This window comes from Nonomuraea sp. NPDC048892, from assembly GCF_040649735.1.
GTDB lineage: Bacteria > Actinomycetota > Actinomycetes > Streptosporangiales > Streptosporangiaceae > Nonomuraea > Nonomuraea maheshkhaliensis.
The window spans coordinates 380,975-435,981 of the sequence record NZ_JBEZFZ010000001.1 but is presented as its reverse complement, the minus strand read 5'-3'; the positions used below and the strand labels follow the sequence as shown (position 1 = coordinate 435,981).

The following is a 55,007-nucleotide window of genomic DNA, read 5'->3' as shown; positions in this document are numbered from 1 at the left end:
GCTGGACGAGCGATTCGCCGGCATCGGCGGAGACGACAAGATCGAGATCCTCCACACCGGCACCCGCTGGGCGGAGGGCCCGGTCTACTTCCCGGCCGGCCGCTTCCTGGTCTGGAGCGACATCCCCAACGAGCGGATGCTGCGCTGGGACGAGATGACCGGCGCCGTGGGCCCGTTCCGGCAGCCGTCCGGCTACACCAACGGCAACACGCTCGACCGCGAAGGCCGGATGATCTCCTGCGAGCAGGGCAACCGGCGCGTCACCCGCACCGAGCACGACGGCTCCATCACGGTCATCGCCGACCGCTGGCAGGGCAGGCGGCTCAACAGCCCCAACGACGTGGTGGTCCGCTCCGACGGCTCCATCTGGTTCACCGACCCGCCGTACGGGATCATCAGCAACTACGAGGGCGTCGCCGCCGAGCAGGAGATCGACGGCTGCCACGTCTACCGGGTCGACCCGGCGACCGGCGAGGTGCGCATCGTGGCCGACGACTTCGTCCGGCCCAACGGCCTGGCCTTCTCGCTGGACGAGCGGCGGCTCTACGTCGCCGACACCAGAGCCAGGCACCTGCGGGTGTTCGAGGTGGGCGACGACGGCACGCTGGGCGGCGGCAAGGTGTTCGCCGAGGGCGTCGAGGGCGACAACTTCGACGGCCTGCGGCTCGACGACACCGGTCGGGTCTGGGCCGCGGCCGGCAAGGCGGTGCTCTGCTACGACCCCGACGGCACCCTGATCGGCCGGCTGCGGCTGCCCGAGTTCACCGCCAACCTGGTGTTCGGCGGGCTCAAGCGCAACCGCATGTTCATCACGGCCGCGTCCTCGCTGTACTCCCTCATGACCAACGTCACAGGGGCGCGCCCGGTGTGGGCCGGGCGCTGACACGTCGCTGCCCGCCGCGCCCCTGCGGCGGCGGGCAGACGATAGGCAGACCGTGACGAAAGCGTGGATCACTCCCACCGGAACAGCCGCACTGCCAGGCCGCCGAACACGGCCAGCCCTGCCGCGACCACGACCACGTGCATGAGCTGCGGCGGCTGCCCCGCCCACGTGTCCTTCAGCGCCTGGGCGAACGGCCCCGCCACCGAATAGTCGCTGATCACCCGCAGCGCGTCGGGCATGACGTCGCGCGGCACCCACATCCCGGCCAGGAACAGCAGCGGGAACAGCACCGCCGACCCGATCCCCGGCGCGACCTTGCCGTTCGGCGCCACGGCGGCGATCACCAGCCCCATGGCCATCAACGCCGCGGTGCCGAGCAGGAAGACCGGGACGAACCAGACCCACAGCCGCGGCGCGGACGAGCCGAAGATCAGCGAGCCGGCCACCATCAGCAGGACGACGCTCACGACAGCGACCGCCAGGTTGATGAGCAACTGCACCCCCAGCAGCCGCCCGGGATGCACGGGAGTGGTGGACATTCTCCTGAGCACGCCCTGGTCACGGTAGGTGGCCATCACCGCGGGCAGGACGTTGCAGGCCAGCGTCAGCAGCGAGAGCAGCGTCATCATGGTCGGCATCTGCGTGTCCACGAACCGTTCCCCGCCCTCCCCGACCTCGGTGAAGTGCGGGATGCTCGTCCCCAGCACGATCAGCAGCAGCAGCGGCAGCGCGACGGTGAACATCAGGAACGGCCACTCCCGCAGGTGCAGCTTGGTCTCGACGAGGAGCAGCTTCATGACAGCTTCCTTCCGGTGAGCGAGAGGAACGCGTCGTCCAGGTTGGCCTGCTCGATGCGCAGGTCACCGGGGACGACCTGGTGGTGGGCCAGGGCCAGGGTGACGGCGGGAGCGAGGTTGCCCGAGCCGCTGACCACGATCTGCTCGCCGCTCCTGGTGACCTCACGGACCTCGGGAAGGGCCAGCAGCACGGCGTCGTCCACGGGCGCCGACGGCCTGAACCGCACCCGCTGATCGCCGCCCACCTGCGCGATGAGCCCCGCGGGCGTGTCGGTGGCGACCACCTTGCCCGCGTCGATGAGCGCGACCCGGTCGCAGAGACGCTCGGCCTCCTCCATGAAGTGGGTGACGAGCACGATGGTGACGCCCGACTCGCGAATCTGCGCGATCAGCTCCCATGTGTCCCGGCGCGCCTGGGGGTCGAGCCCGGTCGTCAGCTCGTCGAGCACGGCCACGCGCGGCCGTCCCACCAGCGCGAGCGCGACAGACAGGCGTTGCCGCTGCCCGCCGGAAAGCTTTCTGAACGTGGTGTCGCGCTTGGCGTCCAGGCCGACCCTGGTCAGGAGGGCGCGCCAGTCCGCGGGATCGGGGTAGAAGGAGGCGTACAGGTCCAGGGCCTCCCACACCTTGATCTTCTCCGGCAGCGCCGCGCTCTGCAGCTGCATGCCCAGCACGTGACGCAGCTCGGCGCGTTGCGTACGCGGGTCCAGGCCGGCCACCCGTACGGTGCCGCCGTCATGGGGCCGCACGCCGGCCACGCACTCCACGGTGGTGGTCTTGCCGGCGCCGTTCGGGCCGAGAATGCCGAAGATCTCACCCTCGGCCACCTCGAACGACACGTCGTCGACCGCGAGGTGCTTCGGGTACTGCTTGCGCAGGTTCTCGACTTCGATGATTTTCATGCCACTGACGCTAGAAAAGCGGTGTTCACCGGGGAATCTGGGTGGATGCCGGGCAAGGGTGTACTTAGGTGCAGTGACGGCGAACTGCCGGTGGCGCAGACTGGTGCCATGCTTCGAAGGCTCGGTCGCACCGCGACGTTGCTCGCGTTCACGCTGGTGCAGGTGCCCGTGCTGCTCGCGGCCGTGGTCATGCTGCTGCTGTCCTTCGCCCTCGGCATGGTGTTCCTGTTCCCGCCGCAGGCGATCATGGTGCGGCGGCTGGCGGAGCTCAACCGGCGGCTCGTCCGGCAATGGACGGGAATCGACATCCCGTCGCCCTACCTGCCGGCGCCCGCCCCGCCGGTCCCGCAGCCGGACGGCATGTACCGCTCGGAGCGCATGCTCTACAAGACGCCCCGCGTGCCCGCGTGGAACAACCGGTGGAAGTGGCTGGTCAGCGATCCCGCGACCTGGCGCGACGAGCTCTGGCTGCTGCTCGACCCGCCGGTGAAGATCGCGCTCGTGCCGCTGTTCGTGCTGCTCACCGAACGCGGCCTGCGCGTGTACGGCCTGTGGAGCGAACTGCTGCTCGCCCCCACCGCCGCCAGCCGCCTGGCCGGGCAGGTGAGCCACCTGCAGCGCACCCGCAACCTGGCCGCCGACTCGCAGGCCGCCGAGATGCGCAGGATCGAGCGCGACCTGCACGACGGCACGCAGGCCAGGCTCGTCGCGATCGGCATGACGCTCGGCGCGGTCGAGCAGCTCGTCGACGACGACCCGAAGGCGGCCAAGGCGCTGCTGGCCAAGGCGCGGGACGCCTCCTCCGAGACGCTCGCGGAGCTGCGCCGGGTCATCCGCGGCATCCATCCTCCCGTGCTGGCCGAGCGCGGGCTGGCCGACGCCATCCGGGCCCTGGCCATGGACAGCGTCATGCAGGTCACCGTGGACGTGGAGCTGGAGCACCGGCCGGAGGCGCCGGTGGAGGCGGCCGTCTACTTCGCGGTCAGCGAGCTGCTGTCGAACGCCGCCCGGCACGGCGACGCGCGCACGGCGTCCGTGGACATCAGCGGCAACGGCCCCGACCTGCGCGTCACGGTCACCGACGACGGCCTCGGCGGCGCCGACCCGGCCAAGGGCAGCGGCCTGTCCGGCATCGAACGGCGGCTGGCCGCCTTCGACGGCGTCCTCGCCCTGAACAGCCCGCCCGGCGGGCCCACGACCGTGACCATGCAGCTGCCCAGCGTGCTGCCCGGCCACTGGGCGGGCAACCTGCTCGGGCTGCCGCGCTGGAAGACGATCACGCTCGTCGTCCTCTGGGCCACCGCCTGGTGCCCCACGTTCCCGCAGGGCATCGTGGCCGGCGTCTTCAAGGCGTTCGGGATCGACGAGAAGGCCTGGTTCCTGGCCCTGCACCTGCCCGAGCCGTGGCAGTGGCCGGTTATCATCGCCATGACCCTGATCGGCCTCCTCATGCACGTCATGGCCATCCGCATCCCCGCCACGCACGACCGGGAGCGGTTCATGGAAGAAGCATCCCCGTTGAAGCCCTGGTGCCGATGAATCGCGTACTGATCGCCGAAGACCTCTACCTGCTCAGAGACGGCCTGGTCCACCTGCTCCAGGCCCACGGCTTCACCGTCGTCGCCGCCGTGGAGAGCGGGCCCGAGCTGCTGAAGGGGCTGCTCGAGCTGCGTCCCGACGTCTCGATCGTGGACGTGCGGCTGCCGCCCACCTTCACCGACGAGGGGCTGCAGGCCGCGCTCGCGGCCAGGCAGCAGCTTCCGGGGCTGCCCGTCCTCGTGCTGTCCCAGCACGTCGAGCAGCTCTACGCCCGCGAGCTGCTGGCCGACGGCTCGGGCGCGATCGGCTACCTGCTCAAGGACCGCGTCTTCAACGCCGAGCAGTTCATCGACGCCGTACGCAGGGTCGCCGCGGGCGGCACGGCCATGGACCCCGAGGTGATCGCCAAGCTGCTGGCCAGGAACGCCAGGAACGAGCCGCTGGCCGCGCTCACGCCGCGCGAGCGCGAGGTGCTGGAGGCCATGGCAGAGGGCCGCTCCAACGCCGCCATCACCCAGCGCCTCTACCTGAGCGAGAGCGCCGTGGCCAAGCACACGGCCTCCATCTTCGCCAAGCTCGGCCTGGCCCCTTCCGACGACGACAACCGCCGTGTCCTCGCCGTGCTCGCCTACCTCAACAGCCGCTGAACACCCGGGCTCGACCTGGGGCGAACCGCACGGAGTTGTCGGTGGCACCGGCTATTTTCATAGAGGCACGGTGCGACGAAGAGGTGGTATCAGGTGAAAATCCGGGTTAACCGCGATGTTCTGGCAGATGCGGTGGCATGGGCTGCCCGAGTCCTGCCCAGCCGCCCCGTGGTGCCCGTCCTGTCCGGGCTGTTGCTTGAGGCGGGCGAGGACCTGACGCTGTCCGCGTTCGACTACGACGTCTCCGCGCGGGCCACGATCGAGGCCGACGTGGCCGAGGAGGGTCGCGTGCTGATCCCCGGCCGCCTGCTGGCCGAGATCAGCCGCAGCCTGCCCGCCGAAGACGTCGAGATCACCACAGACGGCCAGGAAGCGGTCCTGACCTGCGGCAGCGCCGAGTTCGGGCTGATCACGATGCCGGTTGAAGACTTCCCGACGCTGCCCGCCATGCCGCCGAGCATCGGCGCGATCGGCGGCGGTGTGTTCGCCTCCGCCGTCGGCCAGGTGGCGCCCGCGGCCAGCCGCGACGACACGCTGCCCATGCTCACCGGCATCAGGATCGACATCGAGGGCGAGGCGGTGGCGATGGCGGCCACCGACCGCTACCGCATCGCGGCCCGCGATTTCGCCTGGCGTCCGGCCGGGCCCGACGTCGCCGTCTCCGCCATGGTGCCCGCCCGCGTGCTCGTCGAGGTGGCCAAGTCGCTGCGGGGCGGCGAGGTCTCGGTCGCGATGGGCGACGGGGTGGCCGGGTTCGAGAGCGTGGGGCGCAGCACGACCGTGCGGCTGCTCGACGAGCAGTTCATCGACTACCGGGCCAGGCTGATCTCCGACTGGTCCATCAGGGCCGACGTGGCGGTGGCGCCGTTCGTGGGGGCGATCAAGCGGGTGGCGCTGGTGGCCGAGCGCAACACCGCGATCCGGCTGTCGTTCAGCCAGGGCCAGGTGCTGATCCAGGCCGGCGGCGGCGACATCGGGCGCGGCGCCGAGGTGGTGCCGTGCGAGCTGCGCGGCGACGACATCCAGATCGCCTTCCAGTCGCAGTTCCTGCTCGACGGGCTGACGGGGATCGAGAGCGAGCTGGCCAGGATCAACCTGGAGTCGCCCACCAGGCCGGCCCTCATCCAGGACGTGCCGGGCGACGCGGAGCCCGCCTTCCGCTACCTGGTCATGTCACTGCGCCAGTCCTGAGGACGCGCGACGGGGATTGTGGCGGGCGGTGTGCTTACCGTTCGGCGGGTTCGCCGTTCGGTGCGCGTTCGCCTGTCTGGAGTTCGGCGACCAGCCGGAACACCCGCTTGAACTCGGCGTACGCCTCCTCGCCCACGACCCGGGCATGCCCGGACTCCAGCTTGGCGAGGATGGCGTCCGACTTGGCGATGTGATCGCGCCCCTTGGCGGTGGGCACGATCAGCTTGGCCCGCCGATCGCCTGGGGCGGGCCGCCGTTCCACGTAGCCGAGCTCGACCAGCTCGTCCACCAGCGTGCCGATCACCTGTTTGTGCCGGCCCGACCAGGCGGCCAGGTCGGTGGCCCTGCTGCCCTCTTCGTCGAGGTAGGCCAGCACGGCGCCGTGACGCGGCCGGACGTCGGGATGCCCCTGCTCGGCGAGCTTGGCGAACAGCTCACGCTGCAGACTGAACAGGGTCCGGCCGGAGAGCACGCCGAGGTCGGGGTCCTCCTGCCTGCGCACCACGCACCCCCTCGCTGGATCTCGGTGTGGTGACGCCGCGGCCCCCGGTCCTTGAGGACAGGGGGCCGGGGGATCAGGCCTCGGTGAGGGCGATGAGGATGTGTTCCATGCAGGCGTGCCCGGCCCGCTCCGCCGCCGCCGCGTCGCCGGCCGCGATGGCCCTGGCGATGGCGTCGTGCGGGATGTAGCTGCTGTTGAGCGACGTACCTGCCGCCGTGATGCTGGCCCGCAGCGCGGCCGAGAAGTCCTCGAACAGGTCGATCAGCACGAGGTTGTGCGTGGCGTGCGTGACGGCCATGTGGAAGGCCAGGTCGGCCTCGACGAAGAAGTCGGGGTCGTCCAGCTCCCAGGCCCGATCGCGCTCGGCCAGCGCCGCCTCGATGCGCTTGATGTCGTCGTCCGTGCGCCTGGTGGCGGCCAGGCGCGCGGACTCGACTTCGAGCGCGCGACGCACTTCGAGGATCTCCAGCTGCTCCGCCTGGCGCAGCCGCCGCAGCATCGCGCCGGACAGCTCGCTGGTCGCCCGGACGTAGGTGCCGTCGCCTTGGCGACACTCGAGCAGCCCGGCGTGCGTGAGCGCGCGTACGGCCTCACGAACGGTGTTACGTCCCACTCCGAGTTGCTCAGCGAGCACCGTCTCGGTGGGAATCTTGCCGTTCATCGGCCACGACCCTGACGTGATCTGCTCTTTGAGCTGATCGATGACCTGGTCGACGAGCGAAGCCCGCTGCGCCGTACGCAGACTCACAGTCCGCCTCCTCCGGGGAAACCAATCATCCTATGAGTCAATGACTGGTCGACCCTAATTATTCCAGACTCAAAAGGCCAAATCTGGAGCTCCCGGAGGATCAACCGGAGACTGTCGCGTCAACCGTCACCCCCGCCATGGCGGAGCGAACTCCGGCAGCTTCGAGGGCCTTACGATATGCGGCGGTCTGCTGTGCTCGGTCACCGGCCCTGCCGTAGAGGTCGCCCAGCTCACGCCAGCAACGAGCGGCCTGACGGTCGGAGCCGAACACCGGACGGTCGAGCCCGCCGAGCAGCTCGTGCGCGTTGCGCAGATGGGTCGAGGCGTCGCCCTCCTGCTCCAGCACCACGGTCGCCAGCACGAGGTGGGCCTCGGCGGGCGTCGTGCCAGGGTGGTCCTGGGAGACGCCCAGAGCCACCACGGCCAGCTCGGCCGCGCTTGCGGAGTCACTGGCGCGCAGCTTGACCCGCGCGTGCACGATGAGGCTCTCGCCGTGCTCGCGTGCGGTCGAGGGGAACACGCCGAACGCCTTGACCGCGCCCGCGACGAGCCGCTCGGCCTCGTCGATCGGGGCCGAGGCCATCCGGGCCCAGTGCATGGCCGTACGGGCCAGCTGCAGCGCGAGCCGCGTCTGGCGGCCCGCCGTGATCGCGTCGTCGGCCAGGCGCACGGCCAGGGCGGAGTCCTCGCCCGCGGCCGCGGCGGCACTGGCGTGCCACAGCGCTTTGATCTCCCCGGAACGGTCCACAACTTCAGGAGAGCCGCCCATGTCCAGGACGTGCTTGACGTAGGTCAGCTCGGGGGAGTCGCTCTCACGCTCGCCGCGCGCCTCGACCAGCGCACCGGCCAGGTCGGTGGCGAGCTCGCCCTGTGTGATGGAAAGCCGTTCGGCGTGCGCCAATGCGGCGCTCGCCAGGTCGCGCGCCCGCAGCCGGTCGCCCGCCCGCTGGTAGCAGCGGCTCAGCGCGATCGTCAGCGGAAGGTCGGCCAGTCGCTCTGGATGAGCCGCGGCCTCCCTGCGCAGCCGCTCGAAGGCCTCCACGGCCTGGCCGAGCCGGCCCTGCGCCTCCAGTGCGCGCGCCCTGCCGAACCGCGCCTGCGCGGTCAGCATGGCGTTCTCCTCGTCGGCCGCTTTCACGATCTCCGTGAAGCGGTCGGCGGCCACGGACGGGTCGCCGTGCTGCAGCTCCAGCTCGGCGTGACGCAATCCGAGCTCCGTGTCGATGCGCTGGCGAGGTTCGATCCCGTGAAGGAGGAACTCCGTCGTGCATCCGAGCCGCTCGGCCAGGAGTCTGGCCACAACAGGAGTCGGCGTGCGCTTACCCGACTCAATGAGCGAGACATAACTGTCAGACAGGTCGGGTCCGGCCAGCTGGGCCTGGGACATCCGCCTGTTCAGCCGCAATCCGCGGACGCGGTCACCGATGGTTCCCTGACTCGGCATCTCATCTCTCAAGGCGGGGAAGGGTCAACAACACGCAATGATTGCATGAAGTAGCCGAATCTGGTATCCCCGCGTGAAGAATTTGCCACGCTGTGATTAATCGTCGCTGTCGTCCTTGCTGGGGAAAAGCATCTGACAGACCTCGAGGTACAGGGTTTCCGGATACGGAATGTACTCGACCGTTGACAGAGCCTGATCCTGGCCGGCCGACTCGAGGATGAACTCACCGTAGCCGAGCATGCGCCCGAGCAGAGATCTTTGGAAGCTCATGTCGGTGACCTTGCCCAAGGGCATCATCGCGACCTTGCGCGTGATGAGACCCGTGGTGAGCAACATCCGCTTCGACGTCACCACAAAGTAATCGACCGACCACTCCGCGACTTTCCAGACGAAACGGATGAGAAGCAGGAGCCACAGCCACCAGACGACCACGAGCGCCGTGCCGCCCGCCTCGCCGCCGCCGAAGAACCTGCTGAGCAGTCCGGCGATGATGAGACCGCCGAGCACTTCGGCGACGGGACGCAGCAGAATGGCAGGGTGCCGTCGCACCATGATGACCTGTTGTTCGTGGGGGAGGAGGTAGCGGTTGACCGACGATGGAGCTGAGTCCCCGTGGGTCACAAGTCTCATGAGAGGCTGTTCACAAATTGAGCCAGAGAGTCGGCTGCGTTGAACACCGTGTCGAACGCTCCTCTCACCGCGTCCGCGGCGTCAGCTGGTCGCGCGAACAGGTAGTACGCAACAAATGCGATACCACCGTATGTGAGGACCTTTTTGACCTGCACCGTCGCCTCCGTGCCACTTACCCACTCCACCCGCCGTATACATTACCCACCTGGATGCCGGGGTAAAGGTAAGTTGGCGGGTAAGTTCTGATCTTGCTTAGCCGCGTTCGCTGGCCACCAGAGCCAGGACGTGAAGATGCTTGCGCGCGATGCGCTCGACAAGGCTCGGATGGGCGTAACCGGTGACCTCCAGCGCGCCGTAGTGCGCTGCCTCCACGCAGCGCGTTACGGTGGTCGTGGAGTGGACGCCGGCGAACTCGTCGCACAGCGCCGCCTCCACGTCCGCGTACGGAGTCGGGTCCGCCTCGGTGTGATCGCTCATCGTGCTCCCCCACGCGCATGACGGAAGTTGCCTTCCTTCTCTCTCTTCGTACCCACTCAACCACAGTATGTAACGAAGAGGTGACTCGGCGTGACGAAAATGCGCCTTCAGGCGACGGTTCAGACGACGGTTCAGACGACGCCGTAGAGCCGGTCACCGGCGTCGCCGAGCCCCGGCACGATGTAGCCGTGCTCGTTGAGCCGCTCGTCGAGCGCCGCCGTGACCACCCGGATCGGCTTGCCCGAGTTGGCGAACACCTTGTCCATGTAGGCCAGGCCCTCGGGCGCGGCCAGCAGGCAGATGGCGGTGACGTCGACGGCGCCCCGGTCGAACAGGAACTGCACGGCCGCCGCCAGCGTGCCGCCCGTGGCCAGCATCGGGTCGACCACGTAGCACTGCCGCCCCGACAGGTCGTCGGGCAGGCGGGTGGCGTACGTCTCGGCCTTCAGCGTGGACTCGTTGCGGATCATCCCGAGGAAGCCGACCTCGGCCGTGGGCAGCAGCCTGGTCATGCCGTCGAGCATGCCGAGCCCGGCCCGCAGGATGGGCACGACCAGCGGGTACGGCTTCGCCAGCCGCACGCCCGCCGCCGGGGAGACGGGAGTCTCGACGGTGACCTCGGTGACGCGCACGTCGCGGGTGGCCTCGTACGCGAGCAGCGTGACCAGCTCGTCGGCGAGCCTGCGGAAGGTCGGCGAGTCGGTGCGGACGTCGCGCAGGGTGGTGAGCTTGTGGGCGACGAGCGGATGATCGACGACGAGGGTCTCCATGGGACCACACGCTATCTCCTGGTGAACGCTGCTGCCGACCCCTCTCACCTGGGGTGGGCTCTGGCAAGCCGCACGGGCGTCACGGAGCGGACTCCGGCAGGCCGCGCGCGCCTCACGGAGCGGATCCCGGCGGGCCGCGCGGGCCTCACGGAATCGGGCACACGGTCGCCCGGCACCTCAGATCTTTGGTTTTGATCACAATTTGGCCCGAGAGGCACACGCCCAGTGGCTGGGTCTGAAACGATTGGGTCCAGATGATATCTGTCGTGTCAGAGGTCGGGTGGGGATGGCGATGACAGACGAAGACGCTCTCGACTTCGCCATCGTGGTTTATCGCGAGGACGACCGCTGGGATGCCGAGCTGCTGCCGGCCACTCTCACGTCGGACCTGCACGGGCTGATCCATGCCATGAAGCAGCAGCCGAGCGAGAGCGGCACGATCGGGCTGGTCGCCGTGGGCGACGAGTTCTTCGTGGCGCTGCGCGTCCTGGGCGAGCGGGTGGAGGTGTTCCTCTCCGACATCGCCGCCTCGTGGGACTTCCCGCTGGCGCGCCAGGTGCTCGACTATCTCGACGTGCCCGTTCCCGACGAGGAGGAGCTCGACGAGATCCTCCAGGACGAGGAGACCGCGCTCCCGGCCGGAGACCTGTCGATCTTCAGCGATCTCGGGTTGGACGAGATGGAGCTGGGCATCCTCTCCGGCGACATCGATCTGCTGCCCGAAGACGTGCTGTCCAGCATCGCCGCACGACTCGGCTTCTCCGAGCCGTTCGAGCGTGCCATCGAATCGGTCTTCGGCTGACCCCCTGGAGCGAGGGACATGGCGTCCAACACCTTCTCTGCGGCTTTTGTCAGAACGTCCGACGGCTGGAGCGGGGCCGAGGTCGATCTCGGGGACGCCGAGATCGTCGATGACCTCGGCGACGCGGTCATGGAGTCGCTGGGGCTGACCGGCGACGAGCTGGCGTTGCTCTGTGTCGAGGTCGAGGACGAATGGTTCGCCATCGCCCGATACCGGGGCGAGGACGAGCCACGCGTGTTCCTGTCCGACGCGCACGCGATCGTCTCCAACGGCCTCGGCGAGCTGTTCGCCGAGTTCGCCGGGGTGGCTCCCGACAAGGAGAGCAACGGCCTCGGCGTCCGCCCGGCGGGCGACTTCGAGCTGCTCAGCGATCTGGGCCTGAGCAGCGAGGAGCTGATCGAGCTCAGCATGGAGGAGGGCAACCTGCCCGCCGACATCCTGTCGGTCATCGCCGAGCGGCTGTCGTTCGCCGACGAGCTCGACCGGTTGCGGTGACGTACGAGGACGCCATGCGCTCGGCCCTGGAGCAGGCCGTCATGGCCGGCGACAGGGGAGAGATCCCCGTTGGAGCGGTGGTGCTCGGCCCGGACGGCGAGGTGCTGGCCGCGGTGGGCAACGACCGCGAGTCCTCCGCCGACCCCACCGCCCACGCCGAGGTGCTCGCACTGCGCCGCGCCGCCCGGCTGCGCGGCGAGTGGCGGCTGACCGGCTGCACGCTCGTGGTCACGCTGGAGCCGTGCACGATGTGCGCGGGGGCCGCGGTCCTGGCCAGGGTCGACCGGATCGTGTACGGCGCCGTGGACGAGAAGGGCGGGGCCGTGGGCTCACTGTGGGACGTCGTCCGCGACCGCCGGCTCAACCATCGGCCCGAGGTCGTCATGGGCGTGCTCGCCGGGGAATGCGGCGAGGTGCTAAAGCGGTTCTTCGCCACTCGCAGGATCCGGTAAGCTCGTTCGCGGTGGTGTCGCCTAGTGGCCGAGGGCGCACGCCTCGAAAGCGTGTGATGGGGCAACTCATCCGTGGGTTCAAATCCCACCACCACCGCCACAGCGAAGGGCCTCCGACCTCCGGGTCGGGGGCCCTTTCGGCTGTCCGCCCCGGGTTCGGAGGCCGGACGGCGCGGCTTAATGATCTCGCCGAAAAGCGGCTGATAATCATAATCGTGCGGAAAATCCCCCCGGCGCCGCCCGGCACCCCGGAAAAGAAAGGGAGCCGCGGCGAATCGGCGGCTCCGTTTCTTTTCCTTTCTCAGTTGGGTAGCTCAAGGACCCTGGCGTGCAGGATCGAGCGTTGGTGCAGCGCCGCCCGCAACGCGCGGTGCAGGCCGTCCTCCAGATAGAGCTCGCCCTGCCACTGCACCACGTGGGGGAAGAGATCCCCGTAGAAGGTGGAGTCGGCGGCGAGCAGCGAGTGCAGGTCCAGCATGGCCTTCGTGGTGATCAACGAGTCGAGCCGGACCTGCCGTGGAGGAATCTGGGCCCACTCTCGGTGGCTCAGACCATGGTCGGGATAAGGGCGTCCGTCGCCGACTAGCTTGAAGATCACCCCCCTGATTTTAGGAGAGATTCCGATTCCTCGCGCTATCCGGCCGCGTCGGCACCGGCACAGTCGGTGGGCGCGCCCTTTTCGTATCCGCGCCGGAAGGCGTTGACGCGTTGCGCGGAGCTGCCGTGGGTGAACGATTCAGGATCGATTCTGCCGGTGCCGCGCCGCTGGATTCTGTCGTCGCCGACCGCGGCCGCGGCGTCCAATGCCTCGGAGATCTCCGTGGCGGTGAAGGGCTGGTCGTAGAAGCCGGTCTCGTACGCGTTGCGCGCCCACACGCCGGCGTAGCAGTCGGCCTGGAGCTCGACGGCGACCGAGCTGCCCCCGTCGAGGGCGCCGAGCAGCTTCTGGACGTGGTGGCCGTACTCGTGGGCGATCACGTACGCCTGCGCGAACGGCCCGCCCTCGGCCCCGAAGTCGCGCTGGAGCGTGTCGAAGAAGCTCAGGTCGAGGTAGACGCGCTGGTCGCCGGGGCAGTAGAAGGGACCGGCCGCCGAGCTCGCGGAGCCGCATCCGGTGCGCACCCGGCCCGAGTACAGCACGGTCTTGGCCGGGCGGTAGCCGGAGACCTCCGTCTTCCAGTAGTCCTGGATGCTGTTGACCACGCCGACCACGCGGCACCGTTCGGACTGGTCGGCGTCCTTGCCCGTCTGGCACTGCTCGGAGAGGTTCGACGGCGGCCGCCGCTGCGCGGGCTCCGCGCCGCTTCCGACGTTGTTCAGGACGACGACCAGCACCAGCACGATCAGGCTGACGATCCCGCCCCCGCCGACGATCATCCCGCCGGGAAAGCCGGACAGGCCGCCACCGCCGCCCCCGCCTGCACCGGCGTCCTCCACCTGCGAGGCGTCGAGGTCGGCCTGGTCTCTGAAGTCCATGCTGAGATCCTCTCTGGGCACTGCCAGAAGGACCACTTCCCCGTGGCGGGCGGGGATATCGGGCTAGATCGCGCCGGAGAAGGTGTCGCAGCGCTCGGGGTCGCCTGTGTCGTAGCCGGTGCTGAACCACTTCGCCCGCTGCGCCGAGGTGCCGTGGGTGAAGCCGTCGGGGGTGACGCGGCCCTGCGTGCGGCGCTGGATGCTGTCGTCGCCGACGGCCGCGGCGGCGCTGAGCGCCTGGTCGATGTCGTTCTTGCTGAACGGCTCCTCGTAGAAGCCGGTCTTGACCGCGTTCTGCGCCCACACGCCGGCGTAGCAGTCGGCCTGGAGTTCGAGGCGCACGGAGGGGCTGCCGGCGCCGGGGCGGTGGTCGCGGCCGACCCGGTTCATGGTGCCGAGCAGGTTCTGGACGTGGTGGCCGTACTCGTGGGCGATCACGTACGCCTGCGCGAACGGCCCGCCCTCGGCCCCGAAGTCGCGCTGGAGCGTGTCGAAGAAGGTCAGGTCGAGGTAGACCCGGCGGTCGGCGGGACAGTAGAACGGCCCCACGGCGGAGTCGGCCGCGCCGCAGGCGGTGTCGACCGCCTGGGTGAACAGCACGGTCTTGGCCGGCGTGTACGACCTGCGCCCCTCGTCCCCGAACGCCTGCCGCCAGTAGGACTGGATGCTGTTGACCGTGCCGACGACGCGGCAGTCCTCGGACTGGTCGGCGTCCGCGCCGGTCCGGCAGCGTTCGGCCAGGTTGCCGGTGGCCCGGGGCGGCGCGCTCGGCTGCTGACCGCCGCCCTGCGGCCCGCCCTCGTCGCCGGTGAAGGGCGTCGGGACCAGCCCGAACAGGAACAACGCCGCCACCGCCACGATCAGCAGCAGGCAGCCGCCGCCCCGGCCGCCGATGGGCAGCATGCAGCCGCCGGGCATCCGGCCGAACCCGCCCCCGCCTCCGCCCCCGCGCTGCGGGCCCGAAGCTCGTGCGTCCTCGACCTGCGACGGGTCGAGGGACTTGTCGTCGTCGAACTGCATGTCTCCCCCTGACGCAGTTCTCCCCTGTGACGCGACGAATACGCACCGCAGTCAATATTGTAAGATTTCTACCGAAATATCGGCTAATGTGCGGCTTATGACGGTTGGTTTGATCGGGATCGCCCTGGTGTCCCTCGGCATGGTGCTCACCCCCGGGCCGAACATGATCTATCTGGTGTCCCGCTCGATCACGCAGGGCCGCAGGTCGGGGCTGATCTCGCTCACGGGCGTCTTCCTCGGCTTCGCCACCTACCTCACCGCCACGTGCCTCGGGCTCACCGCTGTCTTCGTGTACGTGCCCGCCGCCTACACCGCACTCAAGGTGGCCGGCGCCGCGTACCTGCTCTGGATGGCCTGGAACACCATCCGGCCGGGTGGCCTGTCCGCCTTCGAGGCGCGCGAGCTGCCGGTGGAGCGCCCCGGCCGGCTGTTCTCCATGGGGCTGCTGACCTGCCTGCTCAATCCCAAGATCGCCATCCTGTACCTGTCGCTGCTGCCGCAGTTCATCGACCCGTCGATGGGGCACGTCCTGCTGCAGAGCCTCGCGCTCGGCTCGGTGCAGGTCGCCGTCGGCACGATCGTCAACGGCCTGATCGTGCTCTCTGCGGGCGCCCTGGCCGCGTTCCTGGCCAAGCGCCCCGTCTGGGTGCGGGTGCAGCGTTACGTCACCGGCACGATCCTCGGCGCCTTCGCCGTCAGCATGGCGACCGACCGCTCCAAGGCCCTGGTCAGCGCCTGATTCTGGGCCTGAGTCTGAACGTGCGGGCTCAGCGGTCGAACCACGACGCGGACGACGACCGGCACAGCTGCCCGAACGCGACCCCGGCCAGCAGCACGCCCAGCACGTTCCCGAGACTGACGCTGCCCAGGAGCTGCCACAGACCCAGCAACGTGACCAGGAGCTCGACGACCAGCCCGCACGCGCGCACCCACGAGCGGCGCGTCGGGATCCGCAGCGCCAGGAACCCGATCAGCAGGATCGTCAGCAGCGGCACGGCGAGCGCGACCAGCACGGCTCCGCCCGCCGCGCTCACCATCGTGCTCAGCGGCACGCTGCCCAGCAGGACGAACAGCAGGAACAGCCCCACCATCCCCATGACCGCCTGGACCCCCATGCAGATCCTGGCCACGGACACGGAGCGGGGCATCGCCTCGACGGCGTAAGGCTCGGACATCGGCGAGCCTCTCGACTCGGGGAAGAGTGATCGACGGGCCGAGCATAGGCCGCCCCACATGGCCGTGGCCGCGAACCAGGCCGAACCGGCATACGTGACGGGGATTGCCGACTCGGGAATCGCGGAGTGGACTGAAGTCCTACCCACGTCGAGAGGAGGAGCGGTGAGCAGGCTTCGTTTCGGTGTCTTCCTGGCCCCGTTCCACACCGCGGGACAGAACCCCACCCTGGCCATCGACCGCGATCTGGCCCTCATGGAGCATCTCGACCGGCTCGGGTACGACGAGGCGTGGATCGGGGAGCACCACTCCGCCGGCAGCGAGATCATCGCGTCACCGGAGATCTTCATCGCGGCCGCGGCGCAGCGTACCCGGCACATCAGGCTCGGGACCGGCGTGACCTCGCTGTCCTACCACAACCCGCTCTGGGTGGCCGACCGCATGGTGCTGCTCGACCACCTGACCAGGGGGCGCGTGATGCTGGGCGTGGGGCCCGGCTCGCTGCCCACCGACTCGGCCATGATCGGCCTCGACCCCACCGACACGCGGGAGCTGCTCGACGACAACCTCGACATCGTGCTGCGGCTGCTGCGCGGGGAGAGCGTCACGGCCCAGACGCGTACGCACACGCTGGTGGACGCGCGGTTGCAGCTGCGGCCGTACACCGAGCCCAGGTTCGAGGTGGCCGTCGCCGCGGTGGCCTCGCCGACGGGGCCGCGCCTGGCCGGACGGCACGGCCTGGGCCTGCTGTCGATCGGCGCGACGCTCACCGCCGACGGGTTCGACGCGCTGGCGCACCACTGGAACGTCATGGAGGAGCGCGCGGCCACGTACGGGACCGAGGTCGACCGCGCCGCCTGGCGGCTGGTCGGGATCATGCACGTGGCCGAGACCCGCGAGCAGGCCGCGCGGGACGTGGAGTACGGCATCGAGCCCTGGTTCCGCTACTTCCAGAAGGTGGCCGCGTTCCCGCAGATGGGCGTCCAGGGCGGGGACCTGAAGGAGATGATCGACTTCGTGCGTGGGTCGGGCATCGGCGTGGTCGGCACCGTCGAGGACGCCAAGGCCCAGGTGCAGCGGCTACTCGACCAGTCCGGCGGGTTCGGGGCGATGCTGCTGATGGCCCACGAGTGGGCCGATCCGGCGGCGACGAACCGTTCGTACGAGCTCATCGCCCAGCACGTGATGCCCGAGTTCCAGGGCCAGTCGCGGCCGACCCTGGAAGCCGCCGCCCGCGCGAGTGAGGTCCGCGAGGACTACGCGCAGGCGCAGCTGACCGCGGTCGCCCGCATGACGGACAAGTACCGGGCGGAGGCGAACATCAAGGACTGATCACCGCTGGGTCGAGTCGGAGATCTCTCCGGAAGGCGTGGGCCGGTCGAGCAAGGTGTCCGGGTCGACAGCCCATGCCGAGGAGGCGGCCGCGGCGCCGATGCCGAGCCCGATGAGCCCGGCGGCGGCCACCAGGGCGAGCTTCTTGAGCAGGCTGGCGTTTGTCACAAGACCTCCATCGCGTTACGAACGTGCGGGGGTGAAGGGTATTGGACGCAGAGATCACGACACAATAGGTTTCGTGCACGCCCCGGGGTCGAGCCTACGCATGGCGCGAAATGACGATGTCAGGTGAACACCCGACAAAACGCCCGTGACGTCAGGCGCGAGGCCGGTCGATCCCGGCCTCCGAGCTTGGGCGTCCCCCGGTGATCAGGCGCCTCGCGAGTCGTTTGTAAGGGAGCTGTAAGCCCGCACTTCTATACATGCACGTGTGCACTCAAGCGCCAGAAGTTTCCGCATTTATGGCGTTGAATCCGGTATTGCGGGACCGGTCCGCTCATTGTCGACTCCGTTGAAGGAGGGCAGCGCTCCTAGTGACGCTGGCGATCAGATTTCTCGGCCCGTGGCAGGTATTCGCCGGTGACGAACCGGTCCGGCTGGCCGGGCGCCGACGCATCGGCGTGCTGACCAGGCTCGCGCTGAACGCCGGGCAGGCCGTACACGCCGAGCGCATCCTCACCGACATCTGGGGAGAAAGCTCCACGGTGACCGCCGCCAAACAGCTCCACATCGTGATCTCCAAACTACGCCAGACCCTCGGCCCGCACACCACCGGAGAGATCCTCCAGACCGTGCCAGGGGGCTACCGGCTCGCGCTCGAACCGGACGACGTCGACGCCCACCTGTTCCTGCGCCTGGCCAGACGCGCCCGCACCGCCCAGGCACAGGGGGCCGGCGCGGACGCGCTGTTCCGCCAGGCTCTGGGGCTGTGGCGGGGCGATCCGCTGGCCGAACTGACCGACCCCTGGGCCAGGATCGAGGCCACCCGCCTGGAGGAAGAGCACCTCACCGTCCTGGAGGACCACGCCGATCTCCGCCTCGCGGCGGGCGATCACCACGCTGTGGCCGCCGAACTCGCGGTGCACGTACAGGTTCATCCCCTGCGCGAACGCCCGGTCGCGCAGCTCATGCTCGCCCTGCACCGCGCCGGCCGCCCCTCGGAGGCGCTCGCCGTCTACCAGGCAACCCGCCAGGTGATGATCTCCGAGCTCGGCCTCGAACCCGGCGCCGAACTACGCCGCATGCACCAGGCCGTGCTGGCCAAGGACCCGAGTCTCGACCTGACCACCCCGGCCCAGCAGGTCACGGTCGGGGAGTCGTACCCGCCGGCCGAACTGCCCGCCGACACCCACACCTTCACCGCCCGCGCCACTGAGGTCAGTCACCTGCGCACCGCACTGGGCCCCGACGGCGGGCCCGCCGTCACCGTGATCGACGGGCCCGGCGGTATCGGCAAGTCCGCCCTGGCCGTCCACGTCGCGCACGCCGTGGCACCCGGGTTCCCCGACGGCGTCATCTACGTCAACCTGCACGGGTCCACCCCCGGGCTCGACCCGGTGACGCCGGAGCAGGCCCTGCGCCATCTGCTGCGCTCCCTCGGCCTGGACGGCGCCGCCGCCCCCGCCACCGCCGGCGAGGCCGCCGCCCGCTACCGCTCACTGACCGCGCGCTCCAACCTGCTGGTCATCCTGGACAACGCGCGCGACGTACGCCAGGTCCGCCCGCTCATCCCCGGAGGGCCCGGCTGCCGCGTCCTGATCACCTCCCGCGAACCGCTGGCCGCCCTCGACAACGCCCGCCACCTGCATCTGGGCGCCCTGGACGCCGCCGACGCCGCCGCGCTGCTGTCCCGCCTGGCCGGGCCCGACCGGACCCGCGCGGAACCGCGGGCGGTCGAGCGGGTCGTCGGCCTGTGCGGCGGCTTCCCCCTCGCCCTGCGGATCATCGGCGCCCGCCTGGCCGCCCGCCCCGACCTGACCCTGTCCGGCCTGGAGGCACGGCTGGCCGACGCCACCCGCCGCCTGGACACGCTGGAGTACGCCGACCTGGCCATCCGCGCCAGCATCGCCGTCAGCCACCACCATCTGCGCGAAGAGCCCGCCGGCCGGGACGCCGCCCACCTGCTGCCCCGGCTCGGCCTGCTCGACCTGCCCACCCACACCCCAGCCGCCACCGCCGCCCTGACCGGCTGGCCGTACCACCGCGCGGAGGCCGCTCTCGAACGCCTCCATGACGCCCGCCTCCTCGAACCCGGCCCCGACCGCTACCGCTTCCACGACCTGGTCGGCCTCTACGCCCGTGAACGGGCCCACCAGGACCTGCCGGAGGAAGAACGCGCCGCCGCCGTACGGCGGGCGCTGCACCACTATGTCGCCACCCTCTGGACGGCGAGCACGATGCTCAACCCCGACGCCGTCCTGCGAGCCCCCGTCGAACTGCCCGACAGCCCCTTCGCGGACCTGGCGGAGGCGGGACGATGGGTCCAGGACGAACGTGACAATCTGCTCGCCGCCGCGCAGCAGGCGCTGGCCGGCCCCGACCCGGCGACCGCCGTCGGCCTCGTCATCGGACTCCACTGGCCCTTCTGCTTCCAGGGCTGGCACACGCAACTGGACGGCGTCTACGCGCAGGCCATCGAGGTGGCCCACCGCATCGGAGCCTGGGAGGACAAGGCCCAGCTCAGCAGCTTCCTCGGCTGGGTGTACCGGGACCAGGGTCGCTACGACGACGCGATAGCGCAGCTGAGGACGGCGCTCACCGACTGGGACCGGGCCGGCCTGCCACGCAGGAAGGTCGGCGTGCTCAACAACCTCGGCGTCATCAACGCCATCGTGGGCCGCCTCGACGAGGCGCTCGGCCACCTGGAGTCCGGGCTGGAGCTCAACGACGAGGCCGAACGCCCCGTGGCCACGGCCACCCTGCGCAACAACCGGGTGCACGTCTACTACCGCCAGGGCCGCTTCGACGAGGCCATCGCCGAAGCCCGCCTGCTCGTGGAGCAGGCGCCGCCGACGGGCCCGCTCGCCGACGCGGGCATCGCCCACGGCTCGCTGGGCGACGCCTACCGCCACGCCGGCCGGCTCACGGAGGCGGCGGAGAGCTACACGACGGCCGTACGACTGCTGCGCGAGGCGGGATACCACCTGAAGGAGGCCGTGTCGCGGTGGTGGTTCGGCACCACGCTGCACGGCCTCGGCCGCCACGCCGAAGCCCGGCGGCAGTGGGAGGACTCCGTCCGCCTCCTGCGCGACGCCCGCCTGCTGACGCCGGGGGAGGCCGGCGACATCCTCGCCCAGGCCGTGCCGGAAACCCCTCAGCCGATCAGAAACATGCTCTGACCCGCGCCGTTCCGGCCCGTGTGCTCTTCATATTCTCCGTACATACCGAAATTTCGTAGGGTTCGTTCGGCGCAGGACTCCTTGCGTAAAGGAGTTTGATCATCGCGCTCCTCGAAGTTTTCCGATCGGTCGGAAGATCGCTTTTTCGGAAATGCCGTGAACGGTGAAGGAGAATCAATGCGACCCCTCACGCGACTCCGGACTCCCACGATCGGGGTGGCGCTCACCGCCACCCTCGGAGCCGGGCTGTTCATGACGCCCCCCGCACACGCCGCGCCCGACGCGAAGATCAGCATCATCAAGCGGGTCGGCCCGATCCAGTCCGTGGTCACGAAGGTCAGGATCAAGGACCACCGCGGCCGGAAGTACCCGATCAAGGTGACCACCACCTGGGACTACCGGAATGCCAGGTCCGCGCAGTTAAGGACCATCGTGATCCGGGAGAACGGCTTCCCCAGGGGCGCGTGCATCTTCCCTGACCTCTACTTCGCGAACGCGAACAACTGGGAGGCACAGCGACGCAGATACGGCAAGATCTGCGACGGCCAGTCGAAGGCGTACCGGGTCAACAGAATTGTCAGAGGAAGAGGGAGAGACCTCGGGCAGCTCTGGATCACGACTCCCAACCCGAGTCACCCCGGCTGCTGCGGAGCGCGGCAATACACCATCGAATTCCACATCGCTAAGCGCTGAGCTCATTCGGAAAAGCGCTACGGGTTGAGCGCGGCACGCAGCCGCTCCGCGTAGGCCCGGCGACGACCGGCGGGCAGCCACTCGGGCTCCGGCGACGTGCGGTAGAGGTCGTCGCCGGGGTAGCGGGGGAAGAGGTGCTGGTGGAAGTGCCAGACGTCCTGGTTGCCCGCGGGCTCGTTGTGCTGCCGCGTGGAGACGCCCGCGCAATCGTACGCGGTGCGCATGGTCCTGGCCAGCAGCCGGGTGACGTCGAAGATCGCGTGCCCGTCGGCGGCGGGGAGGTCGTACAGGTTCTCGTGATGGGCGACGGGGATGATCAGCAGATGCCCCGCGTTCCGCGGCCACCAGCGGGGGCAGATCATCGCGAAGACGCGCTCGTCCCGGTAGACCACGTCGGGCTCCCGGTCCGGGGTGAGGTGACAGAACGGGCAGTGGTAGTCGGCGGGGGCGTGGTTGTGCACGCGACTTCTCCTGGCTGGACATGGTTTCTGGAGTTTGACGAAGCCGCCCGGAGGGGGCTCTCAGACCGGCCACTCGACGAGCTCGTCCAGAGCCGGTGGCCGGTACCCGGACCCCTTGAGCACCTTGCCGTCCGCCCGGCGGAGAACCCGTCCGTCGGCGTCGAGCTTGCTCATGTTGGACCGATGAACCTCGACGAACACGGCCGGCAGATCGATCCCCAGCGCGTCCGCCGCGCCGTAGGTGACATACAGGACATCCGCCAGCTCCTTCGCCACCGCCCGGTACGCGCTGAGCGGATCGCCGCCGGCCCGCAGCGCCTGCGCGAGCTCGGTCAGAGCCTCGGCCGCCTCCCGCGCCTCCTCGACCAGCAACGTCCGCCGCTGCTCCGCCACCTCGGGCCGCGCCGCATCGGCCACACCGTCGAACACCTCACGAAACTCGGCGACCCGCCGCATCGGCTCATGATCCATGCCCCGACCCTAAGCGCTCCGGACGATCCTCAACCGGTCTAACGGGCGTACGGCGGCTCACCGGACGCGCAGTCGTCGTTACAGCAGACCCTGCGCGCGTAGCACGTCGGCAAGACTCTGCGAAGAGCTCTTCTGCTTGGGGCTGGGGTCCCTGTGGGGTTCCGCGCCGAGGTAGCGCAGCTTTCGCAGGTCCGTGGCGAGCGGGAGCCCGGTGATGTCGCTCGCCAGGGCGAACGAACGCTCCATCGGATGCTCGATCCCCGGTCCGTCGATGTCGTGATCGGGATCCAGCCCGGCCTCGCGCATCTTCGTGACCAGGCGGTCCGGATCGCTGCCCGATCGCTCCTCCGGGTACATCGGGTCGAACCAGACGACCGGCGCGCCGTCGACGATGTAGGCGAAGGTGTCCTGGGCGTAGTCGTGGCGGCAGACCGCCACGACCTCGGTTCCCCGCGAGACCGGGTTGTAGATCTCGGTGGCGACGGCCATCATCCATCCCCCCGGTTCGATGACCACGGTCCAGTCGCCGACCCGGGCGGCGCCGATGTAACCGGCCGCGTCGTCCCTCATGCTCTCCGCCGAGAGATAGTCCAGTTCCTCGAACGTCACCTCTTCCATGGTCTCCTCCTCCACGCCGAACCGGCGGAGCGCCTCCTCCGGGGACAGGTCACGGACGAAGGACACGCAGTAGATCTCACCTAACGTCTCGTAACCGGGGAAGCAGGGAAGGTCATCGGGGGCCTCTGTCATGGTCGCTCCTTGATCGCCTGAGCGGCATGATCGCACCCGCCGCCGACAAACCGCGTCGGTCCTGGTCAGAGGGACGTACTCAGGTCCAGAGGTAGAGCCCCTGACCGGCCCGTACGACCGGGTCCAGCCAGTCGAAGAACTCCTCCACCCACGGATCCCGCACGGGATCGCCCGGTGACGCGGGCGGACGGCGTGTGAACGCGGGCGGACGGCGTTTGAACGCACCCGGCACCACGCGGCTGAACCCGCGAGTGGCCTGCTCCAGCAGCACGCCGTGCCGCATCACCGCCTCATGCTGCTCCCGCTGGCCGGGCACCGCGACGTCGTCCCGGACGGTCTGCGGCGGCGGGCCCGGGGTGGGCGCGATGGGCGGGTTGGGCAGGACGAACACATGGTGGCGGGCTTCGACGAAGGCGGGTTTACGGGTCCAGGCGTTCGTACGGTCCAGGGTGGCCCGCGCCGTGGCGAGCAGATCTTCCTGGGTCTCGGCGATCAGGCGGCTCGTGTCCCACGTACGCAGCCGCTCGCGGTAGTGGCGGAACCCGCCGGCGCTGGTCTCGTCGTACCAGCGCCGCCACCTGACCGCCCACTCCGCCAGCTCATCGGGAAGGAGCGTCGTCCAGGCCGCCTCCCGCCATTCGGGCGGAAAGACGGGATTGGCGCCGATGACGTTGACCCGATGCGAACGGCCCGAATCGAGCACCAGCATCGAGCACAACCGCTCGTCAAGATCCCGCCACCGCGCGAGGTCGTGGCCGGTCTCTTCAAGAGGGCCCGTACGCAGTGCGTGGGCCAGGCGAGCGTGGGCGCGGGTCAGCCGTACCAGCTCACCGGGATCCCTTCGGGTGACGTCGCGCACGGCCGCAGGCACCCAATCCGTCCCCACGGCCCGTCATCGTAGCTGGCGATCATCGATCTCAGGCAGGCGCCAGCCGACCTATCCGATCGAGAAACGCGACGTTCGCATCACTCATGAGCATCCCGTTGTCCACCGAAGGCCGGCAAGCAGGAAGGATCCGCACCCAAGCCGGCGGCCCCTCCGCGTAACCGAAGTGCAGATGGAGCACTTCGCGCCGTCGGCCGCCGACTTCCTCGCACACGCTCCGGCTCGGCTCGGCGTCCAGCGAGTTCAGCTCCGTCGCCAGCTCGCGCGCCTGCCGTTCCCCGTACTCCCGCCCGGGAGACGGGCTCGGCGTGGAGTTCCTCGGTACTTGCCGGCAAATCAGCACCTTGATCGCCCCATCGGGCACCATCTGCTCACCCTGCCCCCGCCGTCCGGTCGCCGGGTCGCACGGGCCCTTGGGCGGCAGGAGCCTCCAGGTCCCGGTGCGGTAGGCGGCGGTGATGCTGGGCCCGACGTAGGCGTTGCTGACGACTGTGCCGTTGGTGGTCATGACACAGGAGTTGACCTCCTCGGCACTGCCCACCCACAGCGCCTGGCCGTCGGGGTAGGCGAACCGGATGAGGTAGTTGGTCACCTGCCCGCCCACCAATGTGCACACCATTTCCGGGGGATCGGTGGTGACCGGAAGGTATCCCAGGTCGTGGGCCATCGACGCGGCCTGATCGGTCAAGGTCCGTGATCCGGCGAGCGGCCGGCCCGGTTTCGTGCTGTGCCCGGGGTAGGCGCAGATCAACGCGCCGACCGGCTCGCCGGGCACGAGCGAGTCGGCGACCCCGTCGAGGTCGGCGGCAGCCGGCACCCAGCGACCGATCCGGTCGCTGTCCCATCGCTGCGGACACGAAGCCGGCACGGGCGCGCCGGCCGTGCCAGGAACCAGGACGACCGCGACGAGAAGCAGAACCGCGGCCACGACGACGCCGATCCAGTGGATGGGTTTCACACGTTGCAGACGCTGCCCGTCCGCCACCGGTTCCCCTCAGCGCCCCGGCCCTGAGGCTTCCCCGACCTCGCCCGCGGCAGGAGCCGAGACGCGGAACGTGCGCCGGTACACCGATGGGGCCACCCCCGTCTCCGCCGCCAGGTGCCGCCGCAGCGAGGTGGCGGTGGCGAAGCCGACCTCGTGCGCGACCCGTTCCACCGGCAGGTCGCTGGACTCCAGCAGGTGCCGCGCCCGCCGCAGCCGCTGCTGGGTGAGCCAGCGGCCAGGGCTCAGACCGGTCTCCTGCCGGAAGCGCCGGGCGAAGGTGCGGGTGCTCATCGCCGCGTGCGCGGCCAGCTCCTCCAGCGACAGCGGCAGGTCCAGCCGCTCCAAAGCCCAGTCACGGGTCGGTCCTGTGCCGGTTTCGCTCGCCGGCGGCAGCGGTCGTTCGATGTACTGCGCCTGCCCGCCGTCCCGGTACGGCGGCACGACGCAGCGGCGGGCGACCTGGTTGGCCACCTCGCTGCCGTGGTCCTGGCGCACCAGGTGCAGGCAGATGTCGACACCGCTGGCCGCTCCCGCGGAGGTCAGTACGTCGCCGTGGTCGACGAAGAGCACGCCGGCGTCCAGCTCGACCCGGGGGAACAGCTCCTGGAAGATGCCGGTGAGCTCCCAGTGGGTGGTGGCTCGTCGTCCGTCCAGGAGACCGGCGGCGGCCAGCAGGAACGCGCCGGTGCAGATGGACACCAGGCGGGTGCCGGGGCAGACGAGGGACAGGGCGGCCAGGGCCAGCGGGTCCGGCTCGGCGGCCGTGGCCGGCGAGATCCCGTACGGAGGAATGATCACGGTGTCCGCCTCGGCCAGCACCTCGGGACCGTGCCCGGGGGTGACGGTCAGGTCCGCGTCGGTACGTACGGGCTGCCCGTCCACGCTCGCGGACAGCACCTCGTAGCGGCCGTCGGCGGATCCCAGGACCCGGTGCGGGATGCCGAGCTCGAAGGGGTAGACGCCGTCGAGGGCGAGGACGACGACCTTGTGCGCGCCGGGCCGCGGGGCCTGGTCCAGTGCGGCCGCACGTTCAGCGAGGTCGCGGGCCCGGGCCGACGCGCGGTGGGCGGCAGGGTCGATGGGCATGGCAAGAATGTATCGGAGGGTGACTTTCTTGCCATCGCCCTGGGCTGGACCGCGACGCCAGGATCAAGGCATGACCCCTGACGATCTCGGCTCCCCGAACCCCGCTGCCCCTGTGATGCTCGCCCTGCACCAGACGACCCTCGGCGGCCCTGAAGTGCTGCGATTGACCGAGCTTCCCCGGCCCACGCCCGGCCCGGGGGAGATCCTCGTCGCCGTACACGCGGCCGGGCTCAACCCCACGGACTACAAGCACCGCGCCCTGAGCATCTTCCTGCCACCCCCGCCGCTGACCCTCGGCTGGGACGTCTCCGGCACCGTGGCGGAGACCGGCCCTGGCGTCACCCTCTTCCAGCCCGGCGACGAGGTGTTCGGCATGCTGCCCTACCCCCATGGGGCCGGCTCCCACGCCGAGTACGTGACCGGCCCCACCCGTGCCTTCGTCCCCAAGCCCACCGGGATCGACCACATCCAGGCGGCCGCTCTGCCGCTGGCCGCGCTCACCGCCTGGCAGGCCCTCGTCGAGACCGCGGACCTGCGGTCCGGGCAGCGGGTGCTGATCCACGCCGCGGCCGGCGGTGTCGGTCACCTCGCCGTACAGATCGCCAAGGAACGCGGGGCCCACGTCACGGGGACGGCGAGCGCCCCCAAACACGCCTTCCTGCGCGAACTCGGCGCGGACGCCTGCATCGACCACCGCTCCGAGGACTTCACCGACACCGAGGAACGCTACGACGTCGTCCTCGACACCCTCGGCGGGGAGACCGCCACCCGTTCGGTGAGCGTGCTCCGCCCCGGCGGCGTCCTCGTCTCCCTGGTGCCGGGCGCCGAGGACACCCCGGCCGCAGCCGAGAAGGCACAGGTCCGCGCCGTCACCCTGATCGTCGAACACGACCAGGCGGGGATGCGCGCCATCGCCGCCCTCGCCGACCAGGGCAGCCTCCGCGCCCACGTCTCCGCCACCTTCCCCCTCGCCGAAGGCGCCCGCGCCCACGCTCTGGGGGAGACGGGCCGCACCACGGGCAAGCTGGTTCTCACCGTACGGTGAGGCGGGACGGTACCTGGGGCCGGGCTATCTCGAACTACAGGCGTGCTTGACGAATCCTTGGAGCCACGTATCCCGCGTTCCAGCGATGGAGCGATCCAGATGGACGGTCTCCTCGCCCTTCGGCCGGAGGACACGGAGGGGTACCGGCCATTTCCCACGCGTGGCGGTCGTGCAGTTGGTCACGCGATACTTCAGCTGGAGCGCGATGCTCTCGCCGGGGAGAAGCACATACGGCCCTCGCCGTTCGGCGTTGAGCAGCTTCAGTCCAGGCCCGCTGCGTCCGATTCCTACTATGGTCACGGATTCCTTACCCGCGTTGACGAAGTCCACTGAGAGTTCGAAGCCGTTTTGATCACTGACTCCGCCCATACCGCCCGTCGTTAAGAGTCGAGGCTTGCCGACTGCGATGGGGACACTCATGAGCGTTGTCTTCTGAGGAGGGGTCATCGTCTCGGCCGTGTCGGCGTGGACGGTCGATCCCTTGAGAAAAAGGGCCACGAATACGAGCGCGACGGCGCTGACAGAAGAGCGGGATGAAATGTTCACCTGGCACATCATTCACGACCGGAAGCGGTGTTAAACGGGCGATCCGTACGACCGGAGGGTTGGGCGGCATGCGTCCGGCGTAGACCTCGACCTCGGACGTCGAGCTTCGTGAGGTCTATCGCGAGCTGTACGGGGTCGCCGCCGGAACCGCGGCGTCTCCAGATCGACTCTTGAGGGGTCTGACTTGCCTGAGCATCCTTGTGCCCTGTTGGAAACAGGGCTTTCAGCGGTCGCAGTACACGTCTACTCGTTCACGCTGGATAGTGACACCAGGACGTAAGTTGCCCACTTCTTCGGATCAGCTTGCCGTGCTTTTTCTGCCGCCGGCTCCAGTTGTGCCCCGAACGATTCCAGATCCTCCACAGGGCCAAGCCTCGTGGTCGTCCCCTTCCAGCGACTCGATTCCATGTGGACCACCGTCTCAATAGAGCTGACCTCGTTCCACCCGAGCTGCTTCAGTCGATTGCGCACGAGGTCGAGTGCTTCGGGGAAGTCGGCGGCCCGCAAGTCGACCACCAGAATCTCATCGACTTGTACAGTCCGCTCGTACACCGGGTCCGTGAAGGTCTGCGTTACGACGCGGCCCACGCTTCGCACTTCCGTGAGCGCGCCAGGATCGACCTTGATCACTGTCTCGGGCCACCATGTCGCATCGCAACCGGAAACGGCGACTAACAGGCACAGTGCCGCCAGTAAGCGCTTGACCATGAGCGACCTTTCTCTGCTCGACGGCGAGCACGCCAGCGAGCCTGGACGCCTCAGGCCGTCGTCCCGGAGGAGGAGAGCCCTCCGCAGGGGCCGGAAAGCAAGAAGGGGTGCACCGTCATCACGGTGCACCCCTGCTCTGCTGGCGGAGGATAGGGGATTTGAACCCCTGATAGGTTGCCCTATACACGCTTTCCAAGCGTGCGCCCTCGGCCACTAGGCGAATCCTCCGCCGACGAGCTTACCGGACTTCCCGAGCGGTGCGGACCACGTTTTCGGCGGGTTGGCTCAGGGTGGAGCGAGCACTGCGGCATCCGGCTAGACTGTCCAGGGACCCCTCGCGCGGCGTCATCCTGTGAACCTCCCCAGGGCCGGAAGGCAGCAAGGATAAGCGGGCTCTGGCGGGTGTGCGGGGGGTCTCTTCGTTGGGAGCCCCCTCGCAGGCGGGATGGTCGTATGAGCCTTGCGCTTTACCGCAAGTACCGACCCGGGACCTTCGCCGAGGTCAAGGGTCAGGAACACGTCACTGACCCGCTGCGACAGGCGTTGCGTACCGGCCGCATCAACCACGCCTACCTGTTCAGCGGCCCCCGTGGGTGTGGCAAGACGTCCAGTGCCCGCATCCTGGCGCGTTCCCTCAACTGCGAGAAGGGCCCGACCCCCGATCCGTGCGGCGAGTGCGAGTCGTGTGTCGCGCTGGCTCCGACCGGGCCTGGTCACCTCGACGTCATCGAGATCGACGCCGCCTCCCACGGTGGTGTGGACGACGCGCGCGACCTGCGTGAGCGGGCCTTCTTCGCGCCCGTGTCCGCGCGCTACAAGATCTACATCATCGACGAGGCGCACATGGTGACCCGCGAGGGTTTCAACGCGCTGCTCAAGCTCGTCGAGGAGCCCCCGCCGCATCTGAAGTTCATCTTCGCGACGACGGAGCCGGAAAAGGTCATCGGCACCATCAAGTCGCGTACGCATCACTACCCGTTCCGGCTGATGCCGCCCGCGACGCTCCGGGCGCTGCTGGAGGAGATCCTCACCTCCGAGAGCGTGCCGTTCGAGCCCAACGCGCTGCCTCTGGTCGTGCGCGCGGGCGCCGGCTCGGCCCGTGACTCGCTGTCGATCCTCGACCAGCTCCTCGCCGGGGCGGAGGAGGACGGCATCACCTACACCAAGGCCGTCTCCCTGCTCGGCTACACCGACGGCGACCTGCTCGACGAGGTCGTCGGCGCGTTCGCGGCGCGCGACGGCGCCCAGGTCTTCCACACGGTCAACCGGGTGATCGAGGGCGGTCACGACCCGCGCCGCTTCGCCTCCGACCTGCTCGAACGCTTCCGCGACCTGGTGATCCTGGCCAACGTTCCCGAAGCGGCCTCCAGCGGGCTGCTCGACCGGCCCGCCGACGAGCTGGAGCGGTTGGTGCAGCAGGCGGCCTCGATGGGGCCGGCCGAGCTGACCCGCGCCGCCGAGATCTTCAACGCCGGCCTCACCGAGATGCGCGGCGCGACCTCGCCGCGCCTGCTGCTCGAACTCATGTGCGCGCGGGTCCTGCTTCCGGGGGCGGCGCAGGGTGAGGGTGCGTTGCTGGCGCGGCTGGAACGGCTCGAACGTGGTGGCGCGGTCGCTCAGATGGCCGCGAGGGCGGCTGTTCCCACTGCTCCCACTGCTGCTCCTACTCCACCGTCTGTTGTTGCTCCACCTGCTGTCGGCGGTACGGCTGCGGGAGTGCAGGGTTCCTCAAGTACGCCTGCTTCCGCCGTGCCCGCCGGTGGGTCCGCGGCTCCCGTGGGCGCGGCCGAGCCGTCCCCTGCGCCCGCTCATGGTGGTGACGGTTGGCCCGAGGCGGTGCGTCCCGGTGCGTCCGCTCCCACTGCGGGGCCGGCCTCCGCAGGTGGCGCGGCGTCGGCGGCGGGCAGCGGGGCTCAGCAGGCTGCCCCGGGCGGTCCCAGTGGGCCGACGCCGGGTGGGGCCGGTGCCATGCAGGCGCAGTGGGCCGCGGTGCTGGCCGCGCTCAAGCAGCGCAGCATCGTCGTCTGGGCGAACGTGAGCACCAACGCCCAGGTCGTGGGGGTTGAGGGCAACCTGGTCACGCTGGGGTTCGCCCAGGTCGGCGCGATGAAGAACTTCACCGGTGGCGGCAAGGACGCCGTGGTGGCGGCCGCGCTGGGCGATGTTCTGGGGGGTACGTGGCGCGTCGAGGCGGTCGTCGGCGGCTCGCCGGCTCCGCAGGCCGCGCGCGGGCCCGCCCGTTCCCCGTCGCACGGCCCGTCCCACGCCCCGTCGCACGGTCCGGCTCAGGGCGGTCACGGTTCCGCGCCGGGAGGGCCGAACGCGGCCGGGCCCGGCCAGTCTTCAGGGCCCAGCGGTCCGCAGGTGGTGGGGGGTCAGACGGCGCCCGGACCTCAGGGGGCTCAGGGCACGACGGGTCCCCAGGGGCGTACGGCGTCCCACGGAGACTCCGCCGAGGACAAGGGCGGGCAGGACCCCGGCCAGCCTCCTGCCGCCCCGGCAGGACCTCTGGCCACCGACGAGTCCTGGCCCGACGCCCCCGACGACTTCGGACCCGGCGCTCCGCCGAACCCCGACCCCACCCGCACCGTCGCCGCCGCTCAGTCCGCAGCAGCGGGTCCGAGCGTGGCCGCGGGATCCGGCCTGGCCGCCGCCCGATCGGCCGCCAAGGCCGCCGCGCAGGCGGGTCCGCGCGTCCCGATGGCCCGTGGCGGTGCCGCCGCCTGGCCCGACAAGGTCCCAGGGCGTGACAAGAGCCCCGATTCCGACGAGGTGGACCCGCTCAACGACGCGGACGCGGATGTGGACGCCGTCTCGGGCATGGCCCTGCTGGAGAGGGAGCTCGGCGCCCAGGTGATCGGCGAAATCGATCACAGCTGAGGGTGAGTTCGGGGTGCGCGGGTCCGCGTATCGGTGATGGGTGATGCGGGTATGCCGCCGCATCCGCATGGCACTGCCTTGTGGGTGATACGTGGTCGTGGGCGAGCGCCTCACCCCGGGTGACTCGTGCCGATGGTGGTGCGGCCTGGCCCTCGGTGACTCGTGTCAGGACAGGAGGCGGGAGCGGGCGGCGGCGGAGCGGGGGTCGGTGGAGGGGAGGGCGGCGAGGCGTTCCAGGACCTCGTAGTCGTCGCGCCCGTTGCACGTCTGCGCGTACGCCCACAGATCCTCGGGCGACCCCTCCCGCAGCAGGCAAGCCCGCACCTGCGCCTCCAGTTCGTCGCGTTCGCGGCGGATCTCCGGCGACTCCGAGCGGGGCAGCAGCGGGCCGGCGTAGGAACGGGCCAGGGCGCGGGGGTCGCGGGCCGTCAGCAGGCGGCGCAGGGTCAGGAAGTCGGCCTCCACCGGACAGGTCAGCCGGTACGGCTTCGCCGCGATGGCCTCCCCGAGCTGGGCGCGTAGCCGGTGGATCTCGGCCCGGATCGTGACGGGGTTGCCGGCGTCGCCGTACAGGTGGAAGGAGAGTTGTTCGGCCGTCAGGCCGTGGGGGTTGAGGGCGAGGAGGGTGAGGATCTCGGCGTGCCGCAGCGACAGGGGGCGGTCACGGTCGCAGAAGGCGGCGGACGGGACGCCGGCTCCGAGGAAGGTGAGGGTCAGGGGCTGCGGGGCGGCGGACGGCGTGGCGCGCAGGAGGAAGCCGTCGGAGAAGGGTTCGAGCTGGGCGACGGTGCCGTCTCTGAGGATCATGCGCCGGCCGGGGCTGCGGGCGCTCTGCTCGCCGAGGTGGACGCGTTCGCCGAGGCCGCCGGCGGGGTCGCCGGAGATGACGCGGCCGGTGGGGGAGAGCAGGATGCCGGGACGGCCGTGGAGCGACTCGTAGCGGCGGCGCAGGCGTTCGTCGCGTTCGTGCATGCTCAGGGCGAGTTGCGTCTCGGCGAGCTTGGCCGTGGCGGCGACGAGGGCGAGCGTGGCGGGGTGGAGGCTGCGGGCGGTGCCGCTGACGTCGACGCAGCCGATGACCCGGCCGGAGTCGGGGTCGGTGATGGGGGCGGCGCTGCACGACCAGATGTGCAGGACGCGCATCAGGTGCTCTTCCGAATAGACGTGAACGGGCTCGCCTGTCGCCAGGGCCGTGCCCATGCCGTTGGTGCCGACGTCGCCCTCGGCCCACTGGTGCCCGTCGGACAGGCCGACCTGGTCGGCGCGGCGCAGGGTGGTGGGGGTGCCGTCGCGCCACAGGACGCGGCCGTCGCCATCGGTGACGATCATGATGTGGCCGGTCTCGCCGGCCAGCCCGGACAGGGTGTGGGCGAGCAGCGGCAGGAGGCCCTGCAGCGGGTGGGACTCGCGCATGTCCCTGATGCGGGCGGGATCGCACACGAGCGGGGCGCTGTGGCCCTCCGGATCGACCCCGGCGTCCAGCGAACGGCGCCAGGATGCCTTGATCAGGTGACGTGGCGGTTCCGGCCAGGGCAGACCGGTCACCGCGGCTTCATGCGCTCCGCGCAGAAGGCGGGAGTACGCGTCGAGATGGGCGTAACTCATCGGTCACTCCAAGTAGTCAACTAGAGGATCCGTCTTGAGCGCCCTTCGCGCAACCCGTTCAGGGGGATTGCAGAGGGTGATTGAATGAGCGCAACGTGTGTGCAACGTTCACCCGGCTAGCGTCCTTTACCAACGCGTCGGCGTGGTGCGGCCGCTCCGCCGGCGTGGTGGCCGGGTCTCGGACGCTGGAGGGGGGCCGAGATCCGGCCAGAACCGCGCCCGGCGGCGACGCCGGAGCACGTCAGAACACGCCGACGCGGGTCGGACCGCGGACGCGAGAGCCGTGCCGGGCGGCGGGAATCCCCCGTCCGGGACGGCCCACGGAGGCGGGGCGACCACCCCGGGCGAGGCCCGGGCAGGAAACAGGGGGACACCCCAGTACATGACGCCGCCCAAACACCGTAGGCTCGTGGCAGTCAAGAACGCGGAGCCACGAGGAGCGCACGACGGTGAACCCAGGGGATGTCAACCTGCAGCAGCTGCTGGAGCAGGCCCAGCTCATGCAGCAGCAGCTTGTGAGCGCCCAGCAGGAGCTCAACGATGCGCAGATCGAGGGCTCATCGGGCGGTGGCCTGGTCACGGCCGTCGTCAACGGCTCCGGCGAGCTGCTCGAACTCAAGATCGACCCGAGCGTGATCGACTCCGGCGACGCGCAGGACACCGCGGACACGATCGCCGACCTGGTGATCGCCGCGGTTCGCGACGCGGTGCGCGCGGCCGCCGACCTGCAGCAGGAGAAGCTCGGCCCGCTGGCCCAGGGGCTGGGTGGCGGCGGCCTCGGACAGTTGCCAGGGTTCTAGGCATGTACGAAGGGGTCGTCCAGAACCTGATCGACGAGCTGGGGCTGCTGCCCGGCGTCGGTCCCAAGAGCGCGCAGCGGATCGCGTTCCACCTCCTGGCGGCCGATCCCGCCGACGTCAAGCGGCTGGCGCACGCGTTGCTGGAGGTCAAGGAGAAGGTCCGCTTCTGCCGGGTCTGCGGCAACGTGGCCGCCGAGGAGGAGTGCCGCATCTGCCGCGACACCCGCCGCGACACGCATGTCATCTGCGTGGTCGAGGAGTCGAAGGACGTCGTCGCGATCGAGAAGACGCGCGAGTTCAGGGGCACTTATCACGTGCTCGGCGGCGCGATCAGCCCGATCGACGGCGTCGGCCCCGATGACCTGCGCATCCGCGAGCTCATGACACGCCTCGCCGACGGCCGTGTCACCGAGCTCATCCTCGCCACAGACCCTAATCTCGAAGGCGAGGCGACGGCTACCTACCTCGCCCGTCTGGTCAAGCCGATGGGCATCAAAGTGACACGACTGGCCAGCGGTCTGCCTGTGGGCGGTGACCTCGAATACGCCGACGAGGTGACCTTGGGCCGCGCGTTCGAAGGACGGAGGCTGCTGGATGTCTGACCAGTGGAGCACGCTGGCGGAAGAGATCGCCGCGCACGCACAGAACTACGTGGACGGCCTGACCCGCATGGCGGGTGGCGAGGGCGGTGACGCCATCTGGTCGATCCTGCTGGTGGAGGTCGCGCAGGTGAGCCTGGCGGGGGCCAAACTCGGCGCCAACCAGGACGTCATCCTGGCCGGCAACTACGAGCCGCCGATGAGCGAGGATCCCGACATCGACGGGGTGCGCACGGCGCTGGCCGAGCGGCTGGAGGCGGTCGACGACTACGCCGAGGTGTTCGACCCGTACAAGGACACCGGCGTCACGGCGTACCGGCTGTCCGACGACCTGACCGCGGTCGCGGCCGACCTCATCCACGGGCTGCGCCACTATCACGCGGGCCGGCCGCACGAGGCGCTGTGGTGGTGGCAGTACTCCTACTTCAACACCTGGGGCAACCACGCGGGCGCCGCGATGCGCGCGCTGCAGGCCCTGGCCGCGCACTCGCGGCTCGACGTGGCGGAGGAAGCGACCACCGTCTGATCGCGCGCCCGGTCCGCGCCCACCGTCCGGTCCCACGTCCGATCCCACATAGTGGTACGAGCCATCGGGCGCATGAGAGGCCCCAAGTAGACTGGCACCTCACAGTCCAGACCGGGAGACTCTCGTGGCACTCGTTGTGCAAAAGTACGGTGGTTCGTCCGTCGCCGACGCGTCCTGCATCAAGCGGGTGGCGCAGCGGATCGTCGCGACGAAAAAAGCCGGCAACGACGTGGTCGTGATCGTCTCCGCGATGGGTGACACGACGGACGAGCTGCTCGACCTGGCCGAGCAGGTGTCGCCGCTGCCTCCTGGCCGCGAGCTCGACATGCTGCTGACCTCGGGCGAGCGCATCTCCATGGCCCTACTGGCGATGGCGATCGCCAACCTCGGCCACGAGGCGCGCTCGTTCACCGGCTCGCAGGCGGGCGTGATCACCGACTCCACCCACGGCAAGGCGCGCATCATCGACGTGACGCCGAGCCGCATCCGGGAGGCGATCGACCAGGGCCACATCGCGATCGTGGCCGGCTTCCAGGGCGTCTCGCAGGACACCAAAGACATCACCACGCTCGGCCGGGGTGGCTCCGACACCACGGCCGTGGCGCTGGCGGCGGCGCTCGACGCCGACGTGTGCGAGATCTTCACCGACGTCGACGGCATCTTCACCGCCGATCCGCGCATCGTGCCCGCGGCCCGCCAGATCCCCAAGATCTCTTACGACGAGATGATGGAGATGGCGGCCTGCGGCGCGAAGATTCTGCACCTGCGCTGCGTCGAATACGCTCGCCGTTTCAACCTGCCGATTCACGTACGCAGCTCTTTCAGCATGAAGGAAGGCACGTGGGTCGTCTCCGACCCTTACACCGAAGGAACCGAGATGGAGCAGCCGATCATCTCCGGCGTCGCGCACGACCGGAGCGAGGCCAAGATCACTGTTGTCGGGGTCCCCGACAAGGTCGGCGAGGCTGCCTCGATCTTCAAAACGCTGGCCGACGCCGAGATCAACATTGACATGATCGTGCAGAACGTCTCGGCCGCGGCCACGGGCCGCACCGACATCTCCTTCACGCTGCCCACGGCCGACAGCCAGACGGCCCTGACGTCGCTGAAGAAGATCCAGCCCACGATCGGGTTCGAGTCGCTGCTGTTCGACGACCAGATCGGGAAGGTGTCGCTGATCGGCGCGGGCATGCGCTCGCACCCCGGCGTCACCGCGACGTTCTTCGCGGCCCTCGCCGACGCGGGGGTCAACATCGAGATGATCTCCACCTCGGAGATCCGCATCTCAGTGGTCGTCGAGCAGGACGGTGTCGACGCGGCCGTGGCGGCCGCCCACCGGGCCTTCAATCTCGACGCCGACCAGGTCGAAGCCGTGGTGTACGGAGGTTCAGGACGATGAGCAAGAGGCCGAGTCTGGCTCTGATCGGCGCGACCGGCGCCGTGGGCACCGTCATGCGCGACATCGTGTCGACGCGGGCGGACATCTGGGGCGAGATCCGTCTCGTCGCCTCGCCGCGTTCGGCGGGCAAGGTGCTGCGCGTACGCGATGAGGACGTTGTGGTGCAGGCGCTGGCGCCCGAGGTGTTCGACGGCATCGACGTGGCCATCTTCGACGTGCCCGACGAGGTGTCGGCCGTCTGGGTGCCGATCGCGGCCGAGCGCGGCGCGATCGCCATCGACAAGTCGGGCACGTTCCGCATGGAGCCCGACGTGCCGCTGGTCGTACCCGAGGTCAACCCCCTCGACGCGCGCGACCGGCCGCGCAACATCATCTCGACCCCCAACTGCACCACGCTGTCGATGATGGCGGCCATGGGCGCGCTGCACGCCGAGTTCACCCTCACCGAGCTGGTCGTCGCCTCCTACCAGGCGGTGTCAGGGGCCGGGGTGGCGGGTTCTGCGCGGCTCTACGACGAGATCGAGGCGCTGGCGGGCGACCGTACGATCGGGCAGAGCGTCGGTGACGTACGCAAGGTGCTGGCCAACAAGCTGCCGGAGGAGTCGCCGTTCCCCGCGCCCATCGCGTTCAACGTGGTGCCGTGGGCGGGTTCCGCCAAGGCCGACGGATGGGCCTCCGAGGAGCTCAAGCTGCGCAACGAGTCCCGCAAGATCCTCGGCATTCCGGAGCTGAAGGTCTCCGCGACCTGCGTCCGCGTGCCGGTGATCACCACGCACTCGCTGGCCGTGCACGCGCGGTTCGAGCGCGAGATCACGGTCGCCGAGGCGCACCGCGTGCTGGAGGCGGCGCCGACGGTGGTGCTCATGGACGACCCGGCCAACGGGGTCTACCCGACGCCCATCGACGTGGTCGGCACCGACCCGACCTACGTGGGCCGTGTCCGTCAGGCGATCGACTTCCCCAACACGCTCGACCTGTTCGTCTGCGGTGACAACCTGCGCAAGGGCGCGGCGCTCAACGCGGCGGAGATCGCCGAGCTGGTGGCGGCCGAGTTCTAGAGAATGTCCGAGTTGTGGCGCCGTGCGGTCCGTGCGGCGCCACACTTGTGTGCGGGGCACGGACGGCGGGCTCTGTCACCGGAAGAGGATGTCCCAGTGGTCGCTCTCGTCGTAGAACGTGGTGCCGGAGTCTGACTTGTAGATCCGGGCTCCGTCGCTCCGCACCCCGACCTTTTCATGATTTTTCGTGATGTGCCGGTCGATGCAGGCATTGTGGGAGATGTCGAGCTTGTAGCCGTTCCCGTGGCTGAAGTGGCCCGAGGCGTGGCCCCGCTCGGTGCCGCCGGTCACCATGATCGGGCAGCCGCTCTCGCGCTTCAGCTGGATCACCTTGGCGATGGTCCCGGTCCGCACCCGGTCGAGTGACGTGCAGTGGTGCTTGTGCTTGCTGGTGCAGTTGCCGGTCGACCGCGTCCGCAGCCCGGCGCTGTCCAGCCAGCCCTGGGCGGTCGCGTGCGACATGTGCACGGCGGCCGTGCGCGGCAGGACCCGCGTCAGATCGACCTGAGCGCGCCTGTGGGCGACGTGGGACCGCGTACGGGGCATCTTGGCCACTCCGGTGCGTACGTGGCGCTTGGCCGCCTTCGTGGCCGAGGACCGCGTCCTGGCCTTCTCGGCGCGGGCCACGTCCTTGCGCGGGCGAACCAGCGCGTCGGCGGCCGGCCGGTGCTCGAACGCCGCCCACGACCGGTCAGGAAGGACCCGGTCCAGGTCGTCCCAGCCCTCGTGCGCCCCGTCAGTGTTCGTCCAGTCGTCCGTCCAGTCGTCCGTCCGGTCCACATGTGCCTGGTCGGTACGGGGCCCGTCCATGAGTGGCGAGTCCGTACGAGAGTCCAGGAGTGGCGAGTCCGTACGGCGCCTGTTCAGACGCGGCGCGTCCGTACGGGATCCGTCCATGAGCGAGTGTGTACGGGCCGCGGGCCGGCGGGTGCCGAGCCTGGGCCAGCCACGCCTGGCATCGAGCTTCTCCCGGCCGAGTGCGAACCGATCGAGGACCCAGGCGTCGGCCTGATGCGGCCCCACCTCGTACGGGTCGGCGAAGACGGCGGCCACCGCAGGGGCGTCCTCCCATGTGTGCTGCCCGACCTCGTACAAGCTGCCCTGGACCGGTGACCCTTCGGGGTGGGTGGCGGCGGAGGCGGCCGAGGCCAGCGCGATTATGGTGATCTCAATGCCGAGGAGCGCGACCACGATCAGCCGCACAGTTCCACGTATCCACATGTCGATGCCTTTTCGCGGAAATAGCCCTTCCGCCTGAAACGACAATCCCACCTTTCACAGGAGATAACTCATCCCGCGAGGGCAACTTTGCCTTGTGGCGGTGATCACCGTGCGGCTGCATGACCTAACCTCGCTCGACGACGTAAAGTGACGGACGTGTCCGAAGCCCGAAACCGCGGAGCGGAGAGCACCCGAGAGGTCATCGTCGAGACGGCGTTGCGACTGTTCAGGGAGCGCGGCTTCGACGCGACCACGATGCGTGCCATCGCCGCCGAGGCGGGGGTTTCCGTGGGTAACGCCTACTACTACTTCGACAGCAAGGAAGCGTTGATCCAGGCGTACTACGACCGCGCCCAGGCCGAGCACGAGGCGGCCTGCCGGGATTTCCTGGCCACGGAGCAGGCGTTCGCGGCCAGGTTGAGCGGGGTGTTGCGCGAGTGGGTGCGCGTCTCGGAGCCGTACCACGAGTTCGCGGTGAAGTTCTTCAAGCACGCGGCCGAGCCGACCAACCCGCTCAGCCCGTTCAGCAAGCACTCCTCGCCGGCGCGTGAGGCGTCCATCGCCATCTACCGGCAGGTCGTCGAGGGCTCGCGCGACCGGATGAACGCCGAGCTGCGCGAGGAGCTGCCCGAGCTGCTCTGGCTGCTGTCGATGGGCATGGTGCTGTTCTGGGTGCACGACACCTCGCCGGGCTGCGAGCGCACCTACCGCCTGATCGACGTGACGGTGCCGCTGGTGGACCGGCTGGTCGGGCTGTCGCACCTGCCGGGCCTGCGCGGGATCACGAAGGACTTCATCGCGGCGGTTCACGAGTTGCGCGCCTAAAGCGGGCCGCGTCTGGAGCGGGTTGTGCGCCTGGAGTGCATACCGGTCGGTTGGTAGGTTTGGTCTCCGACGATCTGGAGGCCGGACATGACGCAGAGCTGGGGCATGACGATCCCCTTCTACGACCGTTCACTGAGCAATTCGCAGGATCTGATCGCCCAGTTGCCGCAGCTCGGCTACACCGATGCGTGGTCGGCCGAGGTCAACGGCGTCGACGGCTTCGTGCCGCTGGCGATGGCCGCGCAGTGGGCGCCGGGCCTGCGGCTGGGCAGCGCCATCGTGCCGGTCTCGACACGCGGGCCCGGCCTGCTCGCCATGTCGGCGGCGACGCTGGCCGATCTGGCGCCGGGACGGTTCACGCTCGGCATCGGCGCCTCCTCGCCGGCGATCGTCGAGCGCTGGAACGCCGGCACGTTCGCCAAGCCCTACGCGCGCACCCGTGACACGCTGCGGTTCCTCAAACGGGCCCTGGCGGGGGAGAAGGTCTCGGAGAAGTACGAGACGTTCGAGATCAAGGGCTTCAAGCTGGAACGGGCGCCGAAGACGCCGCCGAAGATCGTGCTGGCGGCGCTGCGGCCGAGGATGTTGCGCCTGGCCGCCGAGGAGGCCGACGGCGCCATCACCAACTGGCTCTCGCCCGCCGACGTACGCAAGGTGCGCGCGGAGATCGGCCCCGATACCGAGCTGATCGCGCGCCTGTTCGTCTGCGTGGACGAGGACACCGAACGCGTGCGCGCGACCGCCAGGTGGATGCTGGCCAGCTACCTGACCGTCCCGGTGTACGCCGCCTTCCACGACTGGCTCGGCCGGGGCGAGGTGCTGCGCCCGATGCACGAGGCGTGGGCGGCGGGAGACCGGCAGGCGGCGCTCAAGGCCATTCCCGACGAGGTGGTCGACTCCCTCGTCGTCCACGGCGACGCCGCCACCTGCCGGGCCAGGATCAGCGAATACGTGGCCAACGGTCTCGACACCCCCGTACTCGCCCCCATCCCGGGCGGCGATGTCCCCATCGACCAGGCGGTACGCGAACTGGCTCCGGAGCGGTGAACGGGGAGGTGAACATGAACGAGTTGCTCAGACTGGACGCGATCGGGCAGGCCGAGGCCGTCAGGCGGGGTGAGGTGTCGGCGCGCGAGCTCGCCGAGGCCGCCATCGCGCGCATCGAGGCCGCCGACGGCGAGCTGAACGCGGTCGTCCACCGCCGCTTCGAGCGCGCGCTGGCCGAGATCGACGCCATCCCGGCCGGGGCGCCGTTCCGCGGGGTGCCGATCCTGCTCAAGGACCTGGGCTGGCGGGAGGCGGGCGAGCCGTACAGCGCGGGCTCGGCGGTACGCGACGGCGTCGAGGACGCCGGTGACGACCACGGCGTCGTACGGCTGCGCGAGGCCGGCTTCGTGCTGCTCGGGCGGACCAACACCCCGGAGTTCGGCAGCACGATCACCACGGAGCCGGTGGCGTTCGGGGCGACGCGGAACCCGTACGATCCGGCGTACTCGGCGGGCGGTTCCAGCGGCGGCTCGGCCGCGGCGGTGGCGGCCGGGATGGTCGCGCTGGCCACGGCCAGCGACGGCGGCGGGTCGATCCGCATCCCCGCCTCCATGTGCGGCCTGGTGGGGCTCAAGCCGGCGCGGGGCCGCGTCAGCCTGGGACCGGCCCTCGGGGAGGGGTGGAGCGGGTTCTCCACCCCCGGCTTCGTCACCAGGACCGTCAGGGACGCCGCGGCGGCGCTCGACCTGATCTCCGGCTTCCGCCCTGGCGACCCGTACACCGCTCCCGCCCTGCCCGGCAGCCTCGCCGACGAGGTGGGCCGCGAGCCGGGACGGCTGCGGATCGGGTTCCTCACCACGCACCCCAGGGGCGACGTGCCGCCGGAGCCCGAGCTGACCGAGGCCGTCACCGCGACCGCCGCGCTGCTGGAGTCGCTCGGCCACGACGTGGCCCCTGGCGGCCCTGAGGCGCTCGGCGAGCCCGCCTTCCCCCGTCACTTCGGGGCGGTCGTGGCCGGCAACCTGGCCGCCCACGTGGCCGGTCTGGGCGAGCTGCGCGGCAAGCCGGTGCGGCCGGAGGAGCTGGAGGTGCGCAACGCCGCCATGGCGCAGGCGGGGCGCGAGCGCGGCGCCGCCGACCACATCCTGTCGCTGCAGTGGCTGGACGGCTTCCGCCGCCGCATGGCCGCCTGGTGGAGCGAGGGACACGACCTGCTGGTGGTGCCGTCGCTGGGCGTGGCGCCGTTCCCGCTGGGCTGGATCCCGCCCGACGACCTCAGCACCGCCTTCGGCCGGACCACGCGGGCGGTGGCCTACACCTCGCCGTTCAACGCGACGGGCCAGCCGTCGGTGTCGCTGCCGCTGCACAGGACCGGCGCGGGGCTGCCGGTGGGGGTGCAGCTCGTGGCCGCCGCCGGCCGGGAGGACCTGCTGGTACGGGTGGCGGCGCAGATCGAGCGGGCCAGGCCGTTCGAACACGCGGCCCTTCCCTAGACAGCCCGGGCTGATCGGGCCTGTGGCACTTTTCCAGGGCAGGAACCCCTGGCCCTTTCGACGCGTTATGTCGTGAAGAGCCGGGGGTAGGGGGAAGCACATGATGGCGAAGGCAGCACGGGCGGCGGCGGCGTGGAAGACCTACCGCGAGGTGACCAAGCCCGGGTCGCCCAAACTGATGACCAGGGTCCGGGCCATCCCGCGGATGGTCGGCGCGGTGATGCGCGGCCAGTACACCGGCATGGGCAAGGGCAAGCTCGCCCTGATGGGCATGGGCGTGGTCTACCTCGTCTCACCGATCGACGTGATCCCCGACTTCCTCATGCTGATCGGGGTGGCCGACGACTTCGGCGTGTTCCTGTGGCTCATGGCCTCGCTGCTCGGTGAGAGCGGGCGTTATGTGCACCATGAGCACACGGTCATCCAGGCCCCGGTGAAGGGACAGGTGGAGGGAGGCTAGATCTCCTCCATCCGCAGCCAGGCGCGTGACGGCAGCGGATGCCCGAACAGGCGGGCGGCGTTGCCGTAGGCGACCCTGGCGATGTCGGCGGGCGGCAGCGTGCCGAGGTTGCGGGCGACCGACTGCTGCGTGTCGGGCCAGGTGGAGTCGGAGTGGGGATAGCCGCTCTCCTGCAGCACGTGGTCGAGGCCGACGGCGAGCCGCACGCCCGACAGCGCGTGGTCGTCGAGCGTGCCGAAGAAGAAGTTGCGGCGCAGCACCTCGCTGGGCTTGAGCCCGCCCTCCCACTGCGCCTCGCCGGCGACCGGGTGGTCGAGGGCGTAGTCGGCGCGCTCGGCCAGCATCGGCAGCCAGCCCACGCCGCCCTCGACGATGAGGATGCGCAGCGACGGGAAGCGCAGCGGCAGCCCCGACCACAGCCAGTCGGCGCAGGCGAACATGGCGCTGGTCGGCATCAGCGTGGTGATGGCCTCGATGGGCGTGTCGGGCGAGGGCACGGGCGACCACGACGCGTCGCCGGTGTGCAGGCACACCACGGTGCCGGTCTCCTCGCAGGCGGCGAAGAACGGGTCCCAGTGGCCCGAGTGGATCGAGGGCAGCCGCAGCCGCGTGGGGAACTCGGGGAAGACCACGGCCTTGAAACCCCTGGCGGCGTTGGCCCTGATCTCCTTGGCGGCCACGTCGGGATCGGGCAGCCACGGGAGCTGCAGGCCGATGATCCGCTCGGGGTAGGTGCCCGCCCAGACCTCGATGTGCCAGTCGTTCCACGCCTTGACCAGGGCCAGGCCGAGCTCCTGGTCGCGAGTCCTGGCGAACGGCATGCCGGACTGCCCGGCCAGCATGCCGGGGAAGCAGAGCGCGGCCCAGATGCCCGCGGTCTCCATGTCCTGGACGCGGGCCTCGATGTCGTGGCATCCGGGACGCATCTGCTCGAACCGCACGGGGTCGAGCGTCCACTGCTCACGGGGGAGCCCGGCGCCCACGTCGATGCCGGCGCACGGGTAGGTGGCGCCGCTGTAGCGCCAGACCTGGTGACCCGCCTCCGTCTCCACGACCTTGGGCGCGGCCTCGGCGTATTTCTCGGGCAGCCGGCCTTCGAACAGGTCGGGCGGCTCGATCAGGTGATCGTCAGCTGAGATGATCACATAGTCGCGCCGCCTGGGGTCAGGGTCGGGGAGCAGCGGCGTAGTCACGCACGTAACCGTACGACGGCCGGATAACGTCGAACAAGCTGCGACGTATCCGTTGGGTCTCCGAGAGGGTTGACCCGGGACCGCCGGGAGGGGGATGGCTGGCGATCCCGGGAGTGGGAAGGCCCGATCGCGCAGGACGGACCCGGTGGGCCACTACCCCTCCTTCGCCTGATCAGTCAGCAGATGGGCGCGAAGTTCGGCTATCGTGGTGGAGGATAGCTGGAGCTCCTGGCGTACGTACTGCTCGATCGAGCCGTGCCGCGCGGTGAGATCGGTGAGGAAATGCCGCATCGCCTCCGCCGGCGCGAGCCCGAATCCGGGCCACAGTGGCGCGCCCGGATGCCGTCTGGTCCAGTCGGCCACGAAGCGCTCTGTGGCCAGCCCGGTGAGCGCGTAGTCCGCCACGATGTCGCTCTCGCTCACCCCCGCCAGCGACAGCACCAGCGCGGCCAGCACGCCGGTGCGGTCCTTCCCGGCGGCGCAGTGGATGACCACGGGGGCGTTGTCGGAGCGCGCGATCGTCTCAAGCGCGGTCCTGAGGTTCTGTACGCCGTCCTCGCTGATCTCCAGGTAGCGGTCGGCGAGGTAGCGGGCGACGCCGAGCTCCTCGTCGAACAGGTCCTTCTGCCAGCGGCGGCCCTCGATCGGCAGGTTCTGGTAGTGCTGTCCCTCGCTCTCGGGGACCCGCCCGGCCTTCTCGACCTCGTACGCGTGCCGCAGGTCGATGACACTGCGTACGCGCAGCGCCCGGAAGGTCGTCAGATCGTCTCCGTCCAGCCAGCCGAGCGAGTCGGCCCGGTAGAGCCGCTGCCACCTGACGGTGCGCCCGTCTTGGGTGGCATATCCACCTATGTCGCGGAAGTTGCAGAGATTGGTGAACTCAATGTGGCGGATCACCCTCCACACATTAATTGGCGGCCGTGGGCGCGTTCGAGGCGACAGGTGCCTCCTGCCCCTCCTGCGCCTTCCGTTCGGCCACCTCGCGCCGGATGAGCAGGATCCAGCCCCCCACCGCGATCCCGATGAACAGCCACCACTGCACGCCGTAGGCGAGGTTGAGCCCGCCGCCCGACCCGACGTCGGGCGCGGGCACCGGCGCGGGCGCCGCACTCGCCTCGGGCCGCTGCTCGGTGAGCTCGACGTAGCCGTCCACCAGCCGGTACGGGAGCCCCTGGCCGATCTTCCCGGCGTTGATCAGCAGCACCTGGCCCGGCGGCAGCCCGGGCCGCTCCCTGATGCCGCTGGACTCCTCGGTCTCGCTCGGCCGTAGCCGTCCGGTTACAGTTACCTGCCCGGCCGGCGGAGCCGGCACCTCGGGCGCGGCGTCGGCGGTGGCGCCGGCCGGCACCCAGCCCCGGTTCACGATCACGGCCGTGCCCGGGCCGGTGACGAGCGGGGTCAGCACGTAGTAGCCGTTGCGGCCCTCCTGCGGGCGGCGGCGCACGACGAGGGCGTGGCCCTGGTCGTACGTGCCCGCGACCGTGACCTTCCTGAACCGGTCGTCCTCCTTGACCGGCCGCCCGAGCGCCGCCAGCCGCTCCAGCGGCACGGGCGCGGCCTCGATGTTGGCGGTGACCCGCTCGCTGTTGGCCGAGCGCTCCTCGAAGCGCCCGAACTGCCAGCGCCCGAGGAACACGAAGGCCGGGATGACCAGCAGCACCACCACGTGGAGCGCGAGCCATCTGGGCGTCAGCAGGAACCGGTACACGCCTCCAAGGTTAGGCACCGGGGCCGGTGGTCCCGAACGCGACCTGCTCAGGCGCTCCTGCGGTCGGAGCCCTCGCCGAGCACCGGCGTCACCTCGCGCGGCCCGCCCACCTCGTGGCCGTCGGCGCAGCGGAAGCGCAGCTCGATCGGCGCGCCGCAGTCGCGGTGGGTGAGCAGCACTGGCGGCCCCTCGTCGCCCGCGAGGTATTTGTCCCCCCAGTGCATGAGCGCGACCAGCAGGGGATAGAGGTCGCGGCCCTTCTGGGTGAGCCGGTATTCGTCGCGCTTGCGCTGACCGGGCTCGCGGTAGGGCTCCTTGCGCAGCAGGCCCTCGTCGACCAGCCGGGCCAGGCGCGCGCTGAGCACCTGGCGGGGGGCGCCGGTGAGTGACTGCATGTCGGCGAACCTTCGCACGCCGTTGAACGCCTCGCGCAGCACCAGGAACGTCCACTTCTCTCCGACGACGTCCAGAGTGCGCTCTATCGAGCAGTTGTCCGCCCGGAGACCCATAGGGATCGGCACGTTCATCATCGCAGTATACCTGAGTTCGATTGACAGACTCAGCCTCGCCGGGCAGGCTGGGTCTATGTGTGGAACCCAGATCCGTCCGGCCCGCCCCGACGACGAGGAGCGGATCAGGCGCTTCCTGGCGGGGTTGTCGCTGCACACGCAGACGCTCCGGTTCTTCACCGGCGTCACCGTCCCCGCCGCCCCGCTGGTGCGGGCGCTGCTGGCGGTGGACGACCGCCGCGACGCGCTGGTCGTGACCACCGGCGAGGGGGAGATCATCGGCCATGCCATGAGCTACCGGGGCGGCTGCGCCGACGTGGAGATCGCCGTGGTGGTGACCGACGCGTGGCAGGGGCGCGGGCTCGGCCCCGAGCTGATCGCCGCGCTGCTGCTGAGGGCCTCGGTGAAGGGCGCGAAGACCGTGGGCATGGACGTGCTGGGCGAGAACCGGCGGGTGCTCAGGCTCATCCGCAGACTGTGGCCGCGGGCCACGATGAAGGTGAGTTCGGGTTCGGTGGAAGTGACCGCTACGATCGATGAGGCGGGCCTATTTGCGGAACAAGGTTCTGGTAGCACACCATTGACCGTGTGAAGAGTGTCAAGAACGGACGCGACGGCCGTACGCGCATCATCGAGGGCGCACTCCGCCGTTTCAGTCAGGACGGCGTCTCCGCCACCACCCTGGCCAGTCTCCGTGAGGAAAGCGGCGTCAGCGTCGGCAGCTTCTACCACCACTTCGCCAGCAAAGAGCACGTCTTCGGGGTCCTCTACGCCGAGATCCTCGACGCCTACCAGCGCGAGTTCCTCGCCGAGCTGGTCCGCCACGACGACGCCCGCGCCGGCATCGAGGCCATCGTCGCCTTCCACATGCGCTGGGCGGGCGAGCACCCCGAGCGGGCCCGGCTGCTGATCAGCGAGCGCCCGCCGCGCAAGCAGGAGCCTGGCGGCGCCGAGGTGGCCGAGGCGCGGCGCGCGTTCTTCCGCCAGGTCTCCGACTGGTGGCGGCCGCACATGAAGAACGGCCGGCTCCAGCCCGTCCACGCGACCATGTGCTACGTGCTGTGGCTGGGCCCCTCGCAGGAGATGTGCCGCCTGTGGTTCGCCGGCGCCCACACCCCCACCGACGAGGAGATCAAGGGTCTGGGCGAGGCCGCATGGCAGAGCCTGCGCCAGCGCGGGGAGCAATGATCTGAGCACCGTCTGTGGTGTTATTGTCCAAATGTGAGACGACCTCGGGCGCTGGTACTGCCCACCTTGCCGGAGAGCGCGCTCGCCCGCCTGGGCGAGATCGCCGACCTGACCGAGGCTCCCGCACGACCGAACCTCGGTTACACCGACGAGCAGCTGGCCGATCTGGTCATCGAGACCGGAGCCACCGTGCTCATCACCGACGGCGACCAGGTGCGCACGTCGGTGCTCGGGCTGCACCTGGACGTCGTGGCCACCATGGGGCCGCCCGCGAGCGTGGATCTGGACCTGGCCGCCGAACGCGGCGTGACCGTCCTGCACGCTCCCGCCCGCGATCCCGAGGCGGTGGCCGAGCTGACGCTGGCCCTGCTGTTCGCCGTCAGCAGGAACATCGTCATGGCCGACCGGGAGGTGCGGCGCGGCCGGGTCTACCAGGGCCGGGTCCCGCCCGCACAGCGCCACAGGGGCCGCCGGCTGAGCGGCAGGACCATCGGCATCGTGGGCCTCGGCCGCGTCGGCCGGGCCCTGCGCTGGCGCTGCGAGGGGCTGGGCATGCGGGTGATCGTCTGCGACCCGTTCGTGCCCGAGGCCACCCACTCGCTGCCGGCGCTGCTCGACGAGGCCGACGTGGTGTCGCTGCACCTACCGCTCACGGCCGAGACGAGGGGCTTCTTCGGCTACCCCGAGTTCGGCGCGATGCGCCAGGGCGCCGTCTACCTCAACACCTCACGCGGGGCGCTGCACGACCTGAAGGCGCTGGTCGACGCGCTGCGCTGGGGCCGGGTGGGCGGCGCAGGGCTCGACCACTTCGAAGGGGAGTGGCTCGACCGGGCCCATCCGCTGACCCGGCTGCCGAACGTGGTGCTGACGCCCCGGCTGGGCGACGCCACGGGCGAGAGCCGGGAGGAGCTGGCCGGGACCCTGGTGGAGGACATCGCCCGGCTGCTGCGCGGGGAGGAGCCCGCGCACGCGTACGCGCCGGCGACCGCGTAAGGCCCTCAGAGCGTCCGGCCGCCGCGAAAGGGCGGCCGGGAGACGGCGGGTCAGGCGGGCTGGCGCAGGCGCGTGGCCACGTGCCAGCTCGCCCGGTCGAGCGAGATGTCCAGCCGCAGATCGCCCCGCTGCCTGCGCAGGCCGGGGACGCGGAGCCGGTCGTGCACGTCGAACCTGCCCCGATGCGGATAGCCGAAGCCCAGCTCGCCGGGCAGCACCCGAAGGTCGTCGCGGTTGCCGCAGCGCGGGCACGTCCAGGAGACGAGGTCCATGCCCCGGTTGTAGTCGGAGCAGGCGTTGAAGTATTCGTCAGGACCGAAGCGGGACTCGCAGGCCAGGCATGGGATCAGCATGGGGCGCGCTCCTCGGGGTGACGTGCCGACACCGACAGTGATATCGCGCGCGGCTTGTCCCCCGCTTGCAGAACGCTTGGGTCCTTAAGTAACAGTATGAGCACTGTCGGTATCGGATCATGCGGAAGATTTCACGGTGAAAGGATGGCCTTGTGGAACGACTGCGCCATCACCTCCTCGAAACCGGCTACTCGATCGACGGCGTACGCGAGCGCCTGGGCGCCATGGCCGCCTCAGCCCTGGCCAGGGAGGAGCTGACCCCGGCCCTGCGCGCGACCGCGGACGGCGACCCGCTGGCCACGCTGATCCGGCTCTGGTGGCTCGGCGTCCCCGTGCCGGCCAAGAGCGTGCCGCCTGAGGTGCTGGATTCGGGCCTGGTCACGGCCGACGGTGACCAGGTCGTCGCCACCGTCCACCTGCAGCCCTGGGAGACCGGCGGCTACCTGGTCTCCGACAGGAAGGTACGCCCAGGCGACCCCGCGCTGCGGCCCGACCACGTGGTGGGCGCGGGCGGAGCCTCGGCCAACCTGGCCCAGTTGGTCACCCGCCGCCCCGTGAGCCGCGCGCTCGATCTCGGCACCGGCTGCGGCGTGCAGGTGCTGCACCTGGCCGGCCGGGCCGAGCACGTCGTGGCCACCGACCTCAACCCGCGGGCCCTGGAGCTGGCCCGGCTGAGCTGGGAGCTGTCCGGGGTCGAGGGCGTCGAGACGCGGGCCGGGTCGCGGTTCGAGCCGGTCGAGGGCGAGCTGTTCGACCTGATCGTGAGCAATCCTCCGTTCGTCATCGCCCCGGCTAGCGAGGGCAAGCTGACCTACCGCGAGTCGGGCGGTGACGGCGACGACTTCTGCCGCGACCTCGTCCGCGAGACGCCCCGCTACCTCAACCCGGGAGGTCAGGCCCATTTCCTGGCCAACTGGCTGCACGTGGAGGGAGAAGACTGGCGCGACCGCGTCGGCGGCTGGCTGAGCGAGAGCGGCTGCGACGCCTGGGTGGTCGAGCGCGACGTGCAGGACCCGGCCGAATACGTCGAGCTGTGGCTCAAGGACGCGGCCGAGCAGGGCACCAGGCACTACGCGGAGCACTACGACCGGTGGCTGGCCTGGTTCGAGGAGCGCGGGGTGGAGGGCGTCGGGTTCGGCTGGATCACCATGCGCAACTCCGGCACGCTCGACCCGGTCGTCCGGGTGGAGCACCTCGCCCACCAGGTCGCGCTCCCGGTCGGCGACTACGTCGACTCCGTCATCGACTCCATCGCCGCCGCGCACCGGGCCGACGACCTCGACGGCGCGCTGCTGCGTACCGCCGAAGGGCTGCTCGACGAGCGGGTCGGGCTGCCGGGCGCCGAGGACCCGATCCGCATCGTGCTGCGCCAGACCCAGGGGCTGCGCCGCAGCAAGGAGGTCGGCACGGTGGAGGCCGCGCTGGCCGGCGTGTGCGACGGCGAGCTGGCGCTCGGACCCCTGCTCAACGTGATCGCCGAGCTGGTCGGCGACGGCGAGATCGCCAACTCCGACGCGATCAGGCCGCTCATCGCCGAGGGCTACTTCCTGCTCTGATCCGAGGGTTTATCCGCCGTTGATTGGATGTCAATTTCCAGGGTGGAGGCTCTGAGCCAGGACACGGACCTGGGGGGTTCGAGGGCCGTGTCGGGTCCGGCCGGCCGTCTTAAGTGAGGCGGCTGGTCACTACGCGGAGCATCCGGATAACCGGGCCCCCTAGCGACGCGTGGTGGCCTATGAGATGGCCGGCCGGGCTGAACACGACCGATCACGAGGTGTTCGTGACTCCCTAAGGACAGCCTTGATCAACCATGTGTGGATGACACGTCTGGACGACGAGCTGTACTCAGGACTCGACGACGGAATCGGCGGGCTCGCTCACGGGGCTACTGACGGGGCCTCTCATGGACCCGCCGACGGGACCGCTGACGGACTCGCCGGCGGAGGCGCCGTCGAGCAGGGCCTTGAGATCGCCGGCCTCGGGCGCGCCGAGCCTGGCGAAGATCTCGAACGCCCTCCGTAGGCAGTCGATGCTCCTCGTCCTGCTGCCGAGGCCGTGCAGCGCCTTGCCGAGTACGGTGAGCGAGAGCGCCTCGCCGTAGGGATGGCCGATGTCGCGGGCGACCACCAGGGCCTCCTCGGCATGGCGCACCGCCTCGGCGTACCGTTCCGCGGCGATGAACGTCTCGGCCAGCCGGGAGCAGACCCGCTGCTCCCACACCCGCTGCTTGCTGGCCCGGAAGAAGGCCAGGCACTCGGCGTGGTGGTGGACGGCCTCGGTGATCCGGCCGACGCGGCTGAGCACGATGCCGAGGTGATAGCGGGCCCTGGCGGTGCCGGCGCCGCTGCCGATCTCGGTGAAGATGGCCAGGCCCTTCTCCGCCGCGGCGATGGCGTCCTCGGGCCGGCCCAGGCCCAGATGGTCGCGGGCCGAGTAGCTGAGCACCAGCGCCTCGCCGGCCGGCACGCCGTTCTCGCGGTAGAAGCGCGACGCCGCGTCGAACAGGGCCAGCGCCTCAGTGTGCCGCCGCTGCCTGCCGACCACGACGGCCAGGGCGTTGAGCACCTCGCCGGTGACGACCTTCTCCCCGCGGGCGCGCGACAGCTCGTCCACCACCCTGAACTGCTCCTCGGCCTGCTTGAGCCGGTTGCCGGCGAACAGCACCCGGCCCAGCACGTAGCGGGCGCGCAGCTCGCCGCCCTCGTCGCCGATGTTCTGTGCGGCGGCGAGCACGGCACGGGTGCTCTGGTCGAACTCGCGGGTGTGGGTGCCCGACTCCAGCAGCGGCTCCATCGCCACCAGCAGGTCGCCGGCGGGCAGCAGCTGCCCGGGCGCGCGGGCCGACGCGGCGGCCTGATAGATGGCCGCGAACAACGAGTCGCCCTCGGCGATCAGCCAGGCCACGGCCTCGTCGACCGAGGTGAAGTCGAGCCCGGTGCCGGCCACGGCGAGGTTGGCCGGGATCATGCTGCCCTCGTAGGCCAGCGTGTGCGCGGAGCGCGCCGAGGCCAGGTAGAAGTCGAGCAGCCGGCGCAGCGCCGTCGTACGCGTTTGGGGCCGCTCGGCCTTGTCCAGTGTCCGCCTGGCGAAGAGCTTGAGCAGGTCGTGGAAGCGGTAGCGGCCGGGCGCCGGGGCCTCCAGCAGGCTGGCGTCCACCAGCGATTCGAGCACCTCCTCGGCCTCCAGGACGCTCGTCGCCAGCACGGCCGCCGCCGCCCCCGTGGAGACGTCGGGGCCGTTGGGCAGCGACAGCAGCCGGAAGGCGCGGGCCTGGGTGGGGGTGAGCTGCCCGTACCCGAGCGCGAACGTGGCCTCGACGGCCAGGTTGCCGACGCGCAGCTCGTCGAGGCGGCGCTGCTCGTCGGTAAGGCGCGACACCAGCGAGGCGACCGTCCAGGACGGGCGGGCGGCCAGCCGGGCGGCCAGGATGCGCACCGCCAGCGGCAGGAACCCGCACGCGGCCACCGCGTCCATGGCCGCGCCGTGCTCGGCCGAGGCCCGCTCGGCGCCGGCCACCGTGGCGAACAGCTGCAACGCCTCGTCCGGCTCCATCACGTCGAGGTCGATGAGCTTGGCCGAGGGCAGGTCGGCCAGCTTGCCCCGGCTGGTGACGATGGCGGCGCAGCCGGGGGCGCCCGGCAGCAGCGGGCTGACCTGCTCGGCGTCGCGGGCGTTGTCGAGCAGCACGAGGATGCGCCGCTCGGCCAGCAGCGAGCGGAAGAGCGCCGAACGCTCGGCCTCACCGTCGGGGATGACATCGGGTGGGATGCCGAGCGCACGCAGGAAGCCGCCGAGCGCCGACGCGGGCGCGGTGGCCTCGTCGCTGTAGCCGCGCAGGTCGGCGTAGAGCTGGCCGTCGGGGAAGGCGTCGTCGAGCAGGTGGGCCACGTGGACGGCGAGCGCGGTCTTGCCGACGCCGCCGATGCCGGAGATGGCCGCCACCGGCACGCCTTCCGGCGCCGACCTGGTGGTGGACAGCGGAGCCGGGGAGTGGGCCGACAGGAGCGTGCGCAGCCGTACCACGATCTCCTTGCGGCCGGTGAAGTCGCCGGCGGCGGCGGGGAGCTGCGCCGGCCTGGGCAGCTCGGGAGCGGGCGGCTGCTCCTCCTGCTCCTGCGCGGGCTCATCCGCTTGCGGGATGTCAGAGGTCTCCAGCGCCAGAGCGGGGTCGGCGGCCAGGATGCGCTGGTGCAGGGCGCTCAGCTCGGGTCCTGGCTCGATGCCCAGCTCGTCGATCAGGGCCTCGCGGGTCTCGGTGAAGACGCTCAGCGCGTCGCCCTGCCGGCCACAGCGGTAGAGGGCGAGCATGAGCTGGGCGCGCAGCCGTTCGCGCAGCGGGTGGTCGGCGGTCAGGGCGATCAGCTCGGAGACGACCTCCGCGTGGTTGCCCAGCTCCAGGTCAACGTCCATGAGCGTCTCGGTGACGCTGATGCGCCGCTCGATGAGCCGGTCGCGCTGGTGCTCGGAGTAGGGGCCGACGGTGCCGGCCAGCGGCTCGCCCTCGAACAGCGCCAGCGCCGAACGCAGCTCCCTGGCGGCCTCGGCCAGCCGGCCGGACTTGCGCGCGGCCTCGGCCTGGCCGATCCCGCGTTCGAACCTGGCCAGGTCGAGCGCGTCGTCCGGCAGGCGCAGCGCGTAGCCGCGGCCGATGGAGGTGAGCAGCTCGGGGCGTGAGCGGGCGGGGCGGTCGGGCTCCAGCACCGTACGCAGCCGGGAGACGTACGTGCGCAGCGCCCCCAGGGCCCGCGGCGGCGCCTCCTCGCCCCAAACCGCGTCGATCATCTCGTTGGGCGTGACCGCGTGACCCTGCCGGAGCAGCAGCATGCCGAGGATGGAACGCTGCAAGGGCGTGCCCAGGTCGAGTTCCCGGCCGTCTCGCCACGCGCGGACAGGACCGAGCACGGCGAAGCGCAGCCCGCCTTCAACGCTCTGACCGACCATGCCGTATGTCTCCAAGCCAATGGAACGATTTGTTACCAAATGATAGATCCATACCTTCTCGTCACCTAGATCCAGGTTGATCGTTCACCGAAGCGTTGATCCGCCTTTGATTGGGTGTTGAGCGGCGCCCCCGATGGTGGTCTGTGAGGCGTGACACGCATCGCGGGGGCGTGTGTCATGTAGAGGGAATGTAGGCCGGAAAAAATACGACCCCGCCCGATCAAATCGGGCGGGGTTATTGCGGACGGGTTCTCAGGCTGCCTCGACCAGACCGAGCCTCATGGCCAGGCGCTCGCGGACGAGCGGCCATTCGGAGTTCAGGATCGAGTAGAACGCGGTATCTCGGACCGTGTTGTCGGCGCCTCGGCTATCCGCTCGTCGCACCCCGTCGAAGTGTGCGCCGAGAGCCTCGATGGCGGCCCGGGATCTGGTGTTGCGTACATCTGCTTTCAGGGTGATGCGGTGGACGTGCCACGTCTCGAAGGCGTGCGAGAGCAGGAGGTATTTGCTCTCCCGGTTGACCCCGGTGCCCTGGGCGCAGGCGCCCAGCCAGGTGTAACCGATGTCGGCCACGGACGGGGTGTCGCCTACCGCACCTCGTGTACCCGGCGGCCAGGGCATGGGGCCCTGCCAGTACTCCAGGTGCATGAGACGGGTGGCACCGACCACGCGGTCGGTGTTCAGCCACCGGATGGCGAAGGGCAATGAGCGGCCCTCCGCCTGCTCAGCCATGGCCGCCTCCACGTAGGAGACGACCTCGTCCCGGCCATGCGGGACGCGAGTGAAGGCGTAGGTGGAGCGGTCTTCACTCGCTGCGGCGACGAGGTCCTCGACCGCCGCCAGGCTGAGAGGTTCCAGGCGCACGAGGCGCCCGGACAGGGTGACAAGAGCGGGCATGAGCACATGATGAGGGCTACGGAGCGTGCGCGTCACCAGGCAGTCACAACCATCTTCCCGGCCGAATTGCGGATGTGGTGTTTCCGCAGGTCAGAGCCCCCTTTTGGGGGAGGGTAAACCCGCTCTTGGGGAAAGATTCGCCTAACCGTGACATGCCGTCGGCACGAGGGTGGCGGGCCGTTCGCCCACCACGCTGTGGCGTACCGGCGACAGCCTGCTCAGCCCGGCCGACAGGAAGTCCAGATTGGCGGCGATCCACGGCAACTGGAGTGGATCGGGGCTGTTCAGGGCGGCGCCGCGCTCCTCGGCGGAGTCGCCGTAGAGCAGGCTCACCGCGACCCTGACCCGGGCGGCCGTCGGCGTGTCGCCGAAGGCGTGTCCCGGCAGGACGCCGATGCCGTGCTCTTCGAGCAGCAGCTTGGTGATCTCGGCGGAGCCGCCGAGCCGTAGGTGGCTGAGGTCGGGATAGAGGTAGAAGCCGCCCTGCGGCATGGGCACGCAGGCGCCGATCTCGGTGAACCTGTCGTGGACCGCGCGGGCGACCACGCCGTGCAACCGGCGGCTGCGGGCGATGCGCTCGGTCAGCTCTTCGGGATCGCCGAAGGCGTAGGCAGCGGCCTCCTGTACGGGAGCCGCCGGCGCCGACCAGATCTCGCTGGCCACCGCGAGCAGCTGCCTGCGCAGCTCGTGACCGTTCTCGGGCAGCCGGGCCACGCCGATCCGCCAGCCGCCCAGGGCCAGGCTCTTGCTCAGCCCGGTGGTGATGATCGTGCGCTCGGGCGCCAGATCGGCCGGTGAGGTGTAGGGCAGGTCGGGGTCGTGCAGCAGGTCGCGGTAGATCTCGTCGGAGATGATGGTCAGGTCGAACTCGCGGGCGACCCGGACCAGGCGGGCGATGGTCTCGGGCGTGGCCAGGCGTCCGGTCGGGTTGTCGGGCAGGGTCACCAGCACGGAGCTGACGGTCCTGCCCTGTGACCTGGCCAGGCGCACCTCGGCGGCCACCAGGTCGGGATCGGGCACTCCGCCCTCTCCTGGCGGTGCGGGCACCAGGAGGGGACGTGAGCCGACCAGGTCGGCCTGCGCGGCGTAGCTGACCCAGCTGGGCATGGGCAGGACGATG

Annotated in this window: 57 protein-coding genes, 2 tRNA genes and 1 other RNA gene (2 of these 60 running past the window's edge); 28 read left to right on the top strand and 32 right to left on the bottom strand. The window is 70.2% G+C overall.

The features are described 5' to 3' along the window. Window positions 1–883: the 3' portion of an SMP-30/gluconolactonase/LRE family protein gene (locus AB0C28_RS02140; RefSeq protein ID WP_357839788.1), read on the top strand. 32 nt of this gene lie to the left of the window's left edge; 883 of the gene's 915 nt are visible here — the last part of the coding sequence; the start codon falls outside the window, past its left edge; the stop codon is at window positions 881–883. A 68-nt stretch (window positions 884–951) separates the two neighbouring features. On the opposite strand, the gene AB0C28_RS02135 is transcribed toward AB0C28_RS02140, so the two are convergent. Both AB0C28_RS02135 and AB0C28_RS02130 read right to left on the bottom strand, forming a co-directional pair. Continuing rightward, window positions 952–1,680, bottom strand: a complete 729-nt coding sequence (locus AB0C28_RS02135; RefSeq protein WP_357839791.1) for an ABC transporter permease — start codon at window positions 1,678–1,680, stop codon at window positions 952–954. Next, a complete protein-coding gene (locus tag AB0C28_RS02130; RefSeq protein WP_357839794.1) occupies window positions 1,677–2,582 on the bottom strand; it encodes an ABC transporter ATP-binding protein in 906 nt (301 codons plus the stop codon). Before AB0C28_RS02130 ends, AB0C28_RS02135 begins: the two co-directional genes overlap by 4 nt. 108 nt (window positions 2,583–2,690) lie before the next feature. On the opposite strand from AB0C28_RS02130, the gene AB0C28_RS02125 reads away from it, so the two are divergent. The 3 genes from AB0C28_RS02125 (at window position 2,691) to dnaN (ending at window position 5,959) form a co-directional block, all read left to right on the top strand. Beyond that, entirely contained in the window at window positions 2,691–4,121 is a 1,431-nt protein-coding gene (locus tag AB0C28_RS02125) for a histidine kinase (protein ID WP_357839797.1), read from the top strand. Next, window positions 4,118–4,768: a response regulator transcription factor gene (locus tag AB0C28_RS02120; protein ID WP_357839800.1), complete on the top strand. Its 651-nt coding sequence runs from the start codon at window positions 4,118–4,120 to the stop codon at window positions 4,766–4,768. The genes AB0C28_RS02125 and AB0C28_RS02120 overlap by 4 nt, the downstream gene beginning before the upstream one ends. 93 nt (window positions 4,769–4,861) lie before the next feature. Continuing rightward, window positions 4,862–5,959 (top strand): DNA polymerase III subunit beta, encoded by a 1,098-nt coding sequence (dnaN, locus tag AB0C28_RS02115; RefSeq protein ID WP_357839803.1) that lies wholly within the window; start codon window positions 4,862–4,864, stop codon window positions 5,957–5,959. Between the two features lie 34 nt (window positions 5,960–5,993). Here the strand turns inward: dnaN and AB0C28_RS02110 are convergent, their stop codons facing one another. From AB0C28_RS02110 to upp, 6 genes are all read right to left on the bottom strand, one after another. After that, entirely contained in the window at window positions 5,994–6,461 is a 468-nt protein-coding gene (locus AB0C28_RS02110) for a MarR family transcriptional regulator (protein ID WP_358072773.1), read from the bottom strand. Window positions 6,462–6,534: 73 nt separating this feature from the next. After that, a complete protein-coding gene (locus AB0C28_RS02105) occupies window positions 6,535–7,209 on the bottom strand; it encodes a FadR/GntR family transcriptional regulator (RefSeq protein WP_357839809.1) in 675 nt (224 codons plus the stop codon). Between the two features lie 100 nt (window positions 7,210–7,309). Next, window positions 7,310–8,653, bottom strand: coding sequence for a helix-turn-helix transcriptional regulator (locus tag AB0C28_RS02100; RefSeq protein WP_358072771.1), 1,344 nt, complete (start codon window positions 8,651–8,653; stop codon window positions 7,310–7,312). 96 nt (window positions 8,654–8,749) lie between these two features. Continuing rightward, on the bottom strand, window positions 8,750–9,283 hold the full coding sequence (locus AB0C28_RS02095; RefSeq protein ID WP_346101683.1) for a PH domain-containing protein: 534 nt from the start codon (window positions 9,281–9,283) through the stop codon (window positions 8,750–8,752). A 252-nt stretch (window positions 9,284–9,535) separates the two neighbouring features. Further along, window positions 9,536–9,760, bottom strand: a complete 225-nt coding sequence (locus AB0C28_RS02090; protein WP_357839815.1) for a hypothetical protein — start codon at window positions 9,758–9,760, stop codon at window positions 9,536–9,538. Window positions 9,761–9,891: 131 nt separating this feature from the next. Beyond that, window positions 9,892–10,530: a uracil phosphoribosyltransferase gene (upp, locus tag AB0C28_RS02085; protein ID WP_346101679.1), complete on the bottom strand. Its 639-nt coding sequence runs from the start codon at window positions 10,528–10,530 to the stop codon at window positions 9,892–9,894. A 292-nt stretch (window positions 10,531–10,822) separates the two neighbouring features. On the opposite strand from upp, the gene AB0C28_RS02080 reads away from it, so the two are divergent. From AB0C28_RS02080 to AB0C28_RS02065, 4 genes are all read left to right on the top strand, one after another. After that, window positions 10,823–11,332: a tRNA adenosine deaminase-associated protein gene (locus AB0C28_RS02080; protein ID WP_357839820.1), complete on the top strand. Its 510-nt coding sequence runs from the start codon at window positions 10,823–10,825 to the stop codon at window positions 11,330–11,332. Between the two features lie 18 nt (window positions 11,333–11,350). After that, complete coding sequence (locus AB0C28_RS02075; RefSeq protein ID WP_346101676.1) at window positions 11,351–11,827, top strand: tRNA adenosine deaminase-associated protein; 477 nt, start codon at window positions 11,351–11,353, stop codon at window positions 11,825–11,827. A gap of 14 nt (window positions 11,828–11,841) precedes the next feature. Then, the gene (gene tadA / locus AB0C28_RS02070; protein ID WP_358073175.1) at window positions 11,842–12,279 is read left to right on the top strand and encodes a tRNA adenosine(34) deaminase TadA; all 438 of its coding nucleotides are present in this window, start codon (window positions 11,842–11,844) and stop codon (window positions 12,277–12,279) included. 10 nt (window positions 12,280–12,289) lie between these two features. Continuing rightward, window positions 12,290–12,379: transfer RNA gene (locus AB0C28_RS02065), tRNA-Ser, on the top strand. A gap of 201 nt (window positions 12,380–12,580) precedes the next feature. On the opposite strand, the gene AB0C28_RS02060 is transcribed toward AB0C28_RS02065, so the two are convergent. The 3 genes from AB0C28_RS02060 to AB0C28_RS02050 all read right to left on the bottom strand — a co-directional run bounded on the left by AB0C28_RS02060 (window position 12,581) and on the right by AB0C28_RS02050 (window position 14,775). Continuing rightward, complete coding sequence (locus AB0C28_RS02060) at window positions 12,581–12,877, bottom strand: type II toxin-antitoxin system VapB family antitoxin (RefSeq protein ID WP_106242934.1); 297 nt, start codon at window positions 12,875–12,877, stop codon at window positions 12,581–12,583. A 35-nt stretch (window positions 12,878–12,912) separates the two neighbouring features. Continuing rightward, window positions 12,913–13,755, bottom strand: a complete 843-nt coding sequence (locus AB0C28_RS02055; protein ID WP_358072769.1) for a neutral zinc metallopeptidase — start codon at window positions 13,753–13,755, stop codon at window positions 12,913–12,915. 63 nt (window positions 13,756–13,818) lie between these two features. Further along, window positions 13,819–14,775, bottom strand: coding sequence for a neutral zinc metallopeptidase (locus AB0C28_RS02050; protein ID WP_357839827.1), 957 nt, complete (start codon window positions 14,773–14,775; stop codon window positions 13,819–13,821). A 97-nt stretch (window positions 14,776–14,872) separates the two neighbouring features. Between AB0C28_RS02050 and AB0C28_RS02045 the strand changes: the two genes are divergently transcribed. Continuing rightward, window positions 14,873–15,514 carry a LysE family translocator gene (locus tag AB0C28_RS02045; protein WP_358072767.1) on the top strand — a complete coding sequence of 214 codons (642 nt, stop codon included), beginning with the start codon at window positions 14,873–14,875 and terminating at the stop codon, window positions 15,512–15,514. A gap of 28 nt (window positions 15,515–15,542) precedes the next feature. Here the strand turns inward: AB0C28_RS02045 and AB0C28_RS02040 are convergent, their stop codons facing one another. After that, window positions 15,543–15,950: a hypothetical protein gene (locus tag AB0C28_RS02040; protein WP_358072765.1), complete on the bottom strand. Its 408-nt coding sequence runs from the start codon at window positions 15,948–15,950 to the stop codon at window positions 15,543–15,545. 163 nt (window positions 15,951–16,113) lie between these two features. Here AB0C28_RS02040 and AB0C28_RS02035 point away from each other — a divergent pair, with 163 nt between their 5' ends. Further along, the gene (locus tag AB0C28_RS02035) at window positions 16,114–17,280 is read left to right on the top strand and encodes an LLM class flavin-dependent oxidoreductase (protein WP_358072763.1); all 1,167 of its coding nucleotides are present in this window, start codon (window positions 16,114–16,116) and stop codon (window positions 17,278–17,280) included. Here the strand turns inward: AB0C28_RS02035 and AB0C28_RS02030 are convergent, their stop codons facing one another. Further along, entirely contained in the window at window positions 17,281–17,448 is a 168-nt protein-coding gene (locus tag AB0C28_RS02030; RefSeq protein WP_357839840.1) for a hypothetical protein, read from the bottom strand. A 368-nt stretch (window positions 17,449–17,816) separates the two neighbouring features. On the opposite strand from AB0C28_RS02030, the gene AB0C28_RS02025 reads away from it, so the two are divergent. Continuing rightward, complete coding sequence (locus AB0C28_RS02025; protein ID WP_358072761.1) at window positions 17,817–20,621, top strand: BTAD domain-containing putative transcriptional regulator; 2,805 nt, start codon at window positions 17,817–17,819, stop codon at window positions 20,619–20,621. Between the two features lie 177 nt (window positions 20,622–20,798). Then, window positions 20,799–21,314, top strand: coding sequence for a hypothetical protein (locus AB0C28_RS02020; protein ID WP_358072759.1), 516 nt, complete (start codon window positions 20,799–20,801; stop codon window positions 21,312–21,314). Between the two features lie 17 nt (window positions 21,315–21,331). Here the strand turns inward: AB0C28_RS02020 and AB0C28_RS02015 are convergent, their stop codons facing one another. From AB0C28_RS02015 to AB0C28_RS01990, 6 genes are all read right to left on the bottom strand, one after another. Beyond that, entirely contained in the window at window positions 21,332–21,775 is a 444-nt protein-coding gene (locus AB0C28_RS02015) for an HIT family protein (RefSeq protein ID WP_357839849.1), read from the bottom strand. A gap of 60 nt (window positions 21,776–21,835) precedes the next feature. Continuing rightward, the gene (locus AB0C28_RS02010; protein ID WP_358072757.1) at window positions 21,836–22,246 is read right to left on the bottom strand and encodes a hypothetical protein; all 411 of its coding nucleotides are present in this window, start codon (window positions 22,244–22,246) and stop codon (window positions 21,836–21,838) included. 78 nt (window positions 22,247–22,324) lie between these two features. Then, complete coding sequence (locus tag AB0C28_RS02005) at window positions 22,325–22,996, bottom strand: DUF6461 domain-containing protein (RefSeq protein ID WP_358072756.1); 672 nt, start codon at window positions 22,994–22,996, stop codon at window positions 22,325–22,327. Window positions 22,997–23,075: 79 nt separating this feature from the next. Next, window positions 23,076–23,882, bottom strand: coding sequence for a hypothetical protein (locus AB0C28_RS02000; RefSeq protein WP_358072754.1), 807 nt, complete (start codon window positions 23,880–23,882; stop codon window positions 23,076–23,078). A 31-nt stretch (window positions 23,883–23,913) separates the two neighbouring features. Beyond that, entirely contained in the window at window positions 23,914–24,867 is a 954-nt protein-coding gene (locus AB0C28_RS01995; protein WP_358072752.1) for a hypothetical protein, read from the bottom strand. Window positions 24,868–24,876: 9 nt separating this feature from the next. Then, window positions 24,877–25,953, bottom strand: a complete 1,077-nt coding sequence (locus tag AB0C28_RS01990) for a helix-turn-helix domain-containing protein (RefSeq protein WP_358072750.1) — start codon at window positions 25,951–25,953, stop codon at window positions 24,877–24,879. Window positions 25,954–26,068: 115 nt separating this feature from the next. Here AB0C28_RS01990 and AB0C28_RS01985 point away from each other — a divergent pair, with 115 nt between their 5' ends. Next, the gene (locus tag AB0C28_RS01985) at window positions 26,069–26,998 is read left to right on the top strand and encodes an NADP-dependent oxidoreductase (protein WP_358073174.1); all 930 of its coding nucleotides are present in this window, start codon (window positions 26,069–26,071) and stop codon (window positions 26,996–26,998) included. 24 nt (window positions 26,999–27,022) lie between these two features. Here AB0C28_RS01985 and AB0C28_RS01980 read toward each other — a convergent pair whose 3' ends face one another. The 3 genes from AB0C28_RS01980 to AB0C28_RS01970 all read right to left on the bottom strand — a co-directional run bounded on the left by AB0C28_RS01980 (window position 27,023) and on the right by AB0C28_RS01970 (window position 28,480). Continuing rightward, a complete protein-coding gene (locus AB0C28_RS01980) occupies window positions 27,023–27,544 on the bottom strand; it encodes a hypothetical protein (RefSeq protein ID WP_358072748.1) in 522 nt (173 codons plus the stop codon). Between the two features lie 243 nt (window positions 27,545–27,787). After that, window positions 27,788–28,252 carry a hypothetical protein gene (locus AB0C28_RS01975; RefSeq protein ID WP_358072746.1) on the bottom strand — a complete coding sequence of 155 codons (465 nt, stop codon included), beginning with the start codon at window positions 28,250–28,252 and terminating at the stop codon, window positions 27,788–27,790. 140 nt (window positions 28,253–28,392) lie between these two features. Beyond that, window positions 28,393–28,480: transfer RNA gene (locus AB0C28_RS01970), tRNA-Ser, on the bottom strand. A gap of 98 nt (window positions 28,481–28,578) precedes the next feature. Here AB0C28_RS01970 and ffs point away from each other — a divergent pair. Together ffs and AB0C28_RS01960 are read left to right on the top strand one after the other, a co-directional pair. Then, window positions 28,579–28,674, top strand: an RNA gene (gene ffs / locus AB0C28_RS01965) — signal recognition particle sRNA small type. 31 nt (window positions 28,675–28,705) lie between these two features. Continuing rightward, window positions 28,706–31,132 (top strand): DNA polymerase III subunit gamma and tau, encoded by a 2,427-nt coding sequence (locus AB0C28_RS01960; protein WP_358072744.1) that lies wholly within the window; start codon window positions 28,706–28,708, stop codon window positions 31,130–31,132. A 165-nt stretch (window positions 31,133–31,297) separates the two neighbouring features. Here the strand turns inward: AB0C28_RS01960 and AB0C28_RS01955 are convergent, their stop codons facing one another. After that, entirely contained in the window at window positions 31,298–32,737 is a 1,440-nt protein-coding gene (locus tag AB0C28_RS01955; RefSeq protein WP_357839879.1) for a GAF domain-containing protein, read from the bottom strand. 449 nt (window positions 32,738–33,186) lie between these two features. On the opposite strand from AB0C28_RS01955, the gene AB0C28_RS01950 reads away from it, so the two are divergent. The 5 genes from AB0C28_RS01950 to AB0C28_RS01930 all read left to right on the top strand — a co-directional run bounded on the left by AB0C28_RS01950 (window position 33,187) and on the right by AB0C28_RS01930 (window position 37,119). Beyond that, window positions 33,187–33,537, top strand: coding sequence for a YbaB/EbfC family nucleoid-associated protein (locus AB0C28_RS01950; RefSeq protein WP_192788958.1), 351 nt, complete (start codon window positions 33,187–33,189; stop codon window positions 33,535–33,537). A 2-nt stretch (window positions 33,538–33,539) separates the two neighbouring features. Next, entirely contained in the window at window positions 33,540–34,139 is a 600-nt protein-coding gene (gene recR / locus AB0C28_RS01945; protein ID WP_344488129.1) for a recombination mediator RecR, read from the top strand. Then, complete coding sequence (locus AB0C28_RS01940) at window positions 34,132–34,662, top strand: DUF5063 domain-containing protein (protein ID WP_106242963.1); 531 nt, start codon at window positions 34,132–34,134, stop codon at window positions 34,660–34,662. The genes recR and AB0C28_RS01940 overlap by 8 nt, the downstream gene beginning before the upstream one ends. A gap of 124 nt (window positions 34,663–34,786) precedes the next feature. After that, on the top strand, window positions 34,787–36,061 hold the full coding sequence (locus AB0C28_RS01935) for an aspartate kinase (RefSeq protein WP_346101645.1): 1,275 nt from the start codon (window positions 34,787–34,789) through the stop codon (window positions 36,059–36,061). Then, window positions 36,058–37,119, top strand: coding sequence for an aspartate-semialdehyde dehydrogenase (locus tag AB0C28_RS01930; protein ID WP_357839885.1), 1,062 nt, complete (start codon window positions 36,058–36,060; stop codon window positions 37,117–37,119). Before AB0C28_RS01935 ends, AB0C28_RS01930 begins: the two co-directional genes overlap by 4 nt. Window positions 37,120–37,194: 75 nt before the next feature. Here AB0C28_RS01930 and AB0C28_RS01925 read toward each other — a convergent pair whose 3' ends face one another. Then, entirely contained in the window at window positions 37,195–38,340 is a 1,146-nt protein-coding gene (locus tag AB0C28_RS01925; protein ID WP_358072742.1) for a hypothetical protein, read from the bottom strand. Between the two features lie 156 nt (window positions 38,341–38,496). On the opposite strand from AB0C28_RS01925, the gene AB0C28_RS01920 reads away from it, so the two are divergent. The 4 genes from AB0C28_RS01920 (at window position 38,497) to AB0C28_RS01905 (ending at window position 42,105) form a co-directional block, all read left to right on the top strand. Continuing rightward, a complete protein-coding gene (locus AB0C28_RS01920; protein ID WP_346101640.1) occupies window positions 38,497–39,165 on the top strand; it encodes a TetR family transcriptional regulator in 669 nt (222 codons plus the stop codon). Between the two features lie 87 nt (window positions 39,166–39,252). Next, entirely contained in the window at window positions 39,253–40,212 is a 960-nt protein-coding gene (locus AB0C28_RS01915) for an LLM class F420-dependent oxidoreductase (RefSeq protein WP_357839891.1), read from the top strand. Window positions 40,213–40,226: 14 nt separating this feature from the next. Beyond that, the gene (locus AB0C28_RS01910) at window positions 40,227–41,645 is read left to right on the top strand and encodes an amidase family protein (RefSeq protein ID WP_357839894.1); all 1,419 of its coding nucleotides are present in this window, start codon (window positions 40,227–40,229) and stop codon (window positions 41,643–41,645) included. Window positions 41,646–41,745: 100 nt separating this feature from the next. Further along, a complete protein-coding gene (locus AB0C28_RS01905) occupies window positions 41,746–42,105 on the top strand; it encodes a YkvA family protein (RefSeq protein WP_357839897.1) in 360 nt (119 codons plus the stop codon). Here AB0C28_RS01905 and AB0C28_RS01900 read toward each other — a convergent pair. The 4 genes from AB0C28_RS01900 to AB0C28_RS01885 all read right to left on the bottom strand — a co-directional run bounded on the left by AB0C28_RS01900 (window position 42,102) and on the right by AB0C28_RS01885 (window position 45,533). Further along, window positions 42,102–43,298, bottom strand: a complete 1,197-nt coding sequence (locus AB0C28_RS01900; RefSeq protein ID WP_358072740.1) for an amidohydrolase family protein — start codon at window positions 43,296–43,298, stop codon at window positions 42,102–42,104. The genes AB0C28_RS01905 and AB0C28_RS01900 overlap by 4 nt on opposite strands. A 153-nt stretch (window positions 43,299–43,451) precedes the next feature. Next, window positions 43,452–44,195 carry a tyrosine-protein phosphatase gene (locus tag AB0C28_RS01895; RefSeq protein ID WP_357839903.1) on the bottom strand — a complete coding sequence of 248 codons (744 nt, stop codon included), beginning with the start codon at window positions 44,193–44,195 and terminating at the stop codon, window positions 43,452–43,454. Between the two features lie 10 nt (window positions 44,196–44,205). Next, window positions 44,206–45,006: an SURF1 family protein gene (locus tag AB0C28_RS01890; RefSeq protein ID WP_358072738.1), complete on the bottom strand. Its 801-nt coding sequence runs from the start codon at window positions 45,004–45,006 to the stop codon at window positions 44,206–44,208. Window positions 45,007–45,053: 47 nt separating this feature from the next. Next, on the bottom strand, window positions 45,054–45,533 hold the full coding sequence (locus AB0C28_RS01885; protein ID WP_357839910.1) for a helix-turn-helix domain-containing protein: 480 nt from the start codon (window positions 45,531–45,533) through the stop codon (window positions 45,054–45,056). Between the two features lie 58 nt (window positions 45,534–45,591). On the opposite strand from AB0C28_RS01885, the gene AB0C28_RS01880 reads away from it, so the two are divergent. From AB0C28_RS01880 to AB0C28_RS01870, 3 genes are read left to right on the top strand one after another with little or no spacing between them, the layout of a single operon-like run. After that, complete coding sequence (locus tag AB0C28_RS01880; RefSeq protein ID WP_357839913.1) at window positions 45,592–46,107, top strand: GNAT family N-acetyltransferase; 516 nt, start codon at window positions 45,592–45,594, stop codon at window positions 46,105–46,107. Further along, on the top strand, window positions 46,104–46,703 hold the full coding sequence (locus AB0C28_RS01875; protein WP_357839916.1) for a TetR/AcrR family transcriptional regulator: 600 nt from the start codon (window positions 46,104–46,106) through the stop codon (window positions 46,701–46,703). Before AB0C28_RS01880 ends, AB0C28_RS01875 begins: the two co-directional genes overlap by 4 nt. Window positions 46,704–46,736: 33 nt before the next feature. Next, window positions 46,737–47,696 carry an NAD(P)-dependent oxidoreductase gene (locus AB0C28_RS01870; protein ID WP_358072736.1) on the top strand — a complete coding sequence of 320 codons (960 nt, stop codon included), beginning with the start codon at window positions 46,737–46,739 and terminating at the stop codon, window positions 47,694–47,696. A 50-nt stretch (window positions 47,697–47,746) separates the two neighbouring features. Here the strand turns inward: AB0C28_RS01870 and AB0C28_RS01865 are convergent, their stop codons facing one another. After that, complete coding sequence (locus AB0C28_RS01865; protein WP_346101628.1) at window positions 47,747–48,049, bottom strand: hypothetical protein; 303 nt, start codon at window positions 48,047–48,049, stop codon at window positions 47,747–47,749. Between the two features lie 152 nt (window positions 48,050–48,201). Here AB0C28_RS01865 and AB0C28_RS01860 point away from each other — a divergent pair, with 152 nt between their 5' ends. After that, window positions 48,202–49,605 carry a class I SAM-dependent methyltransferase gene (locus tag AB0C28_RS01860; RefSeq protein WP_358072734.1) on the top strand — a complete coding sequence of 468 codons (1,404 nt, stop codon included), beginning with the start codon at window positions 48,202–48,204 and terminating at the stop codon, window positions 49,603–49,605. Window positions 49,606–49,894: 289 nt separating this feature from the next. Here AB0C28_RS01860 and AB0C28_RS01855 read toward each other — a convergent pair whose 3' ends face one another. The 3 genes from AB0C28_RS01855 to AB0C28_RS01845 all read right to left on the bottom strand — a co-directional run. After that, window positions 49,895–52,990 carry a BTAD domain-containing putative transcriptional regulator gene (locus AB0C28_RS01855; protein ID WP_358072732.1) on the bottom strand — a complete coding sequence of 1,032 codons (3,096 nt, stop codon included), beginning with the start codon at window positions 52,988–52,990 and terminating at the stop codon, window positions 49,895–49,897. Window positions 52,991–53,242: 252 nt separating this feature from the next. After that, complete coding sequence (locus AB0C28_RS01850; RefSeq protein ID WP_346101625.1) at window positions 53,243–53,887, bottom strand: GNAT family protein; 645 nt, start codon at window positions 53,885–53,887, stop codon at window positions 53,243–53,245. A 141-nt stretch (window positions 53,888–54,028) separates the two neighbouring features. Then, a protein-coding gene (locus AB0C28_RS01845) for a pyridoxal phosphate-dependent aminotransferase (protein ID WP_357839930.1) crosses the window boundary here: on the bottom strand, window positions 54,029–55,007 show its 3' portion. 308 nt of this gene lie beyond the right edge of the window; 979 of the gene's 1,287 nt are visible here — the last part of the coding sequence; its start codon lies off the right edge, out of view; its stop codon occupies window positions 54,029–54,031.

Bases quoted from the DNA above. Each gene is read 5' to 3' on its own strand.
- AB0C28_RS02135 (WP_357839791.1), bottom strand. From the start codon at position 1,680: ATGAAGCTGCTCCTCGTCGAGACCAAGCTGCACCTGCGGGAGTGGCCG.
- AB0C28_RS02130 (WP_357839794.1), bottom strand. From the start codon at position 2,582: ATGAAAATCATCGAAGTCGAGAACCTGCGCAAGCAGTACCCGAAGCAC.
- AB0C28_RS02125 (WP_357839797.1), top strand. From the start codon at position 2,691: ATGCTTCGAAGGCTCGGTCGCACCGCGACGTTGCTCGCGTTCACGCTG.
- AB0C28_RS02120 (WP_357839800.1), top strand. From the start codon at position 4,118: ATGAATCGCGTACTGATCGCCGAAGACCTCTACCTGCTCAGAGACGGC.
- AB0C28_RS02100 (WP_358072771.1), bottom strand. From the start codon at position 8,653: ATGCCGAGTCAGGGAACCATCGGTGACCGCGTCCGCGGATTGCGGCTG.
- AB0C28_RS02095 (WP_346101683.1), bottom strand. From the start codon at position 9,283: ATGAGACTTGTGACCCACGGGGACTCAGCTCCATCGTCGGTCAACCGC.
- AB0C28_RS02090 (WP_357839815.1), bottom strand. From the start codon at position 9,760: ATGAGCGATCACACCGAGGCGGACCCGACTCCGTACGCGGACGTGGAG.
- upp (WP_346101679.1), bottom strand. From the start codon at position 10,530: ATGGAGACCCTCGTCGTCGATCATCCGCTCGTCGCCCACAAGCTCACC.
- AB0C28_RS02080 (WP_357839820.1), top strand. From the start codon at position 10,823: ATGACAGACGAAGACGCTCTCGACTTCGCCATCGTGGTTTATCGCGAG.
- AB0C28_RS02075 (WP_346101676.1), top strand. From the start codon at position 11,351: ATGGCGTCCAACACCTTCTCTGCGGCTTTTGTCAGAACGTCCGACGGC.
- tadA (WP_358073175.1), top strand. From the start codon at position 11,842: ATGCGCTCGGCCCTGGAGCAGGCCGTCATGGCCGGCGACAGGGGAGAG.
- AB0C28_RS02055 (WP_358072769.1), bottom strand. From the start codon at position 13,755: ATGGACTTCAGAGACCAGGCCGACCTCGACGCCTCGCAGGTGGAGGAC.
- AB0C28_RS02050 (WP_357839827.1), bottom strand. From the start codon at position 14,775: ATGCAGTTCGACGACGACAAGTCCCTCGACCCGTCGCAGGTCGAGGAC.
- AB0C28_RS02045 (WP_358072767.1), top strand. From the start codon at position 14,873: ATGACGGTTGGTTTGATCGGGATCGCCCTGGTGTCCCTCGGCATGGTG.
- AB0C28_RS02040 (WP_358072765.1), bottom strand. From the start codon at position 15,950: ATGTCCGAGCCTTACGCCGTCGAGGCGATGCCCCGCTCCGTGTCCGTG.
- AB0C28_RS02020 (WP_358072759.1), top strand. From the start codon at position 20,799: ATGCGACCCCTCACGCGACTCCGGACTCCCACGATCGGGGTGGCGCTC.
- AB0C28_RS02010 (WP_358072757.1), bottom strand. From the start codon at position 22,246: ATGGATCATGAGCCGATGCGGCGGGTCGCCGAGTTTCGTGAGGTGTTC.
- AB0C28_RS02005 (WP_358072756.1), bottom strand. From the start codon at position 22,996: ATGACAGAGGCCCCCGATGACCTTCCCTGCTTCCCCGGTTACGAGACG.
- AB0C28_RS01990 (WP_358072750.1), bottom strand. From the start codon at position 25,953: ATGCCCATCGACCCTGCCGCCCACCGCGCGTCGGCCCGGGCCCGCGAC.
- AB0C28_RS01985 (WP_358073174.1), top strand. From the start codon at position 26,069: ATGCTCGCCCTGCACCAGACGACCCTCGGCGGCCCTGAAGTGCTGCGA.
- AB0C28_RS01975 (WP_358072746.1), bottom strand. From the start codon at position 28,252: ATGGTCAAGCGCTTACTGGCGGCACTGTGCCTGTTAGTCGCCGTTTCC.
- AB0C28_RS01960 (WP_358072744.1), top strand. From the start codon at position 28,706: ATGAGCCTTGCGCTTTACCGCAAGTACCGACCCGGGACCTTCGCCGAG.
- AB0C28_RS01955 (WP_357839879.1), bottom strand. From the start codon at position 32,737: ATGAGTTACGCCCATCTCGACGCGTACTCCCGCCTTCTGCGCGGAGCG.
- recR (WP_344488129.1), top strand. From the start codon at position 33,540: ATGTACGAAGGGGTCGTCCAGAACCTGATCGACGAGCTGGGGCTGCTG.
- AB0C28_RS01940 (WP_106242963.1), top strand. From the start codon at position 34,132: ATGTCTGACCAGTGGAGCACGCTGGCGGAAGAGATCGCCGCGCACGCA.
- AB0C28_RS01930 (WP_357839885.1), top strand. From the start codon at position 36,058: ATGAGCAAGAGGCCGAGTCTGGCTCTGATCGGCGCGACCGGCGCCGTG.
- AB0C28_RS01925 (WP_358072742.1), bottom strand. From the start codon at position 38,340: ATGTGGATACGTGGAACTGTGCGGCTGATCGTGGTCGCGCTCCTCGGC.
- AB0C28_RS01915 (WP_357839891.1), top strand. From the start codon at position 39,253: ATGACGCAGAGCTGGGGCATGACGATCCCCTTCTACGACCGTTCACTG.
- AB0C28_RS01910 (WP_357839894.1), top strand. From the start codon at position 40,227: ATGAACGAGTTGCTCAGACTGGACGCGATCGGGCAGGCCGAGGCCGTC.
- AB0C28_RS01905 (WP_357839897.1), top strand. From the start codon at position 41,746: ATGATGGCGAAGGCAGCACGGGCGGCGGCGGCGTGGAAGACCTACCGC.
- AB0C28_RS01885 (WP_357839910.1), bottom strand. From the start codon at position 45,533: ATGAACGTGCCGATCCCTATGGGTCTCCGGGCGGACAACTGCTCGATA.
- AB0C28_RS01880 (WP_357839913.1), top strand. From the start codon at position 45,592: ATGTGTGGAACCCAGATCCGTCCGGCCCGCCCCGACGACGAGGAGCGG.
- AB0C28_RS01865 (WP_346101628.1), bottom strand. From the start codon at position 48,049: ATGCTGATCCCATGCCTGGCCTGCGAGTCCCGCTTCGGTCCTGACGAA.
- AB0C28_RS01855 (WP_358072732.1), bottom strand. From the start codon at position 52,990: ATGGTCGGTCAGAGCGTTGAAGGCGGGCTGCGCTTCGCCGTGCTCGGT.
- AB0C28_RS01850 (WP_346101625.1), bottom strand. From the start codon at position 53,887: ATGCCCGCTCTTGTCACCCTGTCCGGGCGCCTCGTGCGCCTGGAACCT.